The 56,860-nt window shown below is 69.6% G+C and carries 51 protein-coding genes and 1 pseudogene (2 of these 52 only partly in view); 26 read left to right on the top strand and 26 right to left on the bottom strand.

The window, feature by feature from the left end; all coding sequences use genetic code 11:
* From Q7X29_RS01290 to Q7X29_RS01275, 4 genes are all read left to right on the top strand, one after another.
* A protein-coding gene (locus tag Q7X29_RS01290) for an MlaD family protein (protein ID WP_316573075.1) crosses the window boundary here: on the top strand, window positions 1-317 show its end. Its footprint begins 796 nt before the window's first position; only the last 317 of its 1,113 coding nucleotides appear in the window; its start codon lies off the left edge, out of view; its stop codon occupies window positions 315-317.
* Window positions 318-325: 8 nt separating this feature from the next.
* Window positions 326-1,417: an MCE family protein gene (locus Q7X29_RS01285; RefSeq protein WP_218722231.1), complete on the top strand. Its 1,092-nt coding sequence runs from the start codon at window positions 326-328 to the stop codon at window positions 1,415-1,417.
* Entirely contained in the window at window positions 1,414-2,592 is a 1,179-nt protein-coding gene (locus Q7X29_RS01280; RefSeq protein WP_218722230.1) for an MlaD family protein, read from the top strand. Before Q7X29_RS01285 ends, Q7X29_RS01280 begins: the two co-directional genes overlap by 4 nt.
* 130 nt (window positions 2,593-2,722) lie before the next feature.
* Window positions 2,723-3,478: a hypothetical protein gene (locus Q7X29_RS01275; RefSeq protein ID WP_316573074.1), complete on the top strand. Its 756-nt coding sequence runs from the start codon at window positions 2,723-2,725 to the stop codon at window positions 3,476-3,478.
* Between the two features lie 91 nt (window positions 3,479-3,569).
* On the opposite strand, the gene Q7X29_RS01270 is transcribed toward Q7X29_RS01275, so the two are convergent.
* The 6 genes from Q7X29_RS01270 to Q7X29_RS01245 all read right to left on the bottom strand — a co-directional run bounded on the left by Q7X29_RS01270 (window position 3,570) and on the right by Q7X29_RS01245 (window position 9,122).
* On the bottom strand, window positions 3,570-4,091 hold the full coding sequence (locus tag Q7X29_RS01270) for a ribonuclease H family protein (protein ID WP_218722228.1): 522 nt from the start codon (window positions 4,089-4,091) through the stop codon (window positions 3,570-3,572).
* A 10-nt stretch (window positions 4,092-4,101) separates the two neighbouring features.
* Window positions 4,102-4,575 (bottom strand): SRPBCC family protein, encoded by a 474-nt coding sequence (locus tag Q7X29_RS01265; protein ID WP_218722227.1) that lies wholly within the window; start codon window positions 4,573-4,575, stop codon window positions 4,102-4,104.
* Between the two features lie 68 nt (window positions 4,576-4,643).
* The gene (lhgO, locus tag Q7X29_RS01260; protein WP_316573073.1) at window positions 4,644-5,849 is read right to left on the bottom strand and encodes an L-2-hydroxyglutarate oxidase; all 1,206 of its coding nucleotides are present in this window, start codon (window positions 5,847-5,849) and stop codon (window positions 4,644-4,646) included.
* Window positions 5,846-6,529 carry a hypothetical protein gene (locus Q7X29_RS01255; RefSeq protein WP_316573072.1) on the bottom strand — a complete coding sequence of 228 codons (684 nt, stop codon included), beginning with the start codon at window positions 6,527-6,529 and terminating at the stop codon, window positions 5,846-5,848. The genes lhgO and Q7X29_RS01255 overlap by 4 nt, the downstream gene beginning before the upstream one ends.
* Window positions 6,530-6,867: 338 nt before the next feature.
* A complete protein-coding gene (locus tag Q7X29_RS01250; protein ID WP_218722224.1) occupies window positions 6,868-7,659 on the bottom strand; it encodes a TIGR03084 family metal-binding protein in 792 nt (263 codons plus the stop codon).
* 107 nt (window positions 7,660-7,766) lie between these two features.
* The gene (locus Q7X29_RS01245; protein ID WP_316573071.1) at window positions 7,767-9,122 is read right to left on the bottom strand and encodes a hypothetical protein; all 1,356 of its coding nucleotides are present in this window, start codon (window positions 9,120-9,122) and stop codon (window positions 7,767-7,769) included.
* A gap of 210 nt (window positions 9,123-9,332) precedes the next feature.
* Here Q7X29_RS01245 and Q7X29_RS01240 point away from each other — a divergent pair, with 210 nt between their 5' ends.
* The gene (locus tag Q7X29_RS01240; protein WP_308248713.1) at window positions 9,333-10,205 is read left to right on the top strand and encodes a 3-hydroxyacyl-CoA dehydrogenase family protein; all 873 of its coding nucleotides are present in this window, start codon (window positions 9,333-9,335) and stop codon (window positions 10,203-10,205) included.
* Window positions 10,202-11,098 carry a hypothetical protein gene (locus Q7X29_RS01235; protein WP_316573070.1) on the top strand — a complete coding sequence of 299 codons (897 nt, stop codon included), beginning with the start codon at window positions 10,202-10,204 and terminating at the stop codon, window positions 11,096-11,098. Before Q7X29_RS01240 ends, Q7X29_RS01235 begins: the two co-directional genes overlap by 4 nt.
* Here Q7X29_RS01235 and Q7X29_RS01230 read toward each other — a convergent pair.
* Both Q7X29_RS01230 and Q7X29_RS01225 read right to left on the bottom strand, forming a co-directional pair.
* The gene (locus Q7X29_RS01230) at window positions 10,984-11,610 is read right to left on the bottom strand and encodes a YceI family protein (protein ID WP_218722221.1); all 627 of its coding nucleotides are present in this window, start codon (window positions 11,608-11,610) and stop codon (window positions 10,984-10,986) included. The genes Q7X29_RS01235 and Q7X29_RS01230 overlap by 115 nt on opposite strands.
* The gene (locus Q7X29_RS01225; protein ID WP_316573069.1) at window positions 11,607-11,942 is read right to left on the bottom strand and encodes a hypothetical protein; all 336 of its coding nucleotides are present in this window, start codon (window positions 11,940-11,942) and stop codon (window positions 11,607-11,609) included. The genes Q7X29_RS01230 and Q7X29_RS01225 overlap by 4 nt, the downstream gene beginning before the upstream one ends.
* A 122-nt stretch (window positions 11,943-12,064) precedes the next feature.
* Between Q7X29_RS01225 and Q7X29_RS01220 the strand changes: the two genes are divergently transcribed.
* The 4 genes from Q7X29_RS01220 to Q7X29_RS01205 all read left to right on the top strand — a co-directional run bounded on the left by Q7X29_RS01220 (window position 12,065) and on the right by Q7X29_RS01205 (window position 21,361).
* Window positions 12,065-14,839: an ATP-binding protein gene (locus Q7X29_RS01220; protein WP_316573068.1), complete on the top strand. Its 2,775-nt coding sequence runs from the start codon at window positions 12,065-12,067 to the stop codon at window positions 14,837-14,839.
* A gap of 93 nt (window positions 14,840-14,932) precedes the next feature.
* Window positions 14,933-16,732: an HSP90 family protein gene (locus tag Q7X29_RS01215; RefSeq protein WP_316573067.1), complete on the top strand. Its 1,800-nt coding sequence runs from the start codon at window positions 14,933-14,935 to the stop codon at window positions 16,730-16,732.
* Entirely contained in the window at window positions 16,732-19,551 is a 2,820-nt protein-coding gene (locus tag Q7X29_RS01210) for a hypothetical protein (RefSeq protein WP_316573066.1), read from the top strand. The genes Q7X29_RS01215 and Q7X29_RS01210 overlap by 1 nt, the downstream gene beginning before the upstream one ends.
* A gap of 16 nt (window positions 19,552-19,567) precedes the next feature.
* Entirely contained in the window at window positions 19,568-21,361 is a 1,794-nt protein-coding gene (locus Q7X29_RS01205; RefSeq protein WP_316573065.1) for a serine/threonine-protein kinase, read from the top strand.
* A gap of 306 nt (window positions 21,362-21,667) precedes the next feature.
* Here Q7X29_RS01205 and Q7X29_RS01200 read toward each other — a convergent pair whose 3' ends face one another.
* Entirely contained in the window at window positions 21,668-22,279 is a 612-nt protein-coding gene (locus Q7X29_RS01200) for a TetR/AcrR family transcriptional regulator (protein ID WP_218718355.1), read from the bottom strand.
* An 84-nt stretch (window positions 22,280-22,363) separates the two neighbouring features.
* Between Q7X29_RS01200 and Q7X29_RS01195 the strand changes: the two genes are divergently transcribed.
* Genes Q7X29_RS01195 through Q7X29_RS01185 form a run of 3 tightly spaced genes read left to right on the top strand, consistent with a single transcriptional unit; the run spans window position 22,364 to window position 24,410 of the window.
* The gene (locus Q7X29_RS01195) at window positions 22,364-23,140 is read left to right on the top strand and encodes an Rv1157c family protein (RefSeq protein WP_218718356.1); all 777 of its coding nucleotides are present in this window, start codon (window positions 22,364-22,366) and stop codon (window positions 23,138-23,140) included.
* Between the two features lie 29 nt (window positions 23,141-23,169).
* On the top strand, window positions 23,170-23,340 hold the full coding sequence (locus tag Q7X29_RS01190) for a DUF2613 domain-containing protein (protein ID WP_218718357.1): 171 nt from the start codon (window positions 23,170-23,172) through the stop codon (window positions 23,338-23,340).
* Window positions 23,337-24,410 (top strand): DUF3068 domain-containing protein, encoded by a 1,074-nt coding sequence (locus Q7X29_RS01185; RefSeq protein WP_218718358.1) that lies wholly within the window; start codon window positions 23,337-23,339, stop codon window positions 24,408-24,410. The genes Q7X29_RS01190 and Q7X29_RS01185 overlap by 4 nt, the downstream gene beginning before the upstream one ends.
* Before the next feature lie 88 nt (window positions 24,411-24,498).
* Here Q7X29_RS01185 and Q7X29_RS01180 read toward each other — a convergent pair whose 3' ends face one another.
* On the bottom strand, window positions 24,499-24,843 hold the full coding sequence (locus Q7X29_RS01180; protein ID WP_316573064.1) for a hypothetical protein: 345 nt from the start codon (window positions 24,841-24,843) through the stop codon (window positions 24,499-24,501).
* Between the two features lie 64 nt (window positions 24,844-24,907).
* Here Q7X29_RS01180 and lon point away from each other — a divergent pair, with 64 nt between their 5' ends.
* On the top strand, window positions 24,908-27,373 hold the full coding sequence (lon, locus tag Q7X29_RS01175; RefSeq protein WP_218718360.1) for an endopeptidase La: 2,466 nt from the start codon (window positions 24,908-24,910) through the stop codon (window positions 27,371-27,373).
* A gap of 342 nt (window positions 27,374-27,715) precedes the next feature.
* Here the strand turns inward: lon and Q7X29_RS01170 are convergent.
* Window positions 27,716-28,144 (bottom strand): annotated as a pseudogene (locus Q7X29_RS01170) (PaaI family thioesterase); the annotation flags it as partial.
* A 148-nt stretch (window positions 28,145-28,292) separates the two neighbouring features.
* On the opposite strand from Q7X29_RS01170, the gene Q7X29_RS01165 reads away from it, so the two are divergent.
* Both Q7X29_RS01165 and Q7X29_RS01160 read left to right on the top strand, forming a co-directional pair.
* A complete protein-coding gene (locus tag Q7X29_RS01165; RefSeq protein ID WP_218718362.1) occupies window positions 28,293-29,375 on the top strand; it encodes a DNA polymerase IV in 1,083 nt (360 codons plus the stop codon).
* A 52-nt stretch (window positions 29,376-29,427) separates the two neighbouring features.
* Complete coding sequence (locus Q7X29_RS01160) at window positions 29,428-30,423, top strand: oxidoreductase (RefSeq protein ID WP_316573063.1); 996 nt, start codon at window positions 29,428-29,430, stop codon at window positions 30,421-30,423.
* 53 nt (window positions 30,424-30,476) lie between these two features.
* On the opposite strand, the gene Q7X29_RS01155 is transcribed toward Q7X29_RS01160, so the two are convergent.
* The 7 genes from Q7X29_RS01155 to Q7X29_RS01125 are packed head-to-tail and all read right to left on the bottom strand — an operon-like array spanning window position 30,477 to window position 38,527.
* Window positions 30,477-31,970, bottom strand: coding sequence for a chlorohydrolase family protein (locus tag Q7X29_RS01155; RefSeq protein ID WP_316573062.1), 1,494 nt, complete (start codon window positions 31,968-31,970; stop codon window positions 30,477-30,479).
* A gap of 2 nt (window positions 31,971-31,972) precedes the next feature.
* On the bottom strand, window positions 31,973-33,223 hold the full coding sequence (locus Q7X29_RS01150) for an amidohydrolase family protein (RefSeq protein ID WP_316573061.1): 1,251 nt from the start codon (window positions 33,221-33,223) through the stop codon (window positions 31,973-31,975).
* A gap of 4 nt (window positions 33,224-33,227) precedes the next feature.
* Window positions 33,228-34,757, bottom strand: coding sequence for an ABC transporter substrate-binding protein (locus Q7X29_RS01145; RefSeq protein WP_218718365.1), 1,530 nt, complete (start codon window positions 34,755-34,757; stop codon window positions 33,228-33,230).
* Window positions 34,754-35,752, bottom strand: coding sequence for an ABC transporter ATP-binding protein (locus Q7X29_RS01140; protein WP_308248472.1), 999 nt, complete (start codon window positions 35,750-35,752; stop codon window positions 34,754-34,756). The genes Q7X29_RS01145 and Q7X29_RS01140 overlap by 4 nt, the downstream gene beginning before the upstream one ends.
* The gene (locus Q7X29_RS01135) at window positions 35,749-36,750 is read right to left on the bottom strand and encodes an ABC transporter ATP-binding protein (protein WP_316573060.1); all 1,002 of its coding nucleotides are present in this window, start codon (window positions 36,748-36,750) and stop codon (window positions 35,749-35,751) included. Before Q7X29_RS01135 ends, Q7X29_RS01140 begins: the two co-directional genes overlap by 4 nt.
* Entirely contained in the window at window positions 36,747-37,610 is an 864-nt protein-coding gene (locus Q7X29_RS01130) for an ABC transporter permease (protein ID WP_316573059.1), read from the bottom strand. Before Q7X29_RS01130 ends, Q7X29_RS01135 begins: the two co-directional genes overlap by 4 nt.
* Window positions 37,607-38,527 carry an ABC transporter permease gene (locus Q7X29_RS01125; RefSeq protein WP_316573058.1) on the bottom strand — a complete coding sequence of 307 codons (921 nt, stop codon included), beginning with the start codon at window positions 38,525-38,527 and terminating at the stop codon, window positions 37,607-37,609. The genes Q7X29_RS01130 and Q7X29_RS01125 overlap by 4 nt, the downstream gene beginning before the upstream one ends.
* Window positions 38,528-38,770: 243 nt before the next feature.
* On the opposite strand from Q7X29_RS01125, the gene Q7X29_RS01120 reads away from it, so the two are divergent.
* Window positions 38,771-39,463, top strand: coding sequence for a GntR family transcriptional regulator (locus Q7X29_RS01120; RefSeq protein WP_218718368.1), 693 nt, complete (start codon window positions 38,771-38,773; stop codon window positions 39,461-39,463).
* A 22-nt stretch (window positions 39,464-39,485) separates the two neighbouring features.
* Here the strand turns inward: Q7X29_RS01120 and Q7X29_RS01115 are convergent, their stop codons facing one another.
* The gene (locus tag Q7X29_RS01115; RefSeq protein WP_218718369.1) at window positions 39,486-41,369 is read right to left on the bottom strand and encodes an ABC transporter ATP-binding protein; all 1,884 of its coding nucleotides are present in this window, start codon (window positions 41,367-41,369) and stop codon (window positions 39,486-39,488) included.
* 137 nt (window positions 41,370-41,506) lie between these two features.
* Here Q7X29_RS01115 and Q7X29_RS01110 point away from each other — a divergent pair, with 137 nt between their 5' ends.
* Both Q7X29_RS01110 and Q7X29_RS01105 read left to right on the top strand, forming a co-directional pair.
* Window positions 41,507-44,413, top strand: a complete 2,907-nt coding sequence (locus Q7X29_RS01110; protein WP_316573057.1) for an FAD-binding and (Fe-S)-binding domain-containing protein — start codon at window positions 41,507-41,509, stop codon at window positions 44,411-44,413.
* A 291-nt stretch (window positions 44,414-44,704) separates the two neighbouring features.
* Window positions 44,705-45,652 carry a DNA-3-methyladenine glycosylase family protein gene (locus Q7X29_RS01105; RefSeq protein ID WP_308248474.1) on the top strand — a complete coding sequence of 316 codons (948 nt, stop codon included), beginning with the start codon at window positions 44,705-44,707 and terminating at the stop codon, window positions 45,650-45,652.
* Here the strand turns inward: Q7X29_RS01105 and Q7X29_RS01100 are convergent.
* Window positions 45,649-45,834 (bottom strand): hypothetical protein, encoded by a 186-nt coding sequence (locus Q7X29_RS01100; RefSeq protein ID WP_316573056.1) that lies wholly within the window; start codon window positions 45,832-45,834, stop codon window positions 45,649-45,651. The genes Q7X29_RS01105 and Q7X29_RS01100 overlap by 4 nt on opposite strands.
* 203 nt (window positions 45,835-46,037) lie before the next feature.
* On the opposite strand from Q7X29_RS01100, the gene Q7X29_RS01095 reads away from it, so the two are divergent.
* Genes Q7X29_RS01095 through Q7X29_RS01080 form a run of 4 tightly spaced genes read left to right on the top strand, consistent with a single transcriptional unit; the run spans window position 46,038 to window position 47,619 of the window.
* Window positions 46,038-46,955 (top strand): helix-turn-helix domain-containing protein, encoded by a 918-nt coding sequence (locus Q7X29_RS01095; RefSeq protein WP_308248475.1) that lies wholly within the window; start codon window positions 46,038-46,040, stop codon window positions 46,953-46,955.
* Entirely contained in the window at window positions 46,952-47,170 is a 219-nt protein-coding gene (locus Q7X29_RS01090; protein WP_218718371.1) for a DUF397 domain-containing protein, read from the top strand. The genes Q7X29_RS01095 and Q7X29_RS01090 overlap by 4 nt, the downstream gene beginning before the upstream one ends.
* Window positions 47,149-47,382: a DUF397 domain-containing protein gene (locus tag Q7X29_RS01085; protein ID WP_316573055.1), complete on the top strand. Its 234-nt coding sequence runs from the start codon at window positions 47,149-47,151 to the stop codon at window positions 47,380-47,382. Before Q7X29_RS01090 ends, Q7X29_RS01085 begins: the two co-directional genes overlap by 22 nt.
* A gap of 39 nt (window positions 47,383-47,421) precedes the next feature.
* Window positions 47,422-47,619, top strand: a complete 198-nt coding sequence (locus tag Q7X29_RS01080; RefSeq protein ID WP_218718373.1) for a hypothetical protein — start codon at window positions 47,422-47,424, stop codon at window positions 47,617-47,619.
* A 48-nt stretch (window positions 47,620-47,667) separates the two neighbouring features.
* Here the strand turns inward: Q7X29_RS01080 and Q7X29_RS01075 are convergent, their stop codons facing one another.
* Genes Q7X29_RS01075 through Q7X29_RS01065 form a run of 3 tightly spaced genes read right to left on the bottom strand, consistent with a single transcriptional unit; the run spans window position 47,668 to window position 51,210 of the window.
* Window positions 47,668-48,414 carry a succinate dehydrogenase/fumarate reductase iron-sulfur subunit gene (locus tag Q7X29_RS01075; RefSeq protein ID WP_218718374.1) on the bottom strand — a complete coding sequence of 249 codons (747 nt, stop codon included), beginning with the start codon at window positions 48,412-48,414 and terminating at the stop codon, window positions 47,668-47,670.
* 2 nt (window positions 48,415-48,416) lie between these two features.
* On the bottom strand, window positions 48,417-50,351 hold the full coding sequence (locus Q7X29_RS01070) for a fumarate reductase/succinate dehydrogenase flavoprotein subunit (protein WP_218718375.1): 1,935 nt from the start codon (window positions 50,349-50,351) through the stop codon (window positions 48,417-48,419).
* Between the two features lie 28 nt (window positions 50,352-50,379).
* Window positions 50,380-51,210 carry a hypothetical protein gene (locus Q7X29_RS01065; RefSeq protein WP_218718376.1) on the bottom strand — a complete coding sequence of 277 codons (831 nt, stop codon included), beginning with the start codon at window positions 51,208-51,210 and terminating at the stop codon, window positions 50,380-50,382.
* Between the two features lie 247 nt (window positions 51,211-51,457).
* On the opposite strand from Q7X29_RS01065, the gene Q7X29_RS01060 reads away from it, so the two are divergent.
* Window positions 51,458-52,642 (top strand): thiolase family protein, encoded by a 1,185-nt coding sequence (locus Q7X29_RS01060; RefSeq protein ID WP_218718377.1) that lies wholly within the window; start codon window positions 51,458-51,460, stop codon window positions 52,640-52,642.
* Window positions 52,643-52,701: 59 nt separating this feature from the next.
* On the opposite strand, the gene Q7X29_RS01055 is transcribed toward Q7X29_RS01060, so the two are convergent.
* The 3 genes from Q7X29_RS01055 to Q7X29_RS01045 form a co-directional block, all read right to left on the bottom strand.
* The gene (locus Q7X29_RS01055; RefSeq protein ID WP_071930967.1) at window positions 52,702-52,992 is read right to left on the bottom strand and encodes a hypothetical protein; all 291 of its coding nucleotides are present in this window, start codon (window positions 52,990-52,992) and stop codon (window positions 52,702-52,704) included.
* Between the two features lie 192 nt (window positions 52,993-53,184).
* Window positions 53,185-54,135, bottom strand: a complete 951-nt coding sequence (locus Q7X29_RS01050; RefSeq protein WP_316573054.1) for an alpha/beta fold hydrolase — start codon at window positions 54,133-54,135, stop codon at window positions 53,185-53,187.
* A 271-nt stretch (window positions 54,136-54,406) separates the two neighbouring features.
* On the bottom strand, window positions 54,407-55,588 hold the full coding sequence (locus tag Q7X29_RS01045; protein WP_218718379.1) for an AAA family ATPase: 1,182 nt from the start codon (window positions 55,586-55,588) through the stop codon (window positions 54,407-54,409).
* A 109-nt stretch (window positions 55,589-55,697) separates the two neighbouring features.
* Here Q7X29_RS01045 and Q7X29_RS01040 point away from each other — a divergent pair, with 109 nt between their 5' ends.
* Both Q7X29_RS01040 and Q7X29_RS01035 read left to right on the top strand, forming a co-directional pair.
* Entirely contained in the window at window positions 55,698-55,991 is a 294-nt protein-coding gene (locus Q7X29_RS01040) for a hypothetical protein (protein ID WP_218718380.1), read from the top strand.
* A gap of 328 nt (window positions 55,992-56,319) precedes the next feature.
* Window positions 56,320-56,860, top strand: partial view of a C40 family peptidase gene (locus Q7X29_RS01035; RefSeq protein WP_189031567.1) — the 5' portion only. Its footprint extends 20 nt past the window's final position; the window shows 541 of its 561 coding nt (coding positions 1-541); its start codon is at window positions 56,320-56,322; its stop codon lies off the right edge, out of view.

Raw genomic sequence — 56,860 nt, 5'->3', positions numbered from 1 at the left:
GCGAGCACGCCGACGAGCTGTCGACCTCGCTGACGGGGCTGACCAACGTCACCAACCAGCTGCGCGCCAACTCCGGCGCCATGGTCGAGATCGTCGACATCGTGCCGCTGCTGATGCAGAACATCGACGGCGCGATGAACAAGGAAGGCCGCTTCGTCCGCCTGCACGGCCTGATCGGCACCGCCCTCTCCGGCGAGGTCGTCAGCGTCTTCTGCGAGCGGATCCAGATGAAGTCCGACGGCTGCCGCTCCGGGAACATGCAGGACTTCGGCCCCGACTACGGGCTCACCGCCGCACTGCTCGGACTGACGAAATGACCCTACGTATGACGATGAAAGCCCGCCGCGCGCTGGTCGCCGCGGCCGCGACGGCGACGGTGGCGATCACCTCCGGGTGTGGATTCACCGTGGAGGATCTGCCGCTGCCCAAGCCGGGCGCCGAAGGCGACACCTACACGATCCACGCGGAGTTCGACAACGCGCTGAACCTGCCCGATCAGGCGAAGGTGAAGATCGGTGGTTCCGATGTCGGGGTGGTCTCCGGCATCTCGACCAAGAACTTCCAAGCCAAGATCGATATGCAGATCAGCAAGGACATCCAGCTGCCCCAGGGCAGCACGGCCGAACTGCGTCAGGCGACGCCGCTCGGTGACGTGTTCATCGCGCTGTCCAAGCCGAAGAACGGCGCGCCCGCGGGCCCGCCGCTGGCGGACGGCGCCACCCTCACCCGCGAGTACACCTCGGCGGGCGCCACCGTGGAAGAGCTGCTGATCTCGGTGTCGATGCTGTTCAACGGCGGCGGCGTGGCCAGCCTCAGCCGGCTGGGCACCGAACTCGGCTCGATCCTCAACGGGCAGGGCGGCAACCTGTCGCACCTGATCACCGAGATGACCGGCGTCATCGGCGAACTGAACAACAACAGCGCCAAGGTCGACACGGTGCTGACCGAGTTCAACACCCTCGCCAACACCATCGAGAACAACAAGACCCAGCTGGGTCAGGTGGCCGACACGCTGCCGCAGGCCATCGGCGCGATCGCCGAGAACAACAAGGCGATCGGTGACCTGCTCACCAAGGTGGCCACGGCCAGCGCCGCGCTCGGCGACTACTCCAACACCACCGGCGATCAGCTCTCCGAGCTGCTCACCAACCTGGACAACCTGATGACCGCGCTCGCGGCCTCCGGCGACAACTTCGGGTACGTGCTCGATCAGCTGCACGCGATCCGGCCCGGCGCGAACGCCACGTTCCAGGGCAAGTCGCTGGCGCCGTACGCGACGCTGACCAACCTCGACATCGGGTTGCTCACCGATCCGGCCAACAGCAAGTTCCCCGATCTGAAGGACGTGAACGATTTCGTCGGCAGCTTCATCCAGGTGCTGCAGATCGTTCAGGGCCGAGTGGGAGGCCACCGATGAGCAAGGCGAAGAAGTTCTTCGGTAACAAGATCCTGCTCGCCAACGCGGCCCTGGTCGTGGTGCTGATCGTCGGCGCCACCTATCTGCTGGTCAACGTCATGCGGGTGAACCCGCTGCGGTCCGAGTACGCGGTGACGGTCAACCTGGACCGCTCGGGTGGTCTGCAGCCGGGCAACGACGTCACCCTGCGCGGGCACCGGATCGGCAAGGTCACCTCGGTCGAGCTGATCGACCAGGGCCAGTCGATCGCCGCCAAGGCGCAGATCGACACGAGCTACAAGATCCCGGTCGACACCATGATCCAGGTGGCGGCCCTGTCGGCGGCGGGCGAGCAGTACATCGACTTCCGTCCGAACACCGATGTCGGTCCGTTCCTCGGTGACGGCGCGGTGATCAAGTTCAACCCCGAGCAGATCAAGACCCCCACCCCGGTGTGGGCCGTGCTCGACGACACCAGCGCGCTGATCGCCCAGGTCAACCCGCAGCAGTTCAAGACGATCCTGGCCGAGCTCGACACCGCGCTCGGTGCCGGCCCGGATCAGCTGCGTGGCCTGATCAACGGCGTCAGCCTGGTGGTGGCCGGCCTGGACAACCTGCTGCCGCAGACGGTGAACCTCATCGCCAACCTGCGGGTGATCGCCGAGACCACCTCCAACGCGCAGCCGGATCTGCAGACCCTGACCCGCAACTCGGGCGCGCTGCTGACCCAGTTCAACAACGCCAACGCCGAACTGCAGAGCGTGCTCGACAACGCGCCCGCGCAGTTCGAGGCGCTCGGTGCGGTGCTGGACAAGACGGCCGATCCGATCACCGGTCTGGCGGCCAACTTCGTCGCCATCACCAGGGCGGCGCAGCTGCGTCAGCCGGCGCTGCGACTGCTGTTCCCGTCGCTGGCGCTGGGTCTGGAGTCGATCGCGGTGCCCGCCCACGACGGCGAGTTCCACACCGTCATCGACATCTGGCCGCGGCCGACGTGCTACTACGCCACGGAGTACCGTCGTAACGAGGAAGTCCAGGACGGGTCGATCCCGAAGTGGAACTACTGCGTGAACCCGCCCGCCGATCAGCAGATCCGCGGTTCGGCCAACGCGCCGCGCCCGAACGTGCCCAACAACGGCGCGCAGATGCCGCCGGGCGTCGATCCCAACGAGCGGACACCCATCCCGGTGAACTGAGTTGATGCCCGGTTCGGTCGCTCGCGCACCGCACCGGGCATACTCGCTGAGGAGAGCGTGTGGTCCGGCTCACGGGCCCACGAAGGAAATCGGTGCGATATGAGTGCCGGGAAAGAGCAGGATTGATTCGATGACCAGCGACGACGCCGAGAGCAAGAAGGACGCTGCCGCGGCGGACTCCCCCGATCTGGCCAAGGCCGACGCGACCGTCGAGGGCGCTGCGGCCACCCCCGAAACGGACGCGCCCACTGTCAAGGCGGCGACCGCGGCCGAAGCGCAGGCGCCGACGCCCGCGTCGGCCGGGAAATCGAGCTCGACGGGCTGGATCGCCGCCGGTGTCGCCGGCGTGGTCGCTCTCGGTGCGGCCACCGCGGCCGTGGTGTTCTTCCTGCAGAGCAGCGACAAGGGTGACAAGCTCGACGCCATCGCCGACTCGACGAAGGCGGCCTGCGACTACGGCAACATCCTCGCCAACTACGACTACTCCAAGGACCTCGACGGCTACATCGCCTCGATGAAGGCGGGGGCCACCGGCGACTACCTGAAGGAATTCAGCGACGCCAGCGAGGCGCTCAAGGGCGCGATGGTCCAGGCTCAGGTGAAGTCCCGTGGTGAGGACGTGCAGTGCGCCTACATCTCGGGCAGCACCGACGATGTCAAGGCCATGGTCACCATGACCCAGTACCGGACGAACTTCACCCAGACCGAACCGGACCGGATGATGTTCGCCATCGAGATGACCCTCGAGAAGTCCGACGACGGCAAGTGGCTGGTCAGCAAGCTGGATTCGCCGCTGCTCAAGAACGGCAGCCAGGTCCCCGGTGGCGCTGCCCCCGGTCAGACCGTGCCGACGCCGCAGGCGCCCGCGCCGACGCCCGGCAACTGATCGACGAGCATTTCCACAACGCCTCCGGCAGCAGAGCGAATCTGCCGCCGGAGGCGTTGTCGTGCGGACCAACTCCGGTCGCGTCGGCGCCTCAGAACAGGGTGAGTGTCCCGGACGGCGCTGCCGGCTCGACCGGCTTCCCCGTGGTCCGCGGTCTGGTGGGTTCGGCGACGGGCGCCGGGCGGGCGGCGGCTTCGCGGGCGGCCGCGCCTGCCAGAGTGTCGGCTTGTTCGTTGAAATAGTTACCGACGTGCCCGCGGACCCAGCGGAAACGCACCGGTCCCTCGCGGGTCGTGATGGCCCGATCGATCTGCTTGATGATCTCGACGTTCTTCACCGCGCCGCCGGTGGAGGTGCGCCAGCCGTTGCGCCGCCAGCTGGTGATCCACTCGGAGGCGCATTTGATGGCGTAGAGCGAATCGCTCTCGATGAGCATCGGCTCGGCGCCGGGGTGGGCGAGGATGGCTTCCAGCACGGCGCGGAGCTCGGCGATCTGGTTGGTTCCGGACGCGGCTCCCCCGCTGTCCGCCGGGCCCTGGTGATTCACCCAGGCCCAGCCGATGGCACCACCGGGATTGCGCAGGCAGGACCCGTCGGTGCTCACGATGATCATGACCGCCACCCTAGGCGATGCGGCCGACAAGATCGGTACCGTGGAATGCCTCTATCTCCCTTCGCAACCGCGACTCCGTGCGGCGCAGTGCCGATCTCGCGACAGCGTCGACGAGGCGATGGCACAGGCGGCCGAACACACCGCGTGGTGGTGGATAGTCGGCTTCGGAGGTCAGCACCGACCGTTCGTAGCCGAGCGGGTCGAACCGTAGTGTCACGGTTCCGTATACCCGCCCACGCAGGGTATACCCGATCACCGCATTGCGCCGATATTCGGTGATCTCGCAGGTCGAGCGGAGCGGAATCACCCCGAACAACCGGACTTTCAGCACGAAGGCGGCGCCGAGGCCCTGGTCGGGCTCGCCGTCCGGCTCGATGCCGGTGACACCCGACATCCAGTCCGGGACGAAGCGGAAGTTCTCGGCGTAGGCGAAGGCGGCGTCGACGGGTGCGCCGACGTCACACGCATACCTGATGTGGCCCATCGGCCCTCCCTGATCACGGATGGGCTCAAAATTACTACAAATATCCTCTTTATTTGCCAGATTGACGCTCAGAGCTGGTCGACGAGGTACTCCGCGATCGGCATCGCCGACGTAGCCGCAGGTGAGGGCGCGTTGAGCACATGGATCGAGCGCGGCGTCCGCTCGATCAGGAAGTCGTGCACCAGGGTGCCGTCGCGCAGCACCGCCTGCGCGCGGATGCCCGCGCGATGCGGCAGCAGGTCCGCGGTCGTGAGTTCTGGACAGTATCTGCGGCATTCGGCGAGATAGCCCCGCTTGAACACCGAGTTGCGCAGTTCGCGCGCCCCGGTCCGCAGATGTGCGCGGGCGACTCGGTGGACGCCGGGAAAGCGCAGCACCTCGACCGCGTCCCGCACGTTCACGCTCCCCTTCGGATACCCCTCCCTGGCCAGCCCGAGCACCGCGTTCGGCCCGACGGTCAGCTCCCCGTCGATGGTCGGGCTCAGATGCACGCCGAGGAACGGCAGCGCGGGATCGGGCACCGGATAGATCAGCGTGCGCACCAGCTCGGCCCGTTCGGGCGGCAGCCGGTAGTACTCGCCGCGGAACGGGACGATGCGGAAGTCGGTGCTAAGGCCCGCCATCCGCGCCATCCGGTCGGCCTGCAATCCGGCGCAAACCACCAGCGTGCGTGCGGTGAAGGACCCGGTGGGCCCGGAAATCGTGACCGCCGAACCGGTTTCGCTGATCGCCTCGATGACGGTGTCGAGCGCGATCCGCCCGCCCATCGCCACCACCTGATCGGCCAGCGCGGCCGTCACCTTCGCGTAGTCGATGATGCCGGTGGCGGGCACGAACAGCGCGCCGACGCCGGTGATCCGGGGCTCGCGGCGCACCAGCTCGGCCGCGTCGATCGCCGCCACGTCGACGCCGTTGGCGATGGAGCGCTCGTAGAGATCGAGCATCCGCGCGTGCTCGGCGGAATCGGTGGCCACCAGCAGCTTTCCGCAGACCTCGAACGGAATGTCGTTGGCGGCGGCGAACTCCTTGGTCCACCGCGCGCCCGCCCGGCACAGCCGTGCCTTCAAACTGTCGGGCGGGTAGTAGATCCCGGAGTGGATGACGCCGCTGTTGTGCCCGGTCTGGTGCGCGCCGAGCCTCGACTCCTTGTCCACCAGCAGCAGGCTCGCGCCGGGACGGGTGCTCAGCAGCCGGTGCGCGGTCGCCACGCCGACGATGCCGCCGCCGAGCACGCAGAAGTCGTACGCACCGCGCGCGGTGCCGCCAGAACTCACACGCCGACGGTAGTCGGCGCCTCGTCGGCCGACGTGGTCGGTGCCGCGGCCTGCTCGTCGGCCTGCGCGGCGTCGACCGGCGCGGGCTCGGTGCCCGGCTTCTGCACCCGTTCCACGCGCAGCGTGTGGCTGCCGAGGCCGGGATCGGAGAGCACGAACACCACTTCGCCACGGCGGGTGTCGAGTTCGGTGCGCAACGCGGTCACCCCGGTCGGGTCGACGGTGATGCCCAGGTACTTCGACGCCATCGTCACCAGGTTGGTGTCGACCGTGAAGGCGATGGTGTCGGTGCGGGCGGGGGCGACCTGCGCCCCGACGTAGGTGGTGCCGATCTTGAGCCGACCGGCCAGCGCCGAATTGTCGGGTGTGGCCCCGACACCGGACTGCTGCGCGGTCATGGGGGCCCTGGTCGCGGCGGGCACCGTGCGCTCGGTCGATACCGCGAGCTCGACGAGGTCGTAGGTGGCGCGCGGCGAGGAGTCCTCGGTGAGCGCGGGGCGGTGGTGTCCCGAGCCCGGTGTCGCGGCGGGGGCCGCGTTGTCATCGGCCCGCGGCGGCGCGAGATCGGGCATGTGGTTGACGATGTAGGCGCCCGCGGCGACGGTGAGGCAGAGGCTGGCGGCGCCGGCGATGACGGTGGCGGACAGACGCGCGATCTGAGCGGGTCGATGTGCGGTCACGATGCGGTCCTTCCTGTACCTGTGGGTGTACCCGAGGGGACGGGGCCCGCATCGTTGAAAGCCACGCGCTGATTTCCACGGTACGCCCGTGCTAGCTGTTGTTAGCACCCCCGTCCGGTGAGATCAGGACCACATCTGGACAGCTGACCTATCAGTGCGGGTCAGGGCGGTGTCGCGCGCCTTCTGTTGTTTCTCACAGCGCGCCGTGGGGTACCTCTACGAAGCAGGCGAGCGTCATTCACGACTGCCACGGAGGTCAACCCCCCGGCCAACGAAGTCCGGGGCAGTCGGCACGAATGGCGCTCAGAGACTGACGCTCGCCTGTTCGCAACGTGTGGTCAGGCGAACTGACCGGCTTCGCGGCCCGCTCCGGGCGGCCCGGCGAAGGCCTGCGCGATGCCGAGCCAATGTTCGGCGTCGGGGCCCTCGGTGACCAGGGCGGTGTCCTCGCGATGCCGACGCTGGGTCGCGACCAGGCAGAAGTCGACGGCCGGGCCGGTGACGCGCTGCGCGGCGTCCTCGGGACCCCAGGTCCACAAGCTGCCGTCGGGCGCGGTCAGTTCTACCCGGAATTCCTCGGCGGGCCCGGATTCGCCGTGCACCGTGTAGGCGTAGTTGCGGGTGCGGACGCTGATGTGGGCGACGGTGCGCAGCCGGGCGGTGGGCGTGCGCTCGACGCCGAGCGCGTCGGCGACGTCCTGTCCGTGCGCCCAGGTCTCCATGATCCGCGCGGAGATCATCGACGCCGGACTCATCGGCGGGCCGAACCAGGGCAGCTTGGTGCCGGCCGGGACGGCGGCCAGCGCGGCGATCAGCGCCTCGCGACCGGCGCGCCAGCGCACGAGCAGGTCGGCGGGCGGGGTCTGCGCGAGTTCCTCGGCAGCCTCGTCGACGAAGGTGAACATCTTGGGCGCGGCCTCGGCCAGCAGCTTCGCGAAGGTCTCACCGTCGGTGGCGGCCAGCTTGGAGACCTCGTCGGTCCAGGTCAGGTGGGCGATCTGGGTGGTGATATCCCAGCCTGGGGACGGGGTGGCGGTCTGCCACTGGGCGGCGGTCAGCGGTGCGACCAGGTTTTCCAGCTCCGCGCATTCGGCGGCGAAGTCGTCGAGGAGCGCTGCGAGGTCAGCCATCTGTTCCCTTGCCGATCGTGGCGCGACCCGGTACGGGTGCGCCTCGTCACCAAGAATCTCAGCGCCTCCAGAAAAATGCAAGCACGCGTGCTTGTTCTTGCGGCGCGCTACCAGCCGAAGGTCAGCAGGTGCAGCCCGCCGACGGCCACGCCGAGCACGCCGCCGTGCAGGTACAGCAGCCAGGCGTCCTGCTCGACCGCCGCGTAGAACATCTCCATGAACTCGCCCGGCGTCAGCTTCTGCAGCTTGCGATCGGCGAAGGCATCGATCTTCTTGGCCTGCTCGAGCACGAACTTCTCGTCGTCGACCATCTCCGGCGCCAGGCTCAGACCGGCGCCCGCGCCCGAGATCGCCAGGTTGTCGTAGCCCTTCTTGCCGATCGCCGCCCGCACCATGAACGCGGTCGGGCCCAGCTGCTGGTGGATCTCCTCGGCCACCACCCGCTCGATCAGCTGCCGGGTCTTGTCCCCGTTGGGGCCCTCGAGCAGTTCGTTGGACAGGTTCTCCACGGTCAGCACCTGGTAGGCCAGGATGTGCGCCAGGTCGGTCGCCGCCTGCGGCTGCCGCTTGGCCAGCAGGGCCTGGCGCCACAGGTACTTGTAGCGCGGCTGCGGATCGCCCGGCTCGAACACCATCTTGATCGCGATGACGTTGACGATCACGCCGATCGCGGCCGAGGCCAGCAGCACGATCACCCACGCGGGCACCGCGCCCCAGTACGGGATCTGCGAGTGCACGTGCAGGTACAGCGCCAGCACCAGACCGAACGGCGCGCCGAGCAGACCGACCCGCGCCATGAACTTCAGTTCCGGCGCCGCGATGGTGGTGGTCAGGTCCTTGAGGATGTTCGGGTTCTTCTCGAGGTACCTGATCACGAAGTTCTTGACGTCGAGCAACTGGTCGATGTTGTCGCCCAGGCTCGCGAACGCGCGCCTGCCCAGCGCGGGCAGCTGCCGGTCGACCCGCTGGTAGACGGCCTGCTTCACCGGCCGCGGCAGCGAACGCCACAGGTCGGGATTCTCCCGGTACATGATCTCGTCGACGATCGGCTGCACCTGATCGCGCGCCCGTTCGGCCAGGTAGTCGCCGATGCCGTCGAGATCGAGCTCATGGATGAAGTCGCGCGGGCTGCCGATCCGCATCAGCGCCTTGTCGACGCAGATGCTGGCCATCTTCTCGGCGCGAGCGGGAATGAAGCCCTGGAAACCGAGCCTGCGCCCGTCGCCGGAGAAGGTCGGCAGCACCTGGACCCGGCGCGGGAGATAGGGGTACAGCACGTGCAGCATCGGCACCCGGAAGCCCTTGAACTGCACCGGCCAGAACAGCATGAGCACGCCGGTCCAGTTGGTCAGCCAGCCGGCGAGCGCGCTGAAGATCGGGAAACTGATCAGATCGACCACGAATTTCGACTGCCCCGTCAGCTCTTCCCAATCGATGAAGAGTCCGGAGGCCAGTGTGGTCATCGAGGAGCCCCCTAGTGCTGACGCGCGAAGAACGTGAAGAACGTGAGGATAAGGCAATCACATTCTGACCGGTCGCGACGGGGTGTCAACGGCGGATGGCGGTATTCGTCCCGAGTCGCGACCCGTTTGCCGACGACCGGCGATAGCCTGGAGGCGCAGATCCGTCGCGTCACCCGAGTTCTTCCCGTCACCTGCGTAGAGGGAGTCGTCGTGAGCAGTGTTCCGCAGAATCATCTCGATCGTCCGGTCGCCGTCATCGGGGCGGGCACGCTGGGCAGACGCATCGCGCTGATGTTCGCGACCAGGGGCGGGCTGGTCCGGATCACCGATCCCGGCGCCGAACAGGGCGCGGCGGCCGTCGCCTTCGTCGAGGAACAGTTGCCCGGCGTTGCCGCGTCGGTGCCCGGTGGGTCGCCCGGCACCGTCGAGTACGTGCCCGACCAGGCGACGGCCGTCGCGGGCGCGTGGCTGGTGGTCGAGGCGGTGCCGGAGGTCCTCGACCTGAAGAAGAAGATCTTCGCCCAGCTCGAGGGCGACGCCGACGCGGATGCGATCCTGGCCTCCAATTCGTCGTCGTACGCCAGCCGGTTGTTCACCGAGGGCCTGAAGACGGCCGACCGCATGCTCAATACGCACTTCTATATGCCGCCTCAGTCGACCGTGCTCGATGTGATGTCGGACGGCAAGACATCGCAGGACATCCTGGAATTCGTGCTGAAGACGTTCCCGGAGTTCGGCCTGCACCCGTTCCTGGTCCGCAAGGAGAGCACCGGCTTCATCTTCAATCGCATCTGGGCGGCCATCAAACGCGAGTCGCTCGAGGTGGTCTACGAGGGCGTGTCCATTCCGAAAGACGTCGACGACATGTTCGCGCGCAACTTCGGCACGAAGGCGGGCCCGTTCCGGATGATGGATCAGGTGGGTCTGGACGTGGTGCTCGATATCGAGGAGCACTACGCCGCGGAGAATCCGAATCTGCCCGCGGGGCCGCGCAAACTGCTGCACGAGTACGTCGACAAGGGCAAGCTCGGCGTGAAGACGGGTGAGGGCTTCTACGACGACTACCCCAAGCCGCGGTCATGACCGAGTTGCTCGCCCTCGACCTCAAAGCCGCTGCGATGCTGGCCGTCTCGCTCGATGACGGCTCGGTGCGCACGGTCGTCGACGGACTCGACGAGTTCCCCGACGGCGTGGTGGTCGATCAGCTGCGCGGCCATATCTACTGGACCAATATGGGTAAGCCCGACCCGGGCGCGCTTCCCGACACCGAACCGGAGTTCTTCACCCCCAACGGATCGATCGAGCGGGTCGATCTCGACGGCGGCAACCGCACCACGATCGTGCCGCGCGGCGCCTTCACCACCGGCAAGCAGTTGACCGCCGATTTCGAGGCGGGCCGGTTGTACTGGTGCGACCGCGAGGGCATGGCCGTGCTCACCTGCGATCTCGACGGCGGCGACCTGCGCCCGATCGTGGTGACCGGCCGGGGCGAGGCCGACGCCGAGATCGCTCGGAACTGGTGCGTCGGCATCTGTCTCGATCTCGACCGCCGCCTCGTCTACTGGACCCAGAAGGGTGCCGCCAAGGCGGGCGACGGCCGGATCTTCCGCGCCCCGATCGACCTGCCCGCCGGTACCGATCCCGCCGACCGCCCCGACATCGAACTGCTCTGGCAGGGCCTGCCCGAGCCGATCGACCTCGAACTGCACGGCGTCGCCCACCTGGTGTGGACCGATCGGGGCGCCCGCCCCGAGGGCAACGCGCTCTACGCCGCGACCGTGCAGCCCGAGGTCGGCACCCCGAAGGTGCTCTCCACCGGGTATCGGGAGGCGATCGGCTTGGCCGGGCTCGGGACCTGCTTCTACGTCAGCGATCTCGGCGGTGGCATCAGGTTCGTCGACGTGGGTTCGGGCACCGACACCGAGTTGGCGCGGATCGGGAGCCCGTTGACCGGACTCGCGCTCGCCGACCTGTAGTCGGGCCGCAGCACGACGTGGACCGCGATCGTCACCCAGCGCCCGATCAGGAATTCCGGTGCCTTGATCCCGAGCTGCCTGCGGTCGAGCACGGCCTCCGCCCGGACGGCGACCGTGTCGCCGCCCAGGTCGAACCGGGTGACGGTGAACACCAGCGGTACGTCCCGGCCACGCACGGTGGCCACGCCCGCGACGCGCCACTCCCCGTCGGTGCCGGTGATGTCGTCGGCGACGAAGCTCATCCGCGGGTGCCGGTCCAGATCGAGCAGGCCCGGTTTGCGCAGGTCACGATCGCGTCGGGGGTGGCCGGTGTCGATCGCGGCCAGGTCGACGACGCCGGTGATCGTCTGGGGCTGCCCGTCGGGGCCGACCGTCAGACGGCCCGCCAGTACCGGCATCGACCCGTGCACGGTGCGCCGCCCGAAATGGCCGACCTGGAAGCGCGCGGTGCACCGCTGTGGCGCGGCCACCCACTCCGTGGGCCGTTGTTCGCCCACCATGATCCAGTTCATGACCGCGCCCCCTCGGCGTAGATGGCGGCGGTGTCGTGGTGGTGCAGGACCGGATAGATCTCCACCCGGTCGGGCCCGGGCAGCAGCGCCGGGTTCTCGCCCGGCAGCAGTTCGGTGGCGAGGATGGCCGCGCCCACCGCGTGCAGGGCTTCCTCGGTCTCGCCGATCCCGATCACCACGCCGGAGCCGTCGGGACGGCGCAGTTCGTAGTAGTCGAGCAGGCCCGGCACGGTGGCCAGGGCGGGGCGGATGCGGTGCGCGGCGGCGAAGTCGGCGGCCGCCAGTTCGTCGGCGGTGCGTGGCTGGTCGAACCAGACAAGGTGTGCGTACATGATCTTAAGCTCCTGACCTGGGGAATTGGGTGATTCCAGGATCGCCGCGCGCGGACGCGCCCGGATCAGTGCCGGTACGTATCCGCGGTACTGAATTCCGCCGTAGGCGCGATACTGGTGCGATGCAGACTCCGGCCGTCGGACGGCATCAGGAGATCGCGCGGCTGCGTGCGGCGGTCCTGGCCGCCGCCTCGGGTGCGGGCCGGTTCGTGCTGGTCAGCGGTGCGGCCGGGATCGGCAAGTCGTGGCTGGCCGAACGCGCGGTGGAGCTGGCCGACGAGTCGGGCCTGCGGGTGGCGCGGGGCAACGCGCTCGACGACGCCGGGATGCCGCCGCTGTGGCCGTGGCACCGGGCTGCCCGCGACCTGCCCGCACTCGCCGCCGCCCTGGCCACGGTCACCGAGCCCGGCGGCGGTGCGGCCGCGCGGCGATTCCGGATGTTCACCGAGGTCGCGGACGTGCTCATCGCGGCGGCCGCGGACACCGGTCTGCTGCTCGTCCTCGACGATCTGCACTGGGCCGACCCCACCTCCCTCGCGCTGCTCACCCACGTCGCCACCGAGACCGCTCGCGCCAAGCTGCTCATCGTCGGCACCGCGCGCGAACCGGCGGGCCGGATGCTGCTCGGTCACCAGTCCGACTGGCTGCGGCTGCCGCACACCCAGTCGCTGTCCGTACCAGGACTTTCCGAGCCGGAGGTGCGGTACTGGCTCGAACAGCGCGGCCGGTCCGCCGATCTCGCCGCCCGCGTACACGACCGCACGGACGGCAATCCCCTGCTGGTCCGCCTCGTGCTGGAATCCGGTGCGGCGGAATCCGATACCGGCGACGACGCCCTGCTCTCCACCCCGGCGGTGCGCCGATTGGTGCTGGCCCAGCTCGACCGTCTCGCGCCGGCCGACGTCGACGTGCTCAGTGCCGCCAGCGTGCTCGGCGAGCGCATCGACGCCGAACTGCTGGCGCGGGTCTGCGCCACCGCCCGGGTGCCGGACGCCGTCGACGCGGCGACCGCGGCGGGGATCGTCCGCCGCTTCGGCGACGGCACCACCGGTTTCACCCACGCCCTGATCCGCGACGCGGTGTACGCGGATCTGCCGCCGTCGCGGCGCACCGCCCTGCACCGCGCCGCGGCGGAGGCGCTGACCGACCGGGGCGGGCCGGATTCCGCTGTCGCGGGCGCGATCGCGACCCATTGGCGGCAGGCGGCGGCCGGCGCGGAATCACCGGCGGGCCTGCGCTGGTCGCGCCGCGCGGCCCACGCGGCCCGGGCCGCCGCGGCCTACGAGGAGGCGATCCGCTTCGGGCAGTGGGCGATCGACGCGGCGGGCAGCACCGCGCCGGAAGCCGACCGCGCCGACCTGCTGCTCGACCTCGCCCGCGACGAGTTCGCGGCGGGCCGGATCGCCGACAGCCTCGCGCACTGCGTCCAGGCCGCCGCCCTCGCCGAGCGGGCCGCTCGCCCCGACCTGCTCGCCGAGGCGGCGCTGGTGGTCCACGGCGTCACCACGCCCACCGTGATGACCCAACTCGACCTGCTGTGCGACAACGCTTTACGTCGACTCGAACCGGGCACGCACGACGACCTGATCGCCCGGATCCTGGCCAGGCACGCCCTCTCGGCCGCCGACCGTGGCGCGGGCGCGACGGCCAGGGCGCTGTCCGAGCAGGCCATGCGCGCCGCCGCGCGCTCCACCGACCCCGATGTCACGCTCGACGCCATCCACGCCCGGCACCTGTCGCTGGCCGCGCCCGACTACCTCGACGAACGAATTACCTTGGCCGCCAGAGCGATCGAGATCGCGGTCGACGCCGAGCAGCCGCTGGCCCAGCTCTGGGGACACGTGTGGACCGCCGACGCGAGCCTGCAACGCGGCGACCTCACCGCCTTCGACAGCGCCCTGGACCACATCGACCTGCTGGTCGAGCGCCGTCGGCTGCCGCTCGCCCGCTGGCACCTGCTGCGCCTGCGCGCCACCCGCGCCGTCCTGGTGGGCGAACTCGCCGCCGCGCTCGACTTCGACACCGCCGCCTATGAACTGGCCGTCGGCATCGGCGACTTCTCGCTGGCCGGACTGCATCACGCGTTTCGCGGGATGTACGCGGTGATCATCGGACATGTCGATCGCGCCGAGCTGACCGAAGCGGTCGCGTCGCTGGCCTTCGCCCCGAAGATCCCGATCGCGCAGCTCTTCGCGCCGCTGATGCACGCGCTCGCCGGCGATCTCGACGAAGCCAGGGCCCTGTTCGCGCCCTTCCGGGAGCTCCCCGACACACTCGAGATCGGCGCGCGCTGGGCGGGCACCGTGTTCAGTGTCGGCTTGGTGGCCGAACTGCTCGACGACGCCGAGACCGCCGATCGCGTCTACCGCGCCCTGGCCGGGCAGGAAGGGCACTACTGCGCCGACGGCACCGGCGCGCTGATCTGCGTCAGCTCGCTGGCCAGGGTCCGGGCCGACAACGCGCGCGTCGCCGGACACCTGGACGCCGCGGTCGAGCTGTACCGGCGTGGCCTGGAGATGGACACCAGGATCGGCGCGCGCCCCTTCGTCGCGCTCGGCCACCTCGGGCTGGCCCGCACCTTGCTCGCCCGCGCCGAGTTCACCGCCGCGCGCGCCGCGGCCGAACAGGCGGCCGCCGGCTTCCGCAGGCTCGGCATGACCCATCGCCTGGCCGACGCCGACGCGCTGCTCACCCGCATCACCGCCGCCGCACGCTGCGCCGATCCGCTCACCCCGCGCGAGCGCGAAGTCCGCGAGCTGGCGGCGGCGGGACTGACGAATCGCGAAATCGCCACCCGCCTCGTTCTTTCCGAACGCACCGTGGAAACCCACGTCCGCAACATCCTCGCCAAACTGGGCGTCACCAACCGGACCGAGCTCGCCCGCGACACCCGCTGACGCAGGTCATGCCCCTGACATCGTGGCCGGTACGAGGGACGATCTTGCGGTTACAGTGGCCGGGCAAGTAATGCTCGTGCTCGGAGGGGACCGGTGGTGGAACAGGTATTCCAGGTCGATTTGCGTGGTGTGGTCGACCTGCTCAGTCACCACCTGTACGGCAGTCCGCGGGTGTATGTGCGCGAGCTGATGCAGAACGCCGTCGACGCGAGCACCGCGCGCCGGGCGCTCGACCCGTCGGCGCAGCTCAGCGTGCGGATCGAGACCGCCGACCGCACCGGCGACGGCAGCATCCGCATCCACGACACCGGCATCGGGCTCACCGAGGCCGAGGTGCACACCTTCCTGGCCACCATCGGCCGCAGTGGCAAGCGCGACGATCTCGGCTTCGCCAGGCACGAGTTCCTCGGCCAGTTCGGCATCGGTCTGCTCTCGTGCTTCCTGGTCGCCGACGAGGTCACCGTGCTGACCCGCTCGGCGCGCGGCGGGCCGACGGTGCGCTGGACCGGGTTCGCCGACGGCCGCTACCGCGTCGAACCCGCCTCGCGGGAACGCGAGGAACTGGGCACCACGGTCATCCTGACGCCCCGGCGCGGCGCCGAGCAGTGGCTCACCGGCGCCACCGTCACCGAGCTGGCCGCGCTGTTCGGCAGTCTGCTGCCGTTCGAGGTCACCGTCGACGGGCACTCGGTCACCGAGCCGGAGCTGCCGTGGCGGGCTAACCACCCCACCCCCGACGACCGCACGGCCGCCCTCGCGGCCTACGCCGAGGACACCTTCGGCTTCACCCCGTTCGCCACCTTCGATCTCAGCTGTGCCGAATCCGGCGTCACCGGGGTGGCTTTCGTGCTTCCGCAGCCGGTCAACCCGGCGGCCAAGGCCGGGCACCGGGTGTACCTCAAGCGCATGCTGCTGGCCGAGAGTGTCGCCGGGCTGCTGCCCGACTGGGCCTTCTTCGTGCGCTGCGTCGTCGACACCACCGAGCTGCGGCCGACCGCCAGCCGGGAGGCACTGTACGAGGACGACCTGCTCGAATCCACCAGGGAGGTGCTCGGCGGGCAGATCAGGGACTGGCTGGTGGAGTTGTCCACCGCCGACCCGGCCGCGCTCGCCCGCTTCCTGCGCGTCCACGATCTCGGCGTGAAGGCGCTCGCCCTGCACGACGACGACATGCTCCGGCTGGTCGATCGCTGGCTGCCGGTGGAGACCAACGCCGGGCAGATCCCGCTGGCCGAGTTCCGCCGCCGGTTCGGCGGGGTCCGCTACACGCCCTCGGTGGAGGAGTTCCGCCAGCTCGGCGCGGTGGCGGCCGCCCAGGGCCTCGGCCTGGTGAACGGCGGCTACACCTACATCACCGAGATCGTGGAGCGCCTGCCCGCGCTCGACCCCGAGATCCAGGTGACGCGCCTGGACACCGCCGCCCTGGCGACCCACTTCGACCTGGTCGACCCGGCGACCGAACTGGCGCTGCGCCCGTTCCTGACGACCGCCCAGCGGGTGCTCGACCGGCTCGAATGCGAGGTCGTGCTGCGCACTTTCGATCCGCCGTCGCTGTCGGCGCTGTATCTGCTCGACCGCGACACCCAGCATCGCGCCGAACTGCGGGCCACCCGCCAGGTCGCCGACGACCTGTGGGCCGACGTCCTCGGTGCCTTCGATTCCGGCCAGGACAGCGACCGGCCGCAACTGGTGCTCAACCACCGCAATCCGCTGGTGCGCCGCATCGCCGGGCTCGCCGACGCCCGGTTGGTGACGATGGCGGTCGAGGCGCTCTACAGCCAGGCGCTGCTGCTCGGCCAGCATCCGATGCGGCCGGTCGACACCGCGCTGCTGAACAAGTCGTTCGTCGGTCTGCTCGACTGGGCAGTGCACGATCCGCAGGGAGAGCTCTGATGTCCGACACCGTCGACGACCTGTGGCGGCTGCTCGCCCAGGCGGGCAACATGCCCTACGGCGACAGCAAAGACGCACTGCTGGAACAGGTCCTGCGGCACGCCGACGCCGGCGGGCACACCGACCTCGCGTTCCGCACCCGCATGCGGTTGATCACCGCCTACGCGCAGGGCATGAGCCCGGCCAAGCTGTTCGTCCCGTTCGCCCGCTGCCTGGCCGACTACGACCGCGACCCCGGCGCCTACGAGGAGTGGGTGGCGTCCGCGCTGCGCTGGGACTTCAAGTTCGCGGTGCGCGCGATGACGAATTTCCCCGAGGTGCCCAAGGATCGGGCGTTGGCCGCGCTGGACCAGATGGAGCAGCGCTATCGGCTGGAGGGCCAGAGCCTGCACGCGGTGCACGCTTACCGGCACTATGTCGCCGAGCATCTGGGCGACCTGGCCGAGGCCGAGCGCTGGTACGAAAGGTGGTGCACCACACCGCGCGACGAGAACTCCGACTGCGCAGGCTGCGACCCCACCGGCAAGGTCGCCTGGCTGGCGATGCGGGGTCGCGATGCCGAGGCCGTCGAGCTGGCCGCCCCTGTCCTGCGCGGCGAACTGCACTGCAACGAACAGCCGCAGCTGATCCTGACCGCGTTGCTGCTGCCCTACCTGCGCACCGGCCAGCTCGACGCGGCGCGCGACGCGCACCGCCGGTCCTACCGGGTGCTGCGCACCAAACCGCAGGACCTGCGGGCCATCGCCACCCACCTCGAGTTCTGCGCGCTGTCCGGCAATCAGGCGCGCGGCCTGGAACTGCTCGACCGGCATCTCGGCTGGCTCGACCGCTCGCCCAATCCGTCGGCCGCCATGGACTTCGCCGCCGCGGCCGCGCTGCTGCTGCGCACGGTGGACGACGCGGGCCACGGCGACACCGTCGTCCGGCGGCCCGCGCACCTCGAGCGGCCCGCCGCCGAATCGACCGCGCGGGACCTGCGGCAGGAGCTGACCGCCGAGGCGCTGGCGATCGCGGCCCGGTTCGACCAGCGCAACGGCACCGCGCATCAGACCGAGCAGGTGCGCGCGGTGCTGGCGCGCACGCCGATCGTCGACCGGCTGCCGCTGTCGGCCGCCGCGGCGCACCGGGCACCCGTCGAGCCCGCGCCCGCCCCGATCGCACTCCCCGCCCTGACCACGGCCGAGCTGATCGACCGGGCCGAGCTGGGCCAGGAGCGCGACGCCACCGTCGAGGTGACCGCGTTGGCCCAGCGCCTGACCGAGGCCGCCGAGCCCACCGATCCCCTGCTGGCGGGCCGGCGCGCGGCCGTTCTGGCGCGCGAGTCCGCCCGGCACGGCGACAGCAACGAGACCGAATCCCTGCTGCGCCAGGCGATCGAGCACTACACCGCCGCCGGTGACGAGGACCGCAGGCAGGGGGGTCTCGGCCGCCTCGGTGCGCACCTGTGCAGGCACGGCGATCCCGCCGAGGCGACATCGCTGCTGCGTGCCTCGCTCGCGCACCTGGGCGCGTCCGCCGATCCGGCTGTCCGGGCCGGCGCGATCCTGCGACTGTCCGGCGGTCTGCTCGACCTGTTCGACCGCGGCCTGCTGGCCGACGACGATGCCGCCGAACTCCCCGAGCTGCTCGACCGCGCCGCGGCCGAGGCAGCCGCGTCGGGCGGCGACGAGCTGATCGGCGACGTCGCCAGGCAGCGGATGTATCTGTCCGAGAACAACTCCCGCATCGACGACGCCGACGCCGCGGCGCGCACGGCGATCTCCGCCTTCCATCGGGCGAACCTGCCGTTGCGGGCCGCGACCACGCTCTACCATCTGTCCGGAATCCGCCGGTCCGCAGCGGAGTTCGACACCGCGCTCACGCTGCTCGACGAGGCGATGCCGCTGCTCGATACCGACACCCCGATCGGATTCCGGATGGCGGTCTACGCCCGCCGCGGTGATCTGCTGCTGCACCTGGACCGTGCCGCCGAGGCCGTCGGCGAGCTGCTCACCGCGATCGCGATCGGCGCGCCCGTCGACCTGCCCCAGGTCCCGTACGCGCGATGGGATCTGGCCATCGGCTACCGGTCGACCGGGCAGCTGCTCGATGCCGCCGAACAGGCCGAGTCGGCGATCCTCGCGCTGGATCGCGCCGGCGCGGGCGGCCCGGCCCGGGGCTGTCGCTACCTGCTCGCCGGTCTGCACCGCTCGCTGGGCGAGCACGATCAGGCACTCGCCGTGTACGACGCGATCATCGAATTCGACCGGGCCGTCGCCGATCTCGGTGACGAGGCCTACGTGCTCGCCGAGACCGCCGATCTGCTCGACTCGCTCGACCGCGATGCCGAGGCCGCCGAACGCTATCGCCTCGCCGCCGAGGTGGCGGCCCGGGTCGACGATCCGATCCGGGTCGCCTACTGCCGCTACAGCGCCGCGCTGTCGCTGCACTGGGCCGGGGATTCCGACGGCGCGGTGGCGGCCGTCGACGTCGCCGATGCCGCACTGGCCGAGCTCGCCGCGACCAGACCGGACGCCGATCTGCTCACCTGGCACCGGGCCCGGCTCGACCACAACGCCGCTCGAATCCTGCACTCCGCCTCTCGTTTACCCGACGCGTTGCCCCGCGCGGAAGCGGCGGCCGCCGGGTTCCGCGCGATCGAGGTCGTCGATCGGGCCGTGCGCGCCGACTACGACCAGGCGAGAATCCTGCTCGGCCTCGACCGCGCCGCCGAGGCCGAGAAGGTCCTCGCGGGCGCCGTCGCCGAACTCGACGACACCCACCCGGCCTACGGCCCGCTCTCCGGCCTGCTGACCGAAACCCGTTCCCGCCTCGGCTGATACGAAGGACCACGCCATGCAACCGCTCGGCAGCGACGATCCACGCCAGATCGGGGCGTACCGGCTGCTCGGTGTCCTCGGCGCCGGCGGCATGGGCAAGGTGTATCTGGGCCGCAACGCGGGCGGACGCACGGTCGCGGTGAAGGTGATCCGGCCGGACCTGCTGGGCGACCCCGAGTTCCGGACCCGGTTCCGCCGGGAAGTGGCCGCCGCGCGCCGGGTCGGCGGGGCTTTCACGGCGCCGGTCCTCGACGCCGATGTCGACGCCGATCCACCGTGGCTGGCCACTGGATACGTCGCCGGACTCGCGCTCTCGGACGCGGTGTCGCGGTTCGGGCCCTTCGCCGAGCCGTCGCTGCTCGCCCTCGGGCACGGGCTGGCCGAGGCGCTCGTCGCCATCCACGACGCGGGCATCGTGCATCGCGATCTGAAGCCGTCGAACGTGCTGCTGGCCGTCGACGGGCCCAAGGTGGTGGACTTCGGTATCGCGCGCGCCGTCGAGGACACCGCGCTCACCACCACCGGAAAGGTCATCGGCTCACCGGGTTTCATGTGCCCGGAGCAGGTGACCGGCGAAGCGCTCGGCCCCGCGTGCGATGTCTTCGCCCTCGGCGGCGTGCTGACCTTCGCCGCGTCAGGCCACGGCCCGTTCGGCACCGCCGAGATCGTGCAGATGCTGTGGCGCATCGTCTACGAGGAACCCCGCCTCGACGGCGTGCCCGCGCGGCTGCGTCCCCTGGTCGCCGCCTGCGTCGCCAAGGACCCCGCCGCCCGCCCGACTCCGCGGCAAGTTCTCGCCGAGTTCGCCGCCATCGGTCTGCCCGAGCGCACGGGTTGGCTACCACCGGCGGTCCTCGAAGACGTCAGCAGGCGCGCGGTCGCCCTGCTTGACCTCGATTCCGGCCCGGTCGACGGCCCTGCCGGTCCCAGCACGCCACCTCACCCGTCTCGGTCGAACACCAGTAGTCAGGCATTCTTGCCCGGCTCCACGGGTTCCGGTGGGCAGATACCGGTGCCAGGTGCCGCTGCGAACTTCAGCGGACCGGCATCGTCGCCCGGAAAGGCGGCAGGCTTCGACGGTCAAACGCCGCCGCCCGGCTCCGGAGCGGGGTTCACCGGGACTCCACCGCTGTCCGGCACTGCGACGGGCTTCGGTCGGCGCACGTCCTTTGCCGACAGCGGCGGGCCGAAACAGTCGGGCTACGCGACTGTCAGCGGGCCGGCCGGTGACATCACCGGTGGTACCCACGCGCCTTGGCAGGCACCGCCTGCCCGTTCGCGCCGAGGGCGCAACGCTCTGGTGGCCGCGGCGGTGGTCGTAGCGCTGGCGGTGGCCGGGGGTGCGTTCCTGATCGGCGTCCAGCTGCGCGGTCAATCGGACGGCAATAGCGTGGCGAACTCGACGTCGATCTCCACCGGCACCGAAGACTCCGAGCTCCCGCCCGCCACCGGAGCGGCGGTGTCGACGGTCCCCGCCGCGTTCGTGGGGAGCTGGCAGGGGCAGGCCACCGACGGGCCGGTGCGCTTCGACATCACCCTCACCATCAACGACGGCAAGGTCGGGCAGAAGGTGGCCACCGCGTCGAATACCGGCACGCTCTCCGGCGAGCGCTGCGAGCGCTCGGAAACCCTGGTCGAGGCCACCACCGACGGCCTCGTCTTCCGGGCGAAACTCACCGGCAAGAGCGCGAGTGGCTGTGTGGACGACGGTGCGACCTCGACGGTCACCCTCGGCTCGGACGGCACCCTCACCTACCGCACGCCGGGGCTGCTCGGTGGCACCATCACCGGGTTTCTGCGCAAGTCCTGACCACTCGCGATGACGATTGCCGACCAGTTGCCGACCACCTCGAAACGGGATCGAAACGGCGAACCGGGCACCCCGCGCGGCTGGTGGTGGTTCACTACCACCACGAGCTTGTCTGGACCTCCGACCAACACATCACCCCTGGTGATGCCGATCTCAACTTTCCAGCCGTTGCTATCTGGGTCACTACTATGCCAGACTCTCGTCCCACACTGTGAAGCCGTCCGGTCTCACAATGTCCGGAAAGGGAGTGGGTTGAGCGAGCGGCAAGAGCGCGAAGTTGCCACCCTCCCGACGGCTGCGCGGAAATCAGCCCCAGTCCACCAGCGTGAGCGCGGCGGCGGTCAGCAGATCGACCAGTTCGCCGACCGGCGGACGCGACTCCCGCAGCAGCCATTCGTGCGCGACGCCGTTGACCGCGCCGGTCAGCAAGCCCGTGGTGAGCTCCGCGTCGCCGCGCAGCCGCACCCCCTTGGCGGCCAGCGCCGTCTCGATCAGCGCCGACCAGGCGTGCCTGCGGGCGCGGCGATGGTTCTCCATCCGGTCGCTGACTCCGACGACCTCGATCAGCGCCACCTGTGCGCGGTACGGGTCGGAGCCGAGCGATTCCAGGTACGCGGCCAGTCCGCTGCGCAGCGCCGGCTCCGGTTCGGTGTGCTCGACCACCGCGGCGACGACCGCGGCCGCGGCGTCGTCCTGGATGCGGTCGTAGGCGGCGATGAGCACGTCCTCGCGAGTCTCGAACTCCTCGTAGAACTGCCGCTTGGACAGTCCCGCCGCCGCGCACACCTCGGCGAGCGAGCACGTCGGGTACCCGCGTTCGGCGAAGATTCGCGTCGCTGCTTCCAGGAACCGCTGGCGCCGTTCGGCTTTACGCGCGACGACTGTACGACCCCCATACCGTCTGTCCGCTGTAGTCACCTCTCCAATGTATCTGAAACCCCGGATCACACTTACATTTCCGGGCTGCTCCAACCAATCCCCACAAAGAAGGACGGCTGACCAGTGCTGCGCACCCGAGGCTCGCGGACCGCATTGTCCGCTCTCGTACTAGCGGTGAGTGCCTCACTCGCCGCACCTGCATCGACCATGGCTGCCCCGCGGCCTGCGGCTCAGCCGAGCGTCCCGGCGATCGCGGAGAACGTTCCCTCCGAGACGCTGGCCGCGCTGGCACCGTCGATCGTAAGCGCCGTCTCCGCGCCGGCCCCCATCGCCGACGGCGCGCAGGCCGCGATCCTGGCTCAGGCGCGCGTGCTGCTCGCCACGCCCGGCATTCCCGCGCAGGTCAAGGCGACCCTCGAGAAGGTCATCACCTTCCTCGACGGCAGCGGCGGTGGCGGCCCCGAGCTCCCGCCGTCCGACGGCCCGCGGATCGCGCAGTTCCTGTACCCGACCATCGGCAAGGGCTGCATCGGCCCGACCTCCGATTCCGTCGGCACCGCGCTGGCCGTACCCGGCCCGGCCGAGCTGCCGCCGCCCGGGCCCGCCGCGGGCCAGACCGGTTTCGTCTTCACCGCGCTGGGTACCAAAACGCCTACCGTCGCGCAGAACCCGCCGATGACGGTGCAGTGGGTCAACCTGGACAACCGGCGCACGGGCACCCAGCCGCTCACCACCGCGGCCGGGATCAACCCGGACGGGCCGGCCACCCTGTCCGCCATCGCCGACACCGGCTCGGGCCGGGTCGCCGCGGTGATCACCGGTTCGCTCACCACGACCACCGCCGACGGTGACCGGACCTGCTCGTTCGCCCCGACCCTCGGGTTCTTCTCCGTCGCCTGAGCCGACGCCACGTATTGGAGTTTCGTTCAATGAAGTTTGCCGTCCCCGGCTTGGTCAGTGGCCTGGCCGGCGCGATCCTCGGGGTGATTGCCGTGCTCGGCATCACCGCGGGCGCGCAACAGAATTCGATCCCCGCCCCCGAGACGACCGCTGATCCCGGTTCGTCGGTGCTGGGCAACGTGCAGTACGGAAGCCGATGAGCAACGGGCGCAGGCTCATCGCCTGCATTCTCGTCGGGCTCGGCGCGCTACTGCTCGCCGCCGCCGTCATGATCCCCACCTACACCGTGGACAAGGTCGCCAAGACCCCGCTGGATCTGCGGATCACCACCGTCGCCAAGAGCGTTCCCGGCGAGGAAAGCCTGGTGCTGGACGCGAAGTCGCTGACCTCGCCCGAGGGCGCGGCCAAGATCGACAAGAACGTCCCCGTGGTCTCGCAGCGCTTCCTGACCGTCGAGGAGCCCTCGGGCGCCGACGAGATGACGGTCCAGGCCGGCCAGACCCTGCGTCGCGACGACCGCGACGGCGACACCGGCATCCTCACCGCCTCCATCGACCGGGTCACCATCGACCGCGTCACCGGCGAGCCGGTCGCCACCTCGCCCAACGGTTCCCTCGCGGTCACCGTCGACAAGTCGGGCGCCTCGGTGGCCGACGCGCTGACCCGTCAGGGTCTGCAGTACCGCTTCCCGATCGGCACCGAGAAGAAGTCCTACCCGTACTTCGACACCAACGCCCGCGCCACCCGGCCCATCGACTTCGTCGAGGAGTCCGAGATCAACGGCGTCCCGGTCTACCACTTCCGGCAGTCCATCCCGGTGACGAACATGAACGACGTGGTGCCCGCCGCGACCAACAAGCTCACCCTCCCCGCCGCCAAGTGGGGCCTCGAGGGCGACGAGCCGGTCACCATGACCCGCTTCTACACCAACACCCGTGACCTGTGGGTGGAGCCGAAGACCGGCGCGGTCCTCAAGGGCGGCGAGCAGATCCACCTGTTCTACGGCCGCAGCGCCAACCAGATCGACGTCACCGCGCTGAAGTCGCACCTGGTCTTCGACGAGGAGACCATCGACGCCCAGATGGCCGTCACCCAGAAGAGCCTCGACAAGCTCGACCTGTTCGGCAAGACCCTGCCGATCATCCTGGGCATCCTCGGCGCGATCCTGCTCATCGCCGGCGCCGTCCTCGGCGTCCTGAGCGCGGGCGGCTCCGCCGCCCGGCGCACCTACGACCCGCCCACCGAACAACTCCGCACCACGAACCTCTAGCTCGGTTCCCCTGCACAACGAAGCCTCCCCGGATCCCTCCGGGGAGGCTTCGTTGTTCACGGCCCGAACGCGGACCAGCCCGGCCGGTTCAGCAGGCCCTGACAGCGAGTCCGCTCCGGCAACGCGCCATGGCGTCCACCACCAGCGGTGCGAAGCTCTCCGACAGCAGCCCGATCGTCTGCAACATGGGGATGTCGCCGTCCTCGGGCGCCGTCTCGAGCAGTGCCAGCCCGGTGGTCACCGCGCAGCGATCGGTGCCCCGCCGGATGAGCCACCGGCCGGTCGCACGGGCCCGTTCGGCATCGACGCGCTGTCCCGCGGCGACCACATGCTCGTTCCGGAACAGCGGCACGAACACCTGGTGACACGCGTCGGCCAGCTCGGCGGGCGCGCGGCCGGGGTCCGGATGTTCGCCGTCAGTGAACCGTGGCACGGGTCGGAACAAACCGGTACCCGACTGGGTTGAGTGAGCAAAGCTCAACTTTGGAAGGGTCGATATGACTACAGCTCAGAACCTGCCGGTGCTGTTCCTCACCGATCCGATCGTGCTGCCGGGCATGGTCGTGCCCATCGAATTGGACGAATCCGCGCAGGCCGCCATCGACGCCGCGCAGGCCGGGAAGACCGGCGCTGTGCTCGTCGCGCCCCGCCTCGACGAGGGGTACGCGTCCTACGGCGTCGTGGCCACGATCGAGCAGGTCGGACGGATGCGCGGCGGCGCGCCCGCCGCCGTGCTCAAGGCCGAGCGCAGGGCGCGGATCGGGCACGGCGTGACCGGGCCGGGCGCCGCCCTGTGGGTGGAGGCCGAACTCGTCGAGGAGCCCGCTCCCGACGCGCGCACCACCGAGCTCGCCGCCGAATACAAGAAGCTGGTCGTCGCGGTGCTCCAGCGGCGCGAGGCGTGGCAGATCATCGACATCGTCAATCAGCTCGACAAGCCCGAAGCCATCGCCGACACGGCGGGCTACGCCCCGTACCTGACCAACGACCAGAAGCGCGAACTACTCGAGACCCCCGAGGTCGCCGCTCGCCTGACCAAGCAGATCGAGTGGATCAAGGACCACATCGCCGAGGTCGAGGTCACCGACAAGATCTCCGAGGACGTCCGCGAGGGCATGGAGAAGAGCCAGCGCGAGTTCCTGCTCCGCCAGCAGCTCAACGCCATCCGCAAGGAGCTCGGCGAGGACGAACCCGACGGCGCCGACGACTACCGCACCCGCGTGGAGAACGCCGACCTGCCCGAGAACGTGCGCGCCGAGGCGCTGCGCGAGGTCGGCAGGCTCGAGCGGGCCAGCGATCAGAGCCCGGAATCGGGCTGGATCCGCACCTGGCTCGACACCGTCCTGGACCTGCCGTGGACGGTGAAAACCGAGGACAGCACCGATGTCTCGGCCGCGCGCGCCGTGCTCGACGCCGATCACCACGGTCTGGACGAGGTGAAGGACCGCATGGTCGAGTACCTGGCCGTGCGTGCGCGCCGGGCCGCGCGTGGTCTGGAGGTCGTCGGCGGACGTGGCTCGGGTGCCGTGCTCGTGCTGGTCGGTCCGCCCGGTGTCGGCAAGACCTCGCTGGGTGAGTCGGTCGCGAAGGCGCTGGGCCGCAAGTTCGTTCGCGTCGCCCTGGGCGGCGTGCGCGACGAGGCCGAGATCCGTGGCCACCGGCGCACCTACGTGGGCGCGCTGCCCGGCCGGATCGTGCGTGCGGTGAAGGAGGCGGGGTCGATGAATCCCGTCGTCCTGCTGGACGAGATCGACAAGGTCGGCTCCGACTTCCGCGGCGACCCGGCGGCGGCGCTGCTCGAGGTCCTCGACCCCGCGCAGAACCACACCTTCCGCGATCACTATCTCGACCTGGACCTCGACCTGTCGAACGTCCTGTTCATCGCGACCGCCAACGTCATGGACACCATTCCCGGCCCCCTGCTGGACCGCATGGAGCTCATCACCGTCGACGGCTACACCGAGGCCGACAAGGTGGCCATCGCCCGCGACTTCCTGGTGCCCCGGCAGCTGGAACGCAACGCGCTGACCGCCGAGGAGGTCTCGATCACCGACGCGGCGCTGCGCGAGATCGCGGCGAACTACACCAGGGAAGCCGGTGTGCGCCAGATGGAGCGGCTGGTGGCGAAGGCCCTGCGCAAGGCGGCGACCCGCCTGGTCACCGGCGATGCCGCCGACGAGAACACCCTGGTCGACAAGGGCGCGCTGGGCGAGGGCGCCGTGCTCGGGTACGACCCGGGGCTCGGCTACGACAACGTCATCGATATCGAGTCCGGTCCGCAGCCGGCCGGTCAGCTGACGAGTCTCGTGGTCGACGTCGAGAACCTGACCGACTACCTCGGCCGTCCCCGCTTCACCCCGGACTCGGTGGAACGCACCGCCGTCCCCGGCGTGGCGACGGGCCTGGCGGTCACCGGCGCCGGCGGCGATGTGCTCTACATCGAGGCCAACGCCGCCGAGGGTGAGCGCGCCCTGACCCTGACCGGTCAGCTGGGCGATGTCATGAAGGAATCGGCGCAGATCGCGCTGACCTACGTGCGCTCGCACCTCGAGGAGATCGGCATCGAGCCGAAGGTCCTGGACCGCAACATCCACATCCACTTCCCGGCGGGTGCGGTGCCCAAGGACGGACCGTCGGCGGGCGTCACCATGGTGACTGCCCTGGTGTCGCTGGCGCTGGGCCGTCAGGTGCGCGGTGATGTCGGCATGACCGGCGAGGTCACGCTGAACGGGCGCGTGCTGCCGATCGGTGGCGTGAAGCAGAAGCTGCTCGCCGCCCAGCGCGCCGGGCTGAAGACCGTCTTCATCCCGGCCCGCAACGAACCGGACCTCGACGAGGTCCCGGCCGAGGTGCTGGCCGCCCTGGATGTCCGCCCCGTCGCCGACGTGGCCGAGATCCTGGCCTACGCCATCGAGCCGATCGCCGAACCGGCCGCCGACGGCAGCTTCGCCGTCAGCGCCTGACCCACCACCGAACGGGCCGCGCACAACACTGTGCGCGGCCCGTTCGGTGTCTAGCGCAAGCCCAGTTTCCGCATCAACGCCCGGTCCAGGTCCCTCGACTCGCTGCCCGCCGGCGACCCCTTGAACTCGCCGAGCCGTTCGGGGCGATGGTGAAGACGCGTTGTTCGTGGCCGCACAGCGGTCTCATCGGCTGACGGTCGGTGGCAGCGCGGGTGCCTGTTCGGGCGCCGGGGTGACGATGGCCAGTTGGTCGGTGACGTAGCTGTCCTGGTCGTCGGTGTCGTCGTCCTCGTCGTCGAACTCGGTGTCCTCGTCGGCGCCCGCCTCCGCGACCCGCTCGAGGTCCTTCTCGACCCGTCGCGTCGTGCCCTGGGCCACGGCGCACAGGATCGGCTCCTCGCCCTCGGTCTCGGCGTAGACGTCGCAGTGGGTGACCGCCTGACGGCGGGTGGCGCCGAGCACGGTGGCGTGCACCCGCAGCCGCTCGCCGAGGGCGGGACGCAGGTAGGTGATGGTGAAGCCGCCGGTCAGCACGTTGGGACCCAGAACGGTGCCCGCGGCGAAGGTGAGCGCGTTGTCGGCTGCGTAGGCCAGCACGCCACCGTGCACGAATCCGAACTGCTGACCGTGCTCGGGCTGGATCTCGATCACCAGTGTGGCCGCACCGTCCCCGAATTCCGTGAGTTCGGTGCCGACGAGTCGGGCGAACGGTTGCGCGGCGAGTACCTGGCGGGCCAGGTCGAGGTCGAGGGTGGTGGCTTCGGTCGGCATCGGGTGTTCCGTTCTTCGAGCTCGGTCGTGACATCGGTTGGCGCGCTACGGATATTGCCATCCTGGGGCGGTGACGAGTACGCCAGTGCCGCACCGCGAGCTGCCCGGTTGCGCCGTTTTGTCGGTACCGTGCGGTAATACTTCACCCGTGCCCCAGTGGCTGCTGCATGTCGATCTCGACCAGTTCCAGGCGGCGGTGGAATTCCGGCGTCGTCCTGAGCTGCGCGGACTGCCGGTCATCGTGGGCGGCGAGGGCGATCCGGCGCAGCCGCGCAAGGTCGTCACCTGCGCGTCCTATCCGGCCAGGGCCTTCGGCGTGCGCGCGGGGATGCCGTTGAAGATGGCGCAGCGCAAGTGCCCGGAGGGCGTGTTCCTGCCGGTCGACATGGCCGCCTACGAGGTGGCCTCCGACGAGATCATGGCGACGCTCGGCCGGGTCGCCGGGGCTGTCGAGGTGTGGGGCATGGACGAGGCGTTCGTGGCCACCGACGGTGACCCGTGGCGGCTGGCCGCCGAGATCCGCCGTGCCGTCACCGAGCTGGGTCTGACCTGCTCGGTCGGCATCGGCGACAACAAGCTCACCGCGAAACTGGCCACCGGTTTCGCCAAGTCGACCGGCAAGACCTCCGCCGAGCCCGAGCACGACCCGGGCGCGGCGGCCGGGGTGTTCGAACTGACCGCGGCGAACTGGGCCGAGCTGATGGGCCACCGCCCCACCGACGCGCTATGGGGTGTCGGGGCCCGGATCGCCAAGCGGATGGCCGAGCTGGACATCGTCACCGTCGCCGATCTGATGGCCGCCGACCGGCAGCGCCTGGCCGCCGAGTTCGGCCCGAACACCGGCCCCTACCTGTGGGTCCTCGGTCACGGCAAGGGCGACACCGAACTCTCGACCACCCCGCGGATACCGGTGGGCCGCAGCAAGTCCGAGACCTTCCCGCACGATCTGACCGACCCGGACGAGATCCGCCGCGAAGTCGCGCGCCTGGCCACCGAGGTCGCCGAGGAGATGATCGAGCACCAGCGCATCAGCACCCGGGTCGCGGTCACGGTCCGCACGAAAACCTTCTACACCCGCAGCAAGCAGCGCAAACTCCCCCAACCGACCGCCGATGTCGCCACCATCGTCGACACCGCCCTGGCCATCATCGACCGCTTCGAACTCGACCGCCCCATCCGCCTCCTCGGCGTCCGCCTCGAACTCCTCCCGCCCGACGCGCCGGGCGGTTGAGCACCTCGGCGGGGTCTGCCGGTGCGCTGGTTCGCCTCGTATGCTCGGACCCATGGATTACTCCGCGATGGTGGCCCGTGAATCCGACGGTGGGATCGTGCTCGCTCGTGAGCAGGTCGGGGAGGATTTCCTCGGCGAGGGCGAGGTGACGATCAAGGTTCATTACTCGAGCGCCAACTACAAGGATCTCCTGGCGATCACGCCGCGCGGCGGCGTGGTGCGCAACTATCCGATCGTGCCCGGCATCGACCTCACCGGTGAGGTGGTCGCGTCCGAGACCGACGACTTCGCCCCCGGCGATCAGGTGATCGCGCACGGCTACGAGCTCGGTGTCTCGCGCAACGGTGGTTTCGCCGAGTACGCGCGGGTGCCCGCCGAATGGGTGGTCCGCCTGGACGGCCTGGACACCAGGGACGCCGCCACGATCGGCACGGCAGGCTTCACCGCGGCGATGAGCGTGCAGGCCCTGCTCGACAACGGTCTCACCCCCGACGACGGCGCGGTCCTGGTCACCGGAGCGACCGGCGGCGTCGGCACCGTCGCCATCGACATCCTCTCCGGCCTCGGCTTCGAGGTCATCGCCTCCACCGGCAAGACCGACGCGAGCGACCTGCTGGCCGAGCTGGGCGCCAACGAGGTTATCGGCCGCCTCCCGCTGGACCCGGACGCCAAGCCGCGCCCGCTCAACAAGGCGGTCTGGGCTTCGGCGGTCGACAGCGTCGGTGGCCCTTCCCTGGCCCACGTCCTGAGCGCCATCGGTTACGGCGGCGCCGTCGCGGCCAGCGGCCTCACCGGCGGCGCCGAACTGCCCGCCACCGTGCTGCCGTTCATCCTGCGCGGTGTCAGCCTGCTCGGCATCGACTCGGTGTTCCTGCCGATCGAGAAGCGTCGTGCGCTGTGGACCGCACTGGGCAAAGAGCTGCGCCCGCAGCACCTCTCGACGATCGAGTCGTTCGCCCCGATCACCGAGGTGGACCGAGTGCTGCGATCGATCAAGGACGGCACCCATTCCGGTCGCACGGTGATCGGGGTGGCGGGCGAGTTCTGAGCGGACCGGAGCACACCGTCGGCTGTCGACGGCGTACCGAGCGTCGCGCAGCCCTACTTCGCCGGGAACGATGGAGGGAACAGCTCCTCGACCGGCCTGCGCAGATAGTCGCGCTCGGAGTACGCCGCGCGCATCCGATCGAACAGTCCTTGCGCGCGGCGCGACATCGCGGACAGGTCGATGCCGGGAATCACGCCGTCCCGCAGGGTGATTCGTCCGGCGACCATCGAGAAGTCCGCCGCCCGCGCGGTGCTGTTCATGCACAGGGTGCGGATCGGATCATCGAGGACACCGTCGCGGGGATCGTCGAGGCGGAAGGCGACCAGGTCGGCGGTCGCCCCGGCCGCGAGTCTGCCCAGGTCGGGGCGTCGTAGGGCGTCCGCGCCGCCGAGCGTGGCCGCCGTCAGATACTCGCCGTAGGTCGCGCCGTCGAGCCGACGGGTGAGCAGTTTGGCGATGGTGACGCCGATGTCGATGCCGCGCACCAGATCCGGTGGGAAGGAGTCGGTGCCCAGCGCGATCCGCACGCCCGCCGCGCGGTAGCGGTCGAAGGTGTCCAGCGCCGAGGCGTGCCTGGCCGAGGTGAGCGGGCAGTGCACGATCGTGGCCCCCGACGCGGCCAGGGTGCCGAGATCGTGGTCGGTGTCCGCGTCGACCTGCGGGTGCGCGTCGAGGTAGATGCCGTGGGGGATCAGCAGATTCGGCCCGAGCAGTCCGGTCCGCGCCAGCACTTCCAGCGGCGGTGCGGCGAAGCGTTCCAGGATGAACTCGCGCTCCACCAATCCTTGGAGCGCGTGCAGGCGGACCAGGGCGCCGCTCGCCGAGGCGAGCTCGGCCGTGCGCCGCATCAGCTCCTCGGTGAGCGTCTCGATCCGGCACGGCAGCAGCGTGCCGTGCACGAGATCGGAGCCGCGCTCCGCGGCCCAGTCGAGAAACCTGGCCGCACCATCGAATCCGGCGCGGCCGAGTTCGTCGTTCCAGTAGACGGACCGCGTGCCGTCCGCGTCCACCACGTTGACCCCACCGCGATACGCGGGGCCGAGGTACACCCGCAGCCCGAGCCGTTGCGCCGCCTCGGCCATCGCGACGGCGTCGTCGAACGTCTCGGCCCAGTCGCTGTGTACTTCCGAGGCGATCGGCATCGCCGTCGTCACTCCGTGCAGCAGCAATTGGACGAAGCTGTATTCGCGGATGAACGCCCGCTCCTCGGCGTCGAAGACCGCCCGCCGTCGATGCGTGGCATAGTCCCGTGACCAGTGCAGGCCCAGACCCAGCTCGCGCGACTGCCACGAATCCAGAATCGTGTGGTCGATATCGGCGAGCGCGTCGAGATCGATGAGGCCGGGCAGCAACAGCGCGTTCCCGAGATCGATCACCTCGTCGGCCGGTTCCGCGCCGCGTGGCCCGACGGCCACGATGCGTGAACCCGCCACCACCACTTCGGCATCGGTGAGCAGCACGTGCCCACCCGCCGAGTCCGCCGCACCGGCCTCGGTGCGCTCGGCGGAATACGCCAGCACATGCCGTGCGCGAATACTTCGTCGCACGCTCAGCTCCCTTCCCTGCCGAAACGTCCGGGGATCTCGAACCCCTCGATCGCTGTGTCGACCGAAACCACGGCGCCCCGATGGATGACGGTCCGGGCGGCGGGCCGATCCATCACGGCCGCCGTCGGGCTCACCGCGTCGACCAGGAAGAACTCCGCCGGATCACCGACCGCGACACCGGGATGCGGATCGAGCAGGTCGAGCGGACGCAGACTTCGATCGATCACGCTCGCGCCGCCCCAGGTCGCCACGGCCAGTGCGTGCTCCACGTGCTGATCCGACCCGTACCCGTTGACGAACGCGAGTTGCCACGCGCGGTCGAGCATGTCGCCGTTGCCGTAGGGCGACCAGTAGTCCCGCTGACCGTCCATCCCGACCCCGACCCGCACGCCGGCGGCCGCCAGGTCGAGCAGGGGCAGTGCCCAGCCCTGCGCGCCCGCCGCGTGCGTCAGCGCGATATCGAACTCCGCCAGCTGCGCGATGGCCCCCGGCACGCCGGGCAGGCCACTGGCCAGACACCGCGCGTGCGAGATGGTCACCCGACCGGTCATCCCGAGTGCCCGCACCCGCTCGATGATCAGCGACAACGTGAACAGCCCGAGCTCGCCCGCCTCGTGCAGATGGATGTCGACCCCGGCCTGATGCCTTTCGGCCAACCCGAACACCGCGTCGAGATGCCGTACCGGATCACGGTCGAGTTCGCACGGGTCCATCCCGCCGACCAGGTCGGCGCCGGCCGAGAGCGCCGCGTCCATCAGATCGACGACACCGGGTTCGAGCAGAATGCCGACCTGCGGGAACGCCACGATCTCCACGTCGCAGACGTCGGCGTAGCGTTCCCGCGCCGCGAGTTCACCCTCGAGCTTCGCGAGCCCGGTGTCGGCGTCCACCTGGGCGTGGCTGCGAATCCTGGTGGCGCCGTTGGCGACCGCGACGGCGAGGGTGAACGAGGCCCGCTCGGTCACCGAGCGCTCGGCCGTGCGCCACTGCGCCCGGTCGTTCATGATCCGGCCCCACCGGCCCGGCTCGCCGGTCTGCGCCCGGAACGGCAGCCCGAGGCGACTGGAATCCAGGTGCAGGTGCACGTCGGACAGGGCGGGCAGGAGCAGCCTGCCCGCGCCGTCGACCCGCTCGGCGGCCGTCCTCGTCGTGCCGGTCGCCGCGACCGCGGCGACCACGCCGTCCTCGACGAGCACGTCCACCGGCTCGGTGCCCCACGGGCGCACATCGCTGAGCAGCAGCGAATCCCCCATGGACTCAGTCCTTTCCGAAGCTCGCCAGGTCGACGGTGATCATCCCGTCCGCCCGGGGCTGCCACCGCAGCGCCGGGTCGACGGCGTAGCTGGCGTCCGGGGTGTAGAGGCCGATCAGCAGCGCCTTCGCGTCGTTGAGGGTGAACAGCTCGCGGTAGACGTCGATCCTGGCCTGCCCGGCGACGGTTCGCGTCTTGGCCACCAGCGCCTGGGTTTCCGGCAGCATCGCGTAGTCGTTCCACTGCCCGCCGAACATCGAGGCGATCGGCGCGTCACCGTCCATGGTGGAGGGGGCGTAGGTGTTGAGGTAGATGCCGGTGGCGGCCTTCTTGCTGTAGATCATCTGCGACAGGCTGCTCTGATCGGTGCCCTGCAACGTGATGGTGATGCCGACCTCGGCGAGGTTGGCCTGGATCGACTGGGCGATCTCCGAACTCAGCGGGATGCGCCCGTTGGTCGCGTACTGGAACGGGATCGGCGTCCCGCGGTAGCCCGCCGCGGCCAGCAACTGCTTGGCCTTGGCAGTATCACGCACCGGCGCCGGGTATTTCGGGTCGAATCCGCCGACGTTCTCGGCGACCAGCTGGTTGTCGACCGTCGCCCGGCCCGCCAGCAGGGTCTTCACGATGCCCTCGCGATCGATCGACAGCGCGATCGCCTCGCGGACCCGCTGGTCGGCCAGCGGACCGGCGGTGGCGTTCATGCCGAGGAAGGTGACACCGTTGGAGACCCGCGACTCGATCCGCACGCTCGATGAACCCTCCACGGCCGCCACCTGATTCGGGGCGACCAGCGCGATGTCGAGGCTGCCGGACTGGACACCGTTGAGCCGGGCGTCGGCGTCGGCCACCGTCTTGAAGGTGACCGCCTCCATCGTGGCCTTCTCGCCCCAGTAGTCCGGATTGCGCTTGACCGCGTATTCGACGCCGCGCGTGTAGTGATCGAAGACGAACGGCCCGGACCCGACCGGCGCGGCGGCGAATCCCGCGGACCCCAGCTTCGTGTACACGGACTCGGGCACGATCGAGACGCCGGTGGTGATCGTCGGCCACGCGGAGAACGGGGCGTTGAGGCTGAACACCACGGTGTTGCCGGGCCCGACGGCGGCGGAGGTGAACATCTCCATGTAGGTGGCCGGGTCGCCGGTCGGCGTCGCCTTGATCTGGTTGTAGGTGAACGCGACATCGGAGGCCTTCAGCGGCTCGCCGTTGTGGAATTTCACACCGTCGCGGATGGTGAAGGTCCACTGGGTGAAGTCGGCGTTGTGCTCCCACTTCGTCGCCAGCTTCGGCCCGATCACGCCTTCGCTGTCGAATCGGGCGAGCTGGTCGAAGGTCGCGAAGTAGTAGTTGTAGCCGGCGAGCGACCCGTCACTGATCGGGTCGGGCACGTCGGTCGGCTCGGTGACTGCGCCGACGACCAGCGTTGTCGCCGAAGCGGTGTCGGAACCCGCGGGCGCGCAGGCACTGAGGGTGAAGGTGGCGAAGGCGAGGACGGCGAGCCCTGTCGCCATCCCGCGGGTGATCGGTTTCATCGGTTTCCTTTCGACGGGCGTGCGAGCGGGTGCAGGCAGGCCGCGACATGGTCGGTACGACCCTGTGGTTCGAGTTCCGGTACGCGCGTCGCGCAGTCGGCGGTGGCGAGGGGGCAGCGGGTGCGGAAGGTGCAGCCGCTCGGTGGGTTCGCGGCATCGGGCAGTTCGCCGCGCACCAGCGTCGAGGTGTCGCGGCGGCGTCGATGCGGGTCGGGCACGGGCGCCGAGGCGATCAGGGCCCGCGTGTACGGGTGCGCGGGGCCGGTGAAGACGTCTTCGGTCGCGCCGATCTCGACGAGCTTGCCCAGGTGCATCACCGCGATCCGGTCGGACAGGTGGCGCACCACCGACAGATCGTGGGCGATGAACAGATACGACAGCCCGAGCTGTTCCTGTAGGTCCTGTAGCAGATTGATGACCTGGGCCTGCACCGAGGCGTCCAGCGCGGAGACGGGTTCGTCGAGCACCAGCACCTCGGGCCCCGGGGCGAGCGCCCTGGCGATGCCGAGCCGCTGCCGCTGTCCGCCGGAGAACTCGGCGGGCTTGCGCGCCAGCGCGTCGCGGCCCAGTCCCACCTGATCCAGCAGCTCCACCACACGCTCTCGCCGGTATCCGCCCGCGATGCGCAGCGGCTCGGCGACGATGTCGTGCGCGGTCATGCGCGGATCGAGGGAGGAGTACGGGTCCTGGAACACCAGCTGGACCCGGTTGCGCAGCGCGCGCCGGGCCTGCGGGCGCAGCGTCGCCAGGTCGTGGCCGAGGATCCGGATCGAGCCCGCGCTCGGGGTATTGATCCCGAAAAGGGTGCGGACCAGCGTCGACTTGCCGCCGCCGGATTCGCCGACCAGGCCGAAGGTCTCGCCGCGGCGGACCGCGAAGCTCACGCCGTCGAGGGCGCGGAGCCTGCGTGTGCCGAGGAGCCCGCGCCTGCTGGTGAAGCTCACCTCCAGTCGGTCGACCCGGATGACGTCCTCGGGCTCGTCGATCGTCGTCATGCGGAGAGGTCCTGTTCGATCGGCGCGGACTCGATCGCGGGCGGGCAGGCCACCGCGCGCCCGCCGGCCAGCGGGACGAGAACCGGTGTGGTGGTCGAGCATTCGTCGTTCTTCCCGGCGAACTCGCAGCGCGGGGCGAAGCCGCATCCGGGCGGACGTCGCGTCGGTGACGGGGGCGAACCGGGGATGGCGTAGGCCCTGGCGCCGCCCGACTGTCCGAGCAGGCTGCGTTGCAGCCCCCGGGTGTACGGGTGGGTGGCGTCGTCGAAGATCTGCCACACGGTCCCGGTCTCGACGACCCGGCCCGCGTACATGATCGCCACCCGATCGGCGTACTGCGCGACCAAGCCGAGGTCGTGGGTGATCAGGACCATCGCCGCGCCACTGCGGGCGCGGGCCTGCGCCAGCACCTCCATGAGCTGGGCCTGGATGGTGACGTCGAGGGCCGTGGTCGGCTCGTCGGCGATGAGCACCGCCGGATCGTTGGCCATCGCCATGGCGATCACCGCGCGCTGCCGCATGCCACCGGACCACTGGTGCGGGTAGGCGCGGGCCCGCTCGGCAGGCTGGGGAATGCCCACGGCGGCGAGGAGTTCGACGACGCGCCGAGTGCGTGCCCGGGCGTCGAGCCGCTGGTGCACGGCCAGCGCGCGCCCGATCTGGACGCCGACCCGGCGGACCGGGTTGAGCGTGGTCATCGGGTCCTGGAAAACCATGCCGAGCTCGGCGCCGCGGAGCTTGCGCAGGGTCTCGTCGTCCGCACCGACGAGTTCGGCGCCACGGAAACGCACACTGCCCGAGAAGATCTCCAGCGGTGCGGGCAGCAGGCCGAGCACGGCGAGCATCGTCACCGACTTGCCGGAGCCGGATTCGCCGACGAGACAGAGCACTTCACCCTCGGCCAGCCGCAGGCTCACCGAGTCGACGAGCACCACCCGCTCCCCCGCCGCCGTCTCGTAGCCCACGGTGAGATCGGTGATCTCCAACAGCGCGCTCATGCCGCGACCTCCTTCGCGAGTGCGCCGCGCCGGGCCCGCCGCACCCGGCGCAGCCCCTGCCCCTCGTCGGTGAATCGCCTACTGGCCAGCAGGGTTCCGCCGATCACCAGCAGCAGGGCGACGGCGGGCACGATCGTCAGATACGGGGCTTGGCGCAGATATTTCTGCCCGTCGGTGATCATCAATCCCCAGCTCGGGGTGGGCGGTTGCACGCCGAGACCGAGGTAGTCGAACGAGGAGATCATGATCAGCACGTTGCCGAGATCGGCGGTCGCCAGAATCAGCACCGGCGCGGTGACGTGTCCGACGACGTGCTCGCGCATCACCCAGCCCGAGCGCGCACCGAGCAGCTTCGGCGCGATCACGAAATCGCGGCCGGACAGGCCCAGTGCCACCGAGCGCGCCACTCTGGCGTAGCCGACCCAGAAGGTGACGCCGAGGATCGTGGCCATCAGCACGGTGCTCGGTCCGCGAATGGCCGACACGGCCATGATCACCAGTGTCATCGGGACCGCGAGCTGCACGTCCGCGACGCCCATCAGCACGTTGTCGGTGACGCCGCGGAAGTAGCCCGACACCGTGCCGATCGCCATCCCGATCAGCGCGTTGACCACCACGATCACCAGGACCAGACCGAGCGTGATCCGCCCGGCCAGCGCCAGCCTGCTCGCCAGGTCACGGCCGAGCGAATCGGTGCCGAGCGGGTAGTGCCCGTCGGTGAACGGCCGGGTGAACGCGGACGCGAGGTGCTGCGCGTACGGGTCGTAGCCGGGAAAGAGCGGGTAGAGCAGTGAGAACAGGACGACGGCCAGGATCATCGCGACGCCGGCGATCGTGGCGTGCTGACGGGGGCGGATCACCGGACCCTCGCTCTCGGGTCGATGACGCCGTAGAGGACGTCGATGCCGAAGTTGACGATCACGAAGATCGTCGCGATCACCACCAGCCCGGACTGAACCACCGGAAAGTCCCGGTTGAACACCGCGTCGAGCATGAGCTGACCCAAACCCGGCCAGGCGAAGACGTTCTCGACGATGACCAGACCACCGAGCAAGGTGCCCAGGGTGATTCCGGAGATGGTGAGCACCGGCAGCAGCGCGTTGGGCAGGACATCGCGCAGCAGCACCGACGACCGGCGCTCGCCGCGCGCGTAGGCGGTGCGCACGTAGTCCTGAGAGCTCTCCGCGACCAGCGAGTTGTCCAGCAGCCGCGAATACACGACGAACTGCGCGGTCGCGATGGTCACCGCGGGCATGACGATCGCGAGCGGATCGGCACCGGCCAGGGACGGTAACCAGCCCAGCGTCACCGAGAACACCAGCACCAGCAGCAGCCCGAACAGGAAGTCCGGCACGGCGAGTCGGGCCGCGCCGAGTCCGAGTGCGACCCCGCGCAGCGACCAGCGGCCACTGAGATGGATGACGAGCACGACGGCGAAGGCCAGCGCGAGCCCGATCGCGAAGCCGGTGACGCCCAGTTGCAGGGAGGCGGGCAGACGCTGCAGGACCAGCGACATCGACGAGGTGCCGGTCTGCTGGTAGGAGTCCCCGAAATCACCCGACAGAATTCCGGTCAGGTAGTCGAGGTACTGGGTCAGCGGCGGCTTGTCGAAGCCGAGTTCGTGGTCGAGTGCCGCGATATCGGCCGCACTGGCGGTCTCGGGCAGCAGCGACGCGGCGGGGCTTCCGGTCAGCCTGCCGAGCAGGAATGCCAGTGAGATGACGGCGAAAACGGTGATCACCGCCTGCGCGAAGCGGCGGAGCAGATAGACGGCCAACTCGCATCCTCTCTGTGGCCGATGGTGAATCGGTATACAGAATTGGAGTTGGGTGTATCCCGCTTGTGTTCCGCACGTTTCGGTCCGGTGAATGATGCGGCTGGTCGAAAAGATATATATTTCGTGGTCAGTGGGTGTTTTCGAACCGCTGTCCGACGGCGTATCCGGCTTCGGTGCACCAGCGAACCCTGCGCGACCAGACGAAACAACGGTCGACCGAAGATATATTCGTAGACTTACTCCGTGGCCCGAGACCAACGTCGCCCGGCGGAAGCCGTCGACGACACCTCCCAGACCCGGCGGATCTACGACGAGCTTCGGCGCAACATCATCACCGGGGTATACCGGGAAGGCGAGAAGTTACCGGAGGCCCGCGTCGCCGCCATGCTCGGCACCTCGCGACTGCCGGTGCGCGAGGCGCTGGCGCTGCTCGAATTCGACGGCATCGTCAGCGCGCTGCCCCGGCGCAGCGCGGTCGTGCGCTCCTGGGATCGCGCGGCGGTGGAGGAACTCTTCGACGTGCGGATCGGGCTGGAACCGCTCGGCGCCCGGCTCGCCGCCGCCCGCATCCGGCAGGGTCACGACAGCGCACCGCTGCGAGCCGCGCTACGAGAAGCGCAGGTGGCCACCGACTCTCGTGATCCGCTGCGGATCGCCGAGACCAACGCGAAGCTGCACGGCGCGATCGTCGAACTCTCCGGCAACAGCCTGCTCACCCAGCTGATGCGCACCATTCTGGCCCGGATGGCGTGGCTGTTCTTCCTCACCGCCGACCGCGACACCGAGGAGCAGCGCGACGAACATCGCCACCTCATCGAGGCGATCTCCTCCGGCGATGAACGCCTCGCCGAGTACGCGATGCTCAGCCACACCGAGGCGGGCCGCACGCCGACGCTGGCCATCGTCACCGCGCTGCGCCACGCCGACCCCGCCTGACAGCGGGGTCGGCGCGGTTCGGTCAGGCCGCGGTGACAGGGACCGGGTCCTCGGCGAACTGGGTGCGGTAGAGCTCGGCGTAGCGGCCGTCGGCATTGAGCAGGTCGGCGTGGGTGCCGCGCTCGACGATGCGGCCCTGCTCGAGCACCACGATCTGATCGGCGGAGCGGATCGTGGACAGCCGGTGGGCGATCACCAGCGCGGTCCGGCCGTGCAGCGCCTCGGTGAGCGCTTCCTGCACCGCCGCCTCGGAGGTGGAGTCCAGCGAGGCGGTGGCCTCGTCGAGGATCACCACGCGGGGCTGCTTGAGCAGCAGGCGCGCGATGGTCAGGCGCTGGCGTTCACCACCGGAGAGGCGGTAGCCGCGCTCGCCGACGACGGTGTCGAGGCCGTCGGTGAGCGAGTCGACCAGCTCGCCGAGCCGGGCCCGGCGCAGTGCGTCCCACAGTTCGTCCTCGGTCGCCTCCGGCCGTGCCAGCAGCAGGTTGGCGCGGATCGTGTCGTGGAACAGGTGACCGTCCTGGGTGACCAGGCCGACCGTGCGCTGGATGGACTCGGTGGTCAGCTCGCGCACATCGGTGCCGTTGAGCCGGACCGCGCCGGAGTCGACGTCGTAGAGGCGCGAAACCAGCTGGGCGATGGTGGATTTGCCCGCGCCGGACGAGCCGACCAGGGCGATCAGCTGGCCGGGCTCGGCCCGCAGCGACACCTCGTGCAGCACCTCCACGCCGCCCCGGGTGTCCAGGGTCGCCACGTCCTCGAGCGAGGCCAGCGAGACCTTGTCGGCCGAGGGGTAGCCGAAGGTCACCGCGTCCAGCTCCACCGCGACCGGACCGTCGGCGACCGGGACCGCGCCGGGCGCGTCCTCGATCAGCGGCCGCAGATCCAGCACCTCGAACACGCGCTCGAAACTCACCAGTGCCGACATGATCTCCAGGCGCGCGCTGGCCAGCGCGGTGAGCGGGGTGTAGAGGCGGGTCAGCAGCAGTGACAGGGCGACGACCGAACCCGCGTCCAGACTGCCCTGCAGGGCGTACCAGCCGCCCAGGCCGTAGACCAGTGCCAGGGCCAGCGCGGAGACCAGGGTGAGCGAGGTGACGAAGGTGGTCTGCAGCATGGCGGTGCGCACGCCGATGTCGCGGACCCGGGTGGCGCGCACCGCGAACTCCGCGGACTCCTGCCGCGGCCTGCCGAACAGCTTCACCAGGGTGGCGCCCGGCGCGGAGAAGCGCTCGGTCATCTGGGTGCTCATGGCGGCGTTGAGCTGCGCGGCCTCGCGCTGCATGGCGGCCAGCCGATTGCCCGCCCGGCGCGCGGGGATCACGAAAACCGGCAGCAGCACGAGCGCGAGCAGGGTGATCTGCCAGGAGATGCTGAGCATGACCGCGAGGGTCAGCGCCAGCGTCACCAGGTTGGTGACCACGCCCGACAGAGTGTCGCTGAACGCGCGCTGCGCGCCGATCACATCGCTGTTGAGCCTGCTCACCAGCGCGCCGGTCCTGGTGCGGGTGAAGAACGCGACCGGCATCTTCTGCACGTGATCGAACACGGCGGTGCGCAGGTCCAGGATCAGGCCCTCACCGATCCGGGCGGACAGCCACCGGATGACGATGCCGAGGCCGGCGTCGAGCACCGCCAGGCCCGCGATGGCGAGCGCGAGGATGACGACCGTGCGCGGCGCCGAGCCGCCGACGATGTCGTTGACGACGCGACCGGCCAGCACCGGCGTCGCCACGCCGAGCACCGCGGCGAGCACGCTGAGCAGCAGGAACGCCGAGATCCGCCGCCAGTGCGCCTCGGCGAAACGCAGAATGCGCCGCGCGGTGGACAGGCTGAACGGCCGCTCCTCCTCGGGCGCGTTCATCCGCCGGTACATCTGGCTGTAGGCCACCGATTCGATACTCACTGCCGCACTCCTCTTCGCTCCCCACCCATCGAACTCCTGCCCACCGACACTAAAACCTCAACAAAGGTTGACTGCAAATACATTTCCGGGACCGCCCGTTCCGCCGGCAGCGAACACCGGCGAAATAAGCTGGTCGGGTGGATGGCGACCGGAGTGCGGAGCTACTGGCCGATGCCCTGCGCGGCCGGCTCGACGGCGCGGTCGACGCGTCGGCCCGCCGCCGCGCCGAGTACTCCTCGGACGCCTCCAACTACCGGGTCCGGCCCACGCTGGTGGTGTTCCCGCGCCACGACGCCGATGTCGCCGCGACCGTCACCTTCGCTCGCGAACACGGGCTCTCGCTGACCGCGCGCGGCGCGGGGACCTCGGTGGCGGGCAATGCCGTGGGTCCCGGGATCGTGCTCGATTTCAGCAGGCATCTGCGGGGCGTGCTCGCGGTCGATCCGCAGGCGCGCACGGCCCGGGTGCAGCCGGGCGTCGTGCTGTCGGACCTGCAACGACGGCTGCGGTCCGACGGTCTGCGGTTCGGGCCAGACCCGTCCACCCAGGACCGCTGCACGCTGGGCGGGATGATCGGCAACAACGCCTGCGGGCCGCACGCGCTGGCCTGGGGGCGCACCTCCGATCGGGTGCGGTCGCTGCGCGTCGTCGACGGGACGGGCACCGAACGGGTGCTCGGGGACGACCTCGGCGTGGTTCCCGGTCTGGCCGGATTCGCCACCGCCAACCTCGCGGTATTGCGTACCGAGCTGGGCCGATTCGATCGGCAGGCGTCCGGGTACGGGCTGGAACACCTACTGCCGGAGCGTGGTTCGTCGATCGCGAAGGCATTCGTCGGCACCGAGGGCACCTGTGGACTGCTGCTCGAGGCCGAACTCGACCTCACCCCGGTGCCCGCCGCCACTGTGCTGGCCGTGCTCGGCTACCCCGATATCGCCACGGCGGCAGACGATGTCGCCGCGGTCACCAGGTGCGGGCCGATCGCGGTGGAGGGCATCGATGCCGGTCTGGTCGACCGGGTCCGCGCGCATCGCGGCACGGTGCCCGCACTGCCGCGCGGGCGCGGATGGCTGTTCGTCGAGACGGCGGGGGCGAGTGCCGACGAGGCGTTCGCGCAGGCCGAGCGGCTGTGCCGGGAGGCGAACGCCGAGGACCATCGCATCGTCACCGACCCCGCTGCCGTGGCGGCACTCTGGCGGATCCGGGCCGACGGAGCCGGATTGGCCGGGCGCACACCGGACGGTCGTCCCGCCTGGCCCGGCTGGGAGGACGCCGCCGTCCCACCCGCTCAGCTGGGCCGCTACTTACGCGAATTCGCCTCGCTCACCGCGGCGTACGAGGTCGACGGGCTGCTGTACGGCCATGTCGGCGACGGTTGCATCCACGTCCGGCTCGATTTCCCGATCGCCGACGCGCCCCGGCGTTTCCGGTCCTTCCTGTTCGACGCCGCCGAACTCGTGGTGCGCCACGGTGGTTCGCTCTCCGGCGAACACGGCGACGGGCGCGCCAGATCCGAACTGCTCGCGGTGATGTACTCCCCCGCCGCGCGTGCCGCCTTCGCCGGGTTCAAGGCGTTGTTCGACCCCGACGACGTGCTCAACCCCGGCGTCCTCGTCGACGCGGCGCCCGTGGATGGCGACCTGCGAGTCGCGGGGCTGCGTCCGCTGCCATCGGTGGGTGGTTTCGCGCTGGCCGACGATGCCGGCGATCTGTCCACAGCTGTGCACAGGTGTGTAGGAATCGGCAAGTGCCGGGCGGACACTCGCGCCTCGGGCGGCTTCATGTGCCCGTCGTACCTGGCGACCGCCGACGAGAAGGACAGCACTCGAGGCCGCGCCCGCGTCCTCCAAGAGGTCGTCCGCGGCGAACTCGATTGGCGCGCACTGGCGGTCGAGGAATCACTGGATCTGTGCCTGTCCTGCAAGGCCTGTGGATCGGACTGCCCGGCGGGCGTCGACATGGCCACCTACAAATCCGAAACCCTGTACCGCCGCTACCGAGGTCGCCCCCGGCCGCTCGACCACTACGTCCTGGGCCGACTTCCCCGCTGGCTCACTGTCGCCCAACGCTTTCCCCGCCTGGCCAACACTCTCGCCGCCCGCCCCCTGCTCCGCCGAACCGCCATGCGCGCGGTCGGCATCGATCCCCGCCGCCGCGCACCGGTCCTCGCGCCGACGCCGTTCCGCCGGATCTGGCAGGAAATCGGTGGCAACAGCCGCACCGAGCCCGCGGTCGCCGCCCTCGTGCGCTCCCGCCACCACCACCTACTGCCGCACTCGCGCACCGACGACCCCGCCGCCACCACCACGAAAGCGACGTCGACCGGGTCGTCGACGGGGAGCGAGCGCACGGTGCTGCTGTGGGTGGATTCCTTCACCGACACCTTCGATCCGGCGAACGCGATCGCCGCGACGGTGTTGCTCGAAGAACTCGGCTACCGGGTACATATCCCCACGGCTCGGGTCTGCTGTGGATTGACGTGGATAACCACCGGACAGCTCGACGGCGGGCGTGCTCGGCTGCGGGCGACGGTGGAGGCGCTGGCCGACCACGTGGCCGCGGGTGGACTGGTCGTCGGTCTCGAACCGTCGTGTACCGCCGCGCTGCGCGCCGACCTGCCGGAACTACTGGCCGATGATCCGCGGGCGGCGCGGGTCGCGGCTGCCGTTCGGACGCTGGCCGAGCTCCTGGTCGACCAGCCCGGATGGCGGCCGCCGCCCCGTGCGGGGGAACGGGTCGTGGTACAGCCGCATTGTCATCAGCATGCCGTCGGTGGGTTCGCCGCGGAGCGCAGGTTGCTGGCCGCGATGGGCGTCACCGTCGAGGAGCTGGCCGGGTGCTGTGGGCTGGCCGGGAACTTCGGAATGCAGAGAGGCCACTACGAGGTGTCCGTCGCGGTCGCGGAGAGTGCCCTGCTCCCGGCCCTGCGCGCAGCCCCGGACGGCACGACGTTCCTGGCGGACGGCTTCTCCTGCCGGACGCAGGCCGAGCAGTTGGCGAACGTCCGAGGAGTGTCGTTGGCGACGTTCCTCTTGCGCGGCTGAGGTGCGCGGCCGTCTGATGCGTGCGCCGTGTCCGGCGCCCGCGCGGTAGGCCCGCGGTCGAACGCGGCTCAGCTACCGCCGGGCAGGGTGCCGGGCGCGATCTGGTACCCCGAGCTGCCCGCCGACCCGCTGCCCCACGCCGCCAGCAGCCAGTTGAGTGCGTTGGTGATCATCGGGTACCTCCTGCATCGATGGGATGCCGGCTGTTTGCCAACACGATCTACATCGCGGTGAACGTGGCGAATATTACGAACACGCATCGGCGCGGGAGCGGGCGCGCACAATGGTCGGGTGCGCGATCAGACCCTCGACCCCGGCCTGACGACGGCCGGGCTGTCCAGGACCGTCCGGTCGAGCAGACCGTTCGACGTCGGGCTCACCGTGGTCCCGCTGCGGCGCGGCGGCGGCGATCCGTGTCACCACGTCGACGCCGACGGCGCGCACTGGCACGCCTCCCGGATGCCGACCGGGGTGGTCACCTACCGGCTCGTCCAGGACGGCCGCGACGGCGCGCACGCGCGCGCCTGGGGACCCGGCGCCGAGGAATTCCTGGCCGGGCTGGACCGGATGCTGTGCCTCGAGGAAGACCTGGCCGACTTCACGCCCGAGCATCCCAAGCTGGTCGAAGCCCATCGCGTGGTGCCCGGCCTGCGGATGCTGCGGACCGGGCTGGTGTTCGAATCGCTGGTGCCGGCGATCCTCGAGCAGAAGGTGCACACCAAGTCCTCGTTCGCGGCCTGGCGCAGCCTGGTCCGTGAGTTCGGCGCGCGGGCGCCGGGGCCCGCGCCCGCCGGGCTGATGGTCGCGCCCGACGCCGAGACCTGGCGGCGCATTCCGTCGTGGAAGTACCACCGGGCCAATGTCGGCCCGCAGCGGGCACAGACCATCGTGCGCGCGGCCCGGGTCGCCGACTCGATCGAGCGCACCGCGCAGCTCTCGCCCGGCGAGGCCGCGCGGCGGTTGCGCAGCCTGCCCGGCATCGGTGTCTGGACGGTTGCCGAGACCGCGCAGCGCGCCTTCGGCGACGCCGACGCCCTCTCGGTCGGCGACTACCACCTGGCCGCGACGGTCGGCTGGAGCCTGCTCGGCAGGCCGATCGACGACGACGCGATGATCGAGTACCTGGAACCGCTACGGCCGCACCGCTATCGGGCGGTGCGCCTGCTCGCGCTGAGCGGGCAGGCGCACAAACCGAAATTCGGGCCACGCACCCCGATCACCGACCACCGGCACCGCTAACGGATCGCGCGCTGGTCGAGCACGCAGTGCCCCGCGTCGACGAGGGTGGTGCGGGCCCGCCTGCGGACCCGGCACTCGTCGACCGTGCAGTCGAGGTGCAATTGCATTGCGGCATGGGCCTGTTCGGCGTCCATCGGGCCCGGATCGGTGCCGCAACCGAGTAGTGCAGCGGCAATATGCATGTTCACATCGCTCAATTGCATGTCTCCAGGAGAGCACGCAACCGTTCGGCTAACGGCCGGTACACGCCGATCCCGATATTTCGCGGCGAATTCCCAGCACGGCATCCAACGGGGAGTGCAGGATTCCCCATAGTGGACGAAATCCACCGCCATAGGCGGGGCTGTGGGCTGTGGCGGGTTGCGAGCACAGAAGGAGTGGGGCTGTGGCAGCGAACGCATCGACCGGAGTGGGCGGACCGGCGGCAGGGGTCTCCTCGACACTGCCGCGCCGCCAGCTCGGCCGCTATCTGCGCGATTGGCGGACCCAGGCGGGTCTGACGATCGCCGAGGCCGCCAAGTTGATGGAATGGGGCGCCAGCACGTTGCAGCGCCTGGAAAAGGGCCAGGCCGACCGCATCCGGACGATCGACATCCACGAGCTGTGCCGGATCTACGGTATTCCGGACGATCTCGCCGAGGGCTTGACGGGCCTCGCGCAGCAGGCCGCCGTCAAGAGCTGGTGGCACGCGTACGGCGATCTGATTCCCGAAAACTTCGACGTCTATGTGGGTTTGGAGGCATCGGCGCATCGGCTGCGGGCTTATCAGTCCGAATTGGTCCTCGGCCTGCTGCAGACGGCCGACTACGCGCGTGCGCTGAATCAGCTGGGCTATCCCAAGGATTCGGTCGACGAGCTCGATCGGCGGGTCGCGTTGCGGCTGCAACGACAGGCGTTGATCAACCGCAAGCATTCGCCCGCCGAGATCGATGTGGTTCTGCACGAATCGGTATTGCATCGCATCGTCGGTGATGCAAAGGTGATGGCTGCGCAGTTGCGACATCTTGCCGACGCGAGCACCCGAAGCAATGTGACACTGCGTATCCTGCCGTTTGCCGCCGGTGTTCCACTCGGAGTCTCCACCGGACCTTTCACGGTTCTCGAGTTCGGCACCGACAGCAAGGGGCAACCGGTCGAACCACCGGTGGTGTACGCCGAAGGCTTCACCGGCGATCTCTACCTGGAACGACGCGCGGATGTCAGAAGGTACGACCGGGCTCACGAGTGCCTCCAGCGTCATGCGCTGGATATTCAACCGAGTAGACACCTGCTGCGGCAGGTCGCGAAGGAGTATGTGGCATGAGTTTCGATCTCGTCGACGCACACTGGTTCAAGAGCACGCGCAGCGGCGCGGGCAAGGACTGCGTCGAAGTGGCATTCCTGTTCGGTGGTCGCGTCGGCGTGCGCGACAGCAAGAACCCGGCCGGCCCCGCGCTGGTCTTCGACGGCCCGAGCTGGGACGCCTTCACCCAGGGCATCGACAACGGCGCGTTCGCGTGCGCTCTGGGCGCACGGTGAACAGCAAGCGCACCATCGACACCACCGGCGCGACCTGGCTGCGCGCCGGGACCGCGGGGGAGGGCAGCAGCGTCGAGGTCGCCATGCTGCCCGACGGGTACGTGGCGTTGCGCGACGGCAAGAATCCCGACGGTCCGGTGCTGATTTTCACCCCGAGCGAGTGGACCGCGTTCACCGCGGGCGTGCACGACGGCGAGTTCGATCGCCCTTGATCACGTTTGGATCAAGGCCCGGCCGGGTAGCCCATCTACATGGACCGAGGGTTGAAGAAAATGCCACCCCGGTACCGGAGGCTGGCGCCTGAGGACGGAGTCGAGCGCCTGATCGTGATACTGCTGTTCGCGGTATCGGCGATCGGGATCTATGTGCTCACCGGTTCGCTTCTCGGCGCGCTGTTCATCGGATTACTGGTCGGATTAGTCGCGGTGGGGACTGTCGCCGTGTTGTAGAAGGCGATCGCCGCGGGGCACGCCATCACGTGCCCCGCGGCGAGTCGCCTACCGACGGAACAGTTTGTTGCCGAGCCACACAATCGGGTCGTATTTGCGATCGACAACGCGTTCCTTCAAGGGAATGAGCGCGTTGTCGGTGATCTTGATGTGTTCCGGGCACACCTCGGTGCAGCATTTGGTGATATTGCAATAGCTCAGGCCCGCTTCCTCCTGTGCCATTTCCCGGCGGTCGGCGGTGTCGAGCGGGTGCATCTCCAGTTCGGAGATGCGCATCAGATAGCGCGGGCCCGCGAAGGCCTGTTTGTTGTCCTCGTGATCGCGGACGACGTGACAGGTGTTCTGGCACAGGAAACACTCGATGCACTTGCGGAACTCCTGTGAGCGTTCCACATCGACCTGTTTCATCCGGTAGTCACCGGGCTTCAGGTCTGCTGGAGGCGTGAAAGACGGTATCTCCCTTGCCTTCTCGTAGTTGAACGAGACATCGGTGACGAGATCCTTGATGATCGGAAAGGTGCGCATCGGCGTCACCGTGATCACCTCGTCAGGGGTGAAAGTCGACATCCGGGTCATGCACAGCAACCGCGGCCTGCCGTTCACCTCCGCCGAACACGAACCGCATTTTCCCGCTTTGCAATTCCAGCGGACCGCGAGGTCGGGTGCCTGGGTGGCCTGCAGGCGATGGATGATGTCGAGCACCACCTCGCCCTCGTTCACCAGCACCGTGTAGTCCTCCAGGCCGCCGCCGTCGAGATCACCGCGCCAGACCCGGAACCGGGCGTCGTACCCCATCGCTACGCCTTTCCCTCGGTCGAGCCGGCCGCCGGATGGGCGGCCAATTCCTGCTCGGTGTAGTACTTCTCGAGTTCGCTGAGCTCGAACAGGGCGAGCAGATCGTCGCGCATCGGCGTCTGATCGGCCGGGGTGACGGTGACCGCCGGGACCTGCCGGTCGGCCGTGGCCGGGTCCACCGCGCAGACCAGCAGCTTGTTGCGCCAGTCGGGATTCATGCCGGGGTGGTCGTCACGGGTGTGCCCGCCGCGGCTCTCGGTGCGCAACAGCGCCGCCTCGGCGACGCATTCGCTGACCAGCAGCATGTTGGCCAGGTCCAGCGCCAGATGCCAGCCGGGATTGAACTGCCGTTTCCCCTCGACGGTGACCTCGGCGTACCTGGCGCGCAGCTGCGCCAGCTTTTCGATGGCCTCGCGCACCTCGTGTTCCTTGCGGATGATGCCGACCAGGTCGTTCATCGTCTGCTGCAACTCGCTGTGCAGGGTGTACGGGTTCTCCCCCGCGCCGGTGGCGGGCGGATCGAACGGTGCGAGAGCGGCTTTCGCCGCCGCCTCGATGTCGGTCTCGGCCGGCGCGGGCCGGTCGGTGAGCTGCTGGACGTAGGCCGACGCGCCGAGCCCGGCCCGTCGCCCGAACACCAGCAGATCCGACAGCGAGTTGCCACCGAGCCGGTTCGAGCCGTGCATGCCGCCGGAACACTCACCGGCGGCGAACAAGCCGGGCACCACCGCGGCGCCGGTGTCGGGGTCGACCTCGATACCGCCCATCACGTAGTGGCAGGTCGGGCCGACTTCCATCGGCTCGGCGGTGATGTCGACATCGGCCAGTTCCTTGAACTGGTGGTGCATCGAGGGCAGCCTGCGCACGATCTCGTCGGCGGGCATCCGGGAAGCGATGTCGAGGTAGACGCCACCGTGCTCGGTGCCGCGCCCCGCCTTCACCTCCTCGTTGATCGCCCTGGCGACCTCGTCGCGGGGGAGCAGGTCGGGGGTGCGGCGCGCGGAGTCGTTGTCGCGCAACCACTGATCGGCCTCGGCCTCGGTCTCGGCGTACTGGCCCTTGAACACCGGTGGGATGTAGTCGAACATGAAGCGCTTGCCGTCGGAGTTCTTCAGCACGCCGCCGTCGCCGCGCACGCCCTCGGTGACCAGGATGCCCTTCACGCTCGGCGGCCAGACCATGCCGGTCGGATGGAACTGCAGGAATTCCATGTTGATCAGCGTCGCGCCCGCCCGCAGGGCCAGCGCGTGGCCGTCGCCGGTGTACTCCCAGGAGTTCGAGGTCACCTTGTAGGACTTGCCGATCCCGCCGGTGGCCAGCACGATCGCCGGCGCCCTGAACAACACGAAGCCGCCGGATTCGCGCCAGTAGCCGAAGGCGCCCGCGATGCGGCCGCCGTCGGTGAGCAGTTCGGTGATGGTGCACTCGGCGAAGACCTTGATCCTGGCCTCGTAGTCACCGGTGGCCGCGTAGTCCTCCTGCTGCAACGAGACGATCTTCTGCTGCATGGTGCGGATGAGTTCCAGGCCGGTGCGGTCGCCGACGTGGGCCAGCCGGGGATAGGTGTGGCCGCCGAAGTTGCGCTGGCTGATTCGCCCGTCGGGCGTCCGATCGAACAGGGCCCCATAGGTTTCCAGTTCCCATACCCGGTCGGGCGCCTCCTGCGCGTGCAGTTCGGCCATCCGCCAGTTGTTGAGGAATTTGCCACCGCGCATGGTGTCTTTGAAATGGGTCTGCCAGTTGTCCTTCTCGTTGGCATTGCCCATCGAGGCCGCGCAGCCGCCCTCGGCCATCACGGTGTGCGCCTTGCCGAACAGCGACTTGCACACCACCGCGACCGAGAGTCCTTGCTCGCGGGCCTCGATCACCGCGCGCAGCCCGGCGCCGCCCGCCCCGATCACCACGACGTCGTAGTCGTGCCGTTCCACATCTGACATTCGAACTAGCTCCTGGTGTCGACGCGATTCAGTTGACGAACCGCAGGTCCGAAATGGTCTGGCTGGCCACCAGCATCACGTAGAAGTCGGTGAGCACGAGGGTGCCGAGGGTGGTCCAGGCCAGCGCCATATGGCGGGTGTTGAGCTTGGAGACCTGGGTCCAGAACCAGTACCGCACCGGATGGGCGGAGAAGTGCTTGAGCCTGCCGCCGGCGATGTGCCTGCACGAGTGGCACGACAACGTGTAGGCCCACAGCAGGATGACGTTGACCAGCAGCACGATGTTGCCGAGGCCGAAGCCGAAACCGCCGGTCTCCCCGTGGAACGCGGTGATCGCGTCGTAGGTGTTGATCAGCGAGACCAGCAGCGCGACATAGAAGAAGTAGCGGTGCGAGTTCTGGATGATCAGCGGCAGTCGCGACTCACCGGTGTAGCGCGCGTGCGGTTCGGCGACCGCGCAGGCGGGCGGGGAGAACCACACCGACCGGTAGTAGGCCTTGCGGTAGTAGTAGCAGGTCAGCCGGAAGCCGAGCAGGAACGGCAGCACCACGAACCCGAGCGGGATCCACATCGGCAGCTCGCCGAACGGCGTGCCGAAGTGGCTCGATCCCGGGACGCAGGAGTCGCTCAGGCAGGGGGAGTAGAACGGCGTCAGATAGTGGTATTGCGGCACCCAATAGGCCGTGCGCACAAAGGATCTGATCGTCGCGTAGACGACGAAGGCGCCGAGACCGATCGCGGTGAGCAGTGGTGGCAGCCACCAGCGGTCGGTGCGCAGGGTCCGCGCGGCGATGCGGGCCCTCGTCTTGCTGAACACGCCCGTCCCGGACGACGGGCTGGTGGTCGGTGCGGCACTCACGGTGGATGCCTCGCTGATCTAGGCCGTGCGGCGGTTGATCATTCCCCACCGCGATGGATTGTGATGTGGAGCACCATACGCCTGTGTTCTCGCCGCTCGAGCCGGGTCTCACGCAACCGCCTGTTCCACCCCCTGGTGATCTCTGTCACAGCAATAACTCCCGTGACAGTCGGTCACGCCGGTGCAACAAACCTGTGGTGCCCTGTCACTGGAATTCCCCGCACCGGGGAAAGGAGCGTGACGAGCAATGAGAAGAGCCGCGATCGTGGCACCCGTCCGCACGCCCAGTGGCGTGGAGGGTGGCGCGCTGTCCGGGATGCCCGCCGAGTGGTTGGCGACCACGGTCCTGTCGGCCGTGATCGAGCGCTCCGGGATCGACCCGCTACGCATCGAGGACGTCGCGATGGCGTGTGTCGACGGCGGGCTCTCCGACGTGCCCGCGATCGGCGCACTGGCCGCGCGCGGAGCCGGCCTGCCCTTCGCGGTGCCCGGATTCCTCACCGACCGGCACGGCGGCAGCGGCCTGCAGGCGGTGATCACCGCGGCGATGATGGTGCAGACCGGCGCCGCCGACGTGGTGGTGGCCGGCGGCGTCGAGTGCTCGCCGGCCCAAGCCGGACTGCCGGGCGGTCGCGAGGGACTGCACAACGCCGAGCGGCTCGCGCACTACTACGGCATCGACCGCAATGCCGCCGACGAATTCGCCGTGGCCAGCCACCGCAAGGCGGCGCGGGCGTGGCGGCAGGGCGCGTTCGGCGCGGAGGTGGTGCCGGTCGGCGTCGCCGCCGGTGCGCTGGAACACCAGATCCGCCGTGATGAGGGGGTGCGCGACGACCTGTCGACGCACACCCTGGCCGGGTTACGGCCGCTGCTCGTCGACGGCGTCGTCACCATCGGCAACATGAGCTCGCACCGGCTCGGCGCGTCGGCGTGCCTGGTCGTGGCCGAGGACCGGCTCGACGAACTGGGGTTGACCCCGATGGCGTTCCTCGCGGGCTGGGCCGCCGCGGGCTGCGACAGCGAGGGCCCGGCGCTCGGCGCGGCGCCCGCGGTATCGAAGCTGCTGGCCCGCACCGGCTGCTCGCTCGACGAGATCGACCTGCTCGAGATCAACGAGGGCTACGCGGTCGAGGTGCTCGCCCTGGCCACCGAATGGGAACTCGACCCGCACGACCGGCTCAACGTCAACGGCTCCGACATCGCCCTCGGGCACCCGGTCGGCGCCACCGGCCTGCGGATCATGACGACGATGCTGCACGAGCTGGGCCGCTGCGGCGGCCGCTACGGCCTGGAGGCCATCGCGCTCGGCCACGACCACGGGATCGCGGCGCTGTTCGAATCGGCCGACTCCGACGAACCGTCGGAGACCCCGCGCGGCGCCCGGTTCCACGGCGTCCGCCCCGGACGCCGGTTCGGCCGACACCGCGCCTGACAGGGGTCGGCGCGGCGACCCCTGGGTGGCAGGACCGCCGCGCCGGTGAACAGGTCTGACTATTTGGTTCTGGGCCGGGAGTGGAAGCCGAGGCCCTCGTCCTGAGCGCCCATCCAGGCGGCCTCGTCGGACTTGCTGTCCGGGACGTAGATCGGTTCGGATCTGCGGGGGACGGCGAGCTCCGGCGGTGGCGCCTGCTCGAACTCCTCGGCATCGATGACGAGCCGCTCGAGGTCGTTCTCCAGCCGGCGCACGGTGGCCGCGTCGCCGTAGTTGGAGCGCAGTGCGCCGATCGATTGCCGGAGTTGACCGACCGCGTAGCGCAGTTCCGCGATATCGCTGCGTGTCATCGTTACCTCCTGTGTATATGGCGGGCATACCGACTCGCCGGATCACCTGGCACGCCCGTGAACTCCCGGGCCGCACTGCACCGAGCCGTGTGACTCACCACACAACGTGATCTCCACCACAATAACCGAGCTTTTCGGTTTACGCCCGGAGTTGGCCCGGATTCGGCGATTGCCGTCCGGTAACTCCGGTTCTCAGCCCGCGACCGCGTAGTGCTTGCGGACCCCGGCGGCGGCCCGCTCGACGAGCACGGCGATCGAGGTCGCGACCTCCTCGGCGCGCTCCAGGATGACGCTGTGTCCGGCGCCCTCGATCCGCACCAGTTCGGCGCCCGCCAGTTGCGAGGCCAGCACCACCGAGTGGGTGAACGGCACCATCAGATCGGCCGAGCCGGCCAGCACCAGGGTGGGCAGATCGCCGAGCCGGGCCAGGGTGCGCGCCTCGTCGAAGGTCAGCAGCGAGCTGAGGAAGCCCGACATCGTCAGCAGCGGCGTCTCGTTCAGGATCGCGGTCGCCACCGCGGCGACCCGCGGGTTCACTCGCCGCGTGCCGGTGGCGGCCTCGCGGATCAGTGGCCCGAAGATCCAGCGGGAGAAGCGCTTCGAGGCCTGCATCACCCGGGGTGCGCGCAGGACCGCGTGCTGTAACGAGGCGACGGCGTGCCGATTGAGCAGTCGGCCGAGGCCGACCTCGGTGATCCCGCCCGCCGCGCCCGCGATCAGTCCGATCCCGGCGACGCGGGTGCCGATGGACGCGGGGAACAGCCGGGCGTAGGCCAGCAGCACCATCGCTCCCATCGAGTGGCCGACCAGCACGACCGGCCCGGTCGGCGCGACCGCGCGCAGCACCGCGTCGAGGTCGGTGGCCAGCTGATCGATGGTGTAGGTCGCGTGGTCGGCGTGGCCGGATTCGCCGTGGCCGCGGTGGTCGTAGAACACCATCCTGGTGTCGCCGTCCCAGTGTCGGAGCAGGTGCTCGCGCAGGAACGCCCACGATTCGGTGTGCAGGCAGTGGCCGTGGACGAAGACGACGGTCAGCGCGGCGTCGGCGGCCCCGAAGGTGCGGACCGCGATCGGCACACCGTCGTCGGTGACGACGGTGGCGCGCCGACCGAGAAGATCGGTGGTGGCGAACGACTTCGACATAGCGGCCTCCTGTGGTTCTGGAGCGCTGGCCGCGGCCCGCCATGAGGAGAGTCGCGTACTGAGTTATTCGAATCAGATTTCCGGCCCGTTAGCCCGCCAATCCTGGCGTTATCCAGCCGATGCGCAACCGAATCCGGGCGGGCCCTGGTCGTTATGCAGGAGATTCTTCGGCTATCTAGCTCTCGAACTAGAGATTCTTAGATCGTCGTCGAGAGCTCTCTCGAGGGTTGTCTTAGTCCTTCTAGGAAAGTGGCTAGAGAGAAGTAGAGAGCTATACGCTCCGCAGATACCGGCCGAAGTGGGGGACCGTGAAACCGATCGTGCCGCGCTCGGCCGAGTAGATCAGGCCCTTCTTGATGAGCCCGTCGCGCGCGGGCGAGACCGAGGCCGGCTTGCGGCCGAGCTCGGCGGCGACCGCCGACGTGGCGACCGGGCCGTCGTCGCCGGCCAGGTCGGCCATCGCGCGCATGTACTCGCGCTCGGCGGGCGTCGCGCGCTCGTACCGGGAGCCGAAGAAGCCGACCGCCAGTTCCTCCTCGGCGGCGGGCGCTGCCACCTCGACGTCCTCGGCGGTGATCGGACTGTCGGGCGCCTGGTCCCAGGCCGCCTTGCCGTAGGCCTGCACGAAATACGGGTAGCCGTCGGCCTTCTGGTAGAGCGAGTCCAGCGCGTCCTCGGTGAATTTCACCTCTTCCCGCTCGGCGGGGGCGATCAGCGCGAGGTCGGCCGACTGCCGGTCGAGCCGGTCGATGCGGTGATAACTGAACAGTCGCTCCGAGTAACTCTTCGAAGCCGACAGCACCGCGGGCAGATGCGGCAGCCCGGCGCCGACGACGATCAGCGGCGCGCCGTCCTGGCTCAGCTCGTGGCAGGCGCCGCAGATCGCCGAGACGTCGGCCGGGCCGAGATCCTGCATCTCGTCGATGAAGATGCCGATCCCGACGCCGATATCGGCCGCCAGCGCCGCGGCCTCCTTGAACAGCTCGATCAGGTCGATCTCGATGTCGCCCGAATCGGCGCGGCCGGTCACCGCGGGCACATCGATGCCGGGTTGCCAGCGTTCGCGCATGCCCTTGTCGGCGGTGGCGCGCAGGGCGAAGGCCTTGAGGATGCCGAGGAAGTCGTCGACGTGCTCGGGATTGCGGTGCGCCATCGCGATCGCGCGCACCGCCATGTGCAGCGCCGAGGACAGTGGCCTGCGCAGATCCTGGTCCGGTCGCGCCTCGATCTTGCCGGTGCCCCAGCCGCGCGAGATCGCCGCCGAACGAAGCTGGTTGAGCAGCACGGTCTTTCCGACCCCGCGCAGCCCGGTGAGCATCACGCTGCGCTCCGGCCTGCCCCTGGCCACCCGCTCGAGCACGATGTCGAAGGCGGCGAGTTGCTTGTCACGTCCGGCCAATTCGGGTGGACGTTGGCCGGCGCCGGGAGCGTAGGGATTGCGCACGGGGTCCATGCCGGACAACCGTAGCGCGGATCAGCGGGGGAATCTCGGTAACTCTGGGCTGTGTCCTAGATACTGCTAGCGAACCGGAGACGACGTCATCGCAGCGGAACGGAGTGACATGCCCGAGGAACCCCAGTGGGACGCGCACGGAGAGCCGATGGCGACCTCGACGGCCGCCCTCCTCGACGGCCTGCGGCTGCCTGCGGACGCGCACCTGACCGAGTCGATCCGGGTGTTCCTGCGGGCCGCCGTCGAGGGGGAGGGCGGCGACGATCCGGAGGCGCTGGCCGCGCTGGCGCTGGGCCCGCTGTTGATCGCGCTCGGGCGGCTCGAGATCGACCTGGCCGACGCGCGCACCCGCATCGCCGACCTCGAACAGGTGCTCGGCGGGCGCGACGGCCGCGCCCGATAACGCGACGGCCGATCGGGATATCGGACCGTTACGCGCGGCGACACGCCGGAACGACAGCGCTTGTCCAGGGCTTTCCCGAGTGCGGGAAAACAACTTGCGTGCTTCGCTGGACAGCTTCCATCACAGGCCGTAATCTTCTCGTGACTTAGTGGAGTCTGTCGCTTCGTCAGAGAAACGGCGCCATTGAGTCACCGCCGAATAGTTGTCGTCGCCAAGCGATTCCGACGACCCGGTGGTGGAGCAGCAAGATCGGAGACTCGTCTCGGTGGGTAAACACAGCTTGCAGCGGGATTCTCGACTGCCGAATTCCGTCAAGGGTGCGCTCGTCATGGGTGCGGTGGCCGCCACGACTGGTGCGATGCCTGCGATTTCGCAGGCCGCCACGATCAACATTCCCGGCCTCGGTAACTTCGATCTGCCGCCGGAGCTCGAGCAGCCCGCGCAGCAGGTGGAGAAGCAGCTTCAGGCGATGGTCGCCCCGCAGGGCCAGGCCGCCCCGCAGCTGCCGAGCGTCACCTTCGACAACCCCTTCCAGCAGCAGCAGTCCGCGGGCAACATCGCCCTGGACGCGGCGCGGACCAAGCTCGGCGCGGTCTACAGCTGGGGTGCCGCCGGCCCGTCGAGCTTCGACTGCTCCGGCCTCGTGCAGTGGGCCTACCGTCAGGCCGGAATCGAACTGCCGCGCACCAGCTTCGAGCAGTCCCACGTGGGCGCGCCGGTGTCCTTCGACAACCTGCAGGCCGGTGACATCGTCATCACCAACGGTGGCGGTCACGTCGGCATCTACGCCGGCAACGGTCAGCTGCTGAACGCGGTGCAGTCGGGCACCCCGGTGTCCTACACCCACCTCAGCGCCGACGACGTCGTCA

Origin of the sequence: Nocardia canadensis (genome assembly GCF_032656385.1) — a bacterium.
Taxonomy (GTDB): domain Bacteria; phylum Actinomycetota; class Actinomycetes; order Mycobacteriales; family Mycobacteriaceae; genus Nocardia; species Nocardia canadensis.
The sequence above is the reverse complement of the archived record's forward strand: the minus strand, read 5'-3'. Positions and strand labels throughout refer to the sequence as shown.

What these genes read in the sequence shown, in the direction of transcription:
- Q7X29_RS01285 (WP_218722231.1), top strand. Translation starts at nt 326, where the DNA reads ATGACGATGAAAGCCCGCCGCGCGCTGGTCGCCGCGGCCGCGACGGCG.
- Q7X29_RS01280 (WP_218722230.1), top strand. Translation starts at nt 1,414, where the DNA reads ATGAGCAAGGCGAAGAAGTTCTTCGGTAACAAGATCCTGCTCGCCAAC.
- Q7X29_RS01275 (WP_316573074.1), top strand. Translation starts at nt 2,723, where the DNA reads ATGACCAGCGACGACGCCGAGAGCAAGAAGGACGCTGCCGCGGCGGAC.
- Q7X29_RS01270 (WP_218722228.1), bottom strand. Translation starts at nt 4,091, where the DNA reads ATGATCATCGTGAGCACCGACGGGTCCTGCCTGCGCAATCCCGGTGGT.
- Q7X29_RS01265 (WP_218722227.1), bottom strand. Translation starts at nt 4,575, where the DNA reads ATGGGCCACATCAGGTATGCGTGTGACGTCGGCGCACCCGTCGACGCC.
- Q7X29_RS01250 (WP_218722224.1), bottom strand. Translation starts at nt 7,659, where the DNA reads ATGGCTGACCTCGCAGCGCTCCTCGACGACTTCGCCGCCGAATGCGCG.
- Q7X29_RS01245 (WP_316573071.1), bottom strand. Translation starts at nt 9,122, where the DNA reads ATGACCACACTGGCCTCCGGACTCTTCATCGATTGGGAAGAGCTGACG.
- Q7X29_RS01235 (WP_316573070.1), top strand. Translation starts at nt 10,202, where the DNA reads ATGACCGAGTTGCTCGCCCTCGACCTCAAAGCCGCTGCGATGCTGGCC.
- Q7X29_RS01230 (WP_218722221.1), bottom strand. Translation starts at nt 11,610, where the DNA reads ATGAACTGGATCATGGTGGGCGAACAACGGCCCACGGAGTGGGTGGCC.
- Q7X29_RS01225 (WP_316573069.1), bottom strand. Translation starts at nt 11,942, where the DNA reads ATGTACGCACACCTTGTCTGGTTCGACCAGCCACGCACCGCCGACGAA.
- Q7X29_RS01220 (WP_316573068.1), top strand. Translation starts at nt 12,065, where the DNA reads ATGCAGACTCCGGCCGTCGGACGGCATCAGGAGATCGCGCGGCTGCGT.
- Q7X29_RS01210 (WP_316573066.1), top strand. Translation starts at nt 16,732, where the DNA reads ATGTCCGACACCGTCGACGACCTGTGGCGGCTGCTCGCCCAGGCGGGC.
- Q7X29_RS01205 (WP_316573065.1), top strand. Translation starts at nt 19,568, where the DNA reads ATGCAACCGCTCGGCAGCGACGATCCACGCCAGATCGGGGCGTACCGG.
- Q7X29_RS01190 (WP_218718357.1), top strand. Translation starts at nt 23,170, where the DNA reads ATGAAGTTTGCCGTCCCCGGCTTGGTCAGTGGCCTGGCCGGCGCGATC.
- Q7X29_RS01185 (WP_218718358.1), top strand. Translation starts at nt 23,337, where the DNA reads ATGAGCAACGGGCGCAGGCTCATCGCCTGCATTCTCGTCGGGCTCGGC.
- lon (WP_218718360.1), top strand. Translation starts at nt 24,908, where the DNA reads ATGACTACAGCTCAGAACCTGCCGGTGCTGTTCCTCACCGATCCGATC.
- Q7X29_RS01160 (WP_316573063.1), top strand. Translation starts at nt 29,428, where the DNA reads ATGGATTACTCCGCGATGGTGGCCCGTGAATCCGACGGTGGGATCGTG.
- Q7X29_RS01150 (WP_316573061.1), bottom strand. Translation starts at nt 33,223, where the DNA reads ATGGGGGATTCGCTGCTGCTCAGCGATGTGCGCCCGTGGGGCACCGAG.
- Q7X29_RS01145 (WP_218718365.1), bottom strand. Translation starts at nt 34,757, where the DNA reads ATGAAACCGATCACCCGCGGGATGGCGACAGGGCTCGCCGTCCTCGCC.
- Q7X29_RS01140 (WP_308248472.1), bottom strand. Translation starts at nt 35,752, where the DNA reads ATGACGACGATCGACGAGCCCGAGGACGTCATCCGGGTCGACCGACTG.
- Q7X29_RS01135 (WP_316573060.1), bottom strand. Translation starts at nt 36,750, where the DNA reads ATGAGCGCGCTGTTGGAGATCACCGATCTCACCGTGGGCTACGAGACG.
- Q7X29_RS01100 (WP_316573056.1), bottom strand. Translation starts at nt 45,834, where the DNA reads ATGCATATTGCCGCTGCACTACTCGGTTGCGGCACCGATCCGGGCCCG.
- Q7X29_RS01090 (WP_218718371.1), top strand. Translation starts at nt 46,952, where the DNA reads ATGAGTTTCGATCTCGTCGACGCACACTGGTTCAAGAGCACGCGCAGC.
- Q7X29_RS01080 (WP_218718373.1), top strand. Translation starts at nt 47,422, where the DNA reads ATGGACCGAGGGTTGAAGAAAATGCCACCCCGGTACCGGAGGCTGGCG.
- Q7X29_RS01075 (WP_218718374.1), bottom strand. Translation starts at nt 48,414, where the DNA reads ATGGGGTACGACGCCCGGTTCCGGGTCTGGCGCGGTGATCTCGACGGC.
- Q7X29_RS01070 (WP_218718375.1), bottom strand. Translation starts at nt 50,351, where the DNA reads ATGTCAGATGTGGAACGGCACGACTACGACGTCGTGGTGATCGGGGCG.
- Q7X29_RS01060 (WP_218718377.1), top strand. Translation starts at nt 51,458, where the DNA reads ATGAGAAGAGCCGCGATCGTGGCACCCGTCCGCACGCCCAGTGGCGTG.
- Q7X29_RS01055 (WP_071930967.1), bottom strand. Translation starts at nt 52,992, where the DNA reads ATGACACGCAGCGATATCGCGGAACTGCGCTACGCGGTCGGTCAACTC.
- Q7X29_RS01050 (WP_316573054.1), bottom strand. Translation starts at nt 54,135, where the DNA reads ATGTCGAAGTCGTTCGCCACCACCGATCTTCTCGGTCGGCGCGCCACC.
- Q7X29_RS01045 (WP_218718379.1), bottom strand. Translation starts at nt 55,588, where the DNA reads ATGGACCCCGTGCGCAATCCCTACGCTCCCGGCGCCGGCCAACGTCCA.
- Q7X29_RS01040 (WP_218718380.1), top strand. Translation starts at nt 55,698, where the DNA reads ATGCCCGAGGAACCCCAGTGGGACGCGCACGGAGAGCCGATGGCGACC.